53 protein-coding genes and 2 pseudogenes are annotated in these 57,671 nt (G+C 49.8%); 11 read left to right on the top strand and 44 right to left on the bottom strand.

Annotated elements, in window-relative coordinates:
• Positions 1–526: 526 nt before the first annotated feature.
• The 6 genes and pseudogenes from PUR_RS14525 to PUR_RS14545 all read right to left on the bottom strand — a co-directional run bounded on the left by PUR_RS14525 (position 527) and on the right by PUR_RS14545 (position 4,223).
• Positions 527–955 carry a hypothetical protein gene (locus tag PUR_RS14525; protein WP_179035866.1) on the bottom strand — a complete coding sequence of 143 codons (429 nt, stop codon included), beginning with the start codon at positions 953–955 and terminating at the stop codon, positions 527–529.
• A 215-nt stretch (positions 956–1,170) separates the two neighbouring features.
• A complete protein-coding gene (locus PUR_RS26065; RefSeq protein WP_232101510.1) occupies positions 1,171–1,503 on the bottom strand; it encodes a hypothetical protein in 333 nt (110 codons plus the stop codon).
• The gene (locus PUR_RS26070; RefSeq protein ID WP_232101511.1) at positions 1,496–1,822 is read right to left on the bottom strand and encodes a hypothetical protein; all 327 of its coding nucleotides are present in this window, start codon (positions 1,820–1,822) and stop codon (positions 1,496–1,498) included. Before PUR_RS26070 ends, PUR_RS26065 begins: the two co-directional genes overlap by 8 nt.
• Positions 1,823–1,964: 142 nt before the next feature.
• On the bottom strand, positions 1,965–2,420 hold the full coding sequence (locus PUR_RS14535; RefSeq protein ID WP_179035867.1) for an NUDIX domain-containing protein: 456 nt from the start codon (positions 2,418–2,420) through the stop codon (positions 1,965–1,967).
• A 225-nt stretch (positions 2,421–2,645) separates the two neighbouring features.
• A complete protein-coding gene (locus PUR_RS14540) occupies positions 2,646–3,419 on the bottom strand; it encodes a methyltransferase domain-containing protein (protein ID WP_179035868.1) in 774 nt (257 codons plus the stop codon).
• A gap of 255 nt (positions 3,420–3,674) precedes the next feature.
• Positions 3,675–4,223: pseudogene (locus PUR_RS14545) on the bottom strand (GNAT family N-acetyltransferase).
• Between the two features lie 402 nt (positions 4,224–4,625).
• Between PUR_RS14545 and PUR_RS26560 the strand changes: the two are divergent.
• Entirely contained in the window at positions 4,626–4,676 is a 51-nt protein-coding gene (locus PUR_RS26560) for a hypothetical protein (RefSeq protein ID WP_442953839.1), read from the top strand.
• 410 nt (positions 4,677–5,086) lie between these two features.
• On the opposite strand, the gene PUR_RS14550 is transcribed toward PUR_RS26560, so the two are convergent.
• The 8 genes from PUR_RS14550 to PUR_RS14585 form a co-directional block, all read right to left on the bottom strand.
• Positions 5,087–5,584 (bottom strand): hypothetical protein, encoded by a 498-nt coding sequence (locus PUR_RS14550; RefSeq protein ID WP_179035869.1) that lies wholly within the window; start codon positions 5,582–5,584, stop codon positions 5,087–5,089.
• 307 nt (positions 5,585–5,891) lie between these two features.
• Positions 5,892–6,206: a hypothetical protein gene (locus tag PUR_RS14555; RefSeq protein ID WP_179035870.1), complete on the bottom strand. Its 315-nt coding sequence runs from the start codon at positions 6,204–6,206 to the stop codon at positions 5,892–5,894.
• 146 nt (positions 6,207–6,352) lie between these two features.
• Positions 6,353–7,705, bottom strand: coding sequence for an RNA-guided endonuclease TnpB family protein (locus PUR_RS14560; protein ID WP_179035871.1), 1,353 nt, complete (start codon positions 7,703–7,705; stop codon positions 6,353–6,355).
• Between the two features lie 370 nt (positions 7,706–8,075).
• Positions 8,076–8,564 (bottom strand): cysteine hydrolase family protein, encoded by a 489-nt coding sequence (locus PUR_RS14565; protein ID WP_179035872.1) that lies wholly within the window; start codon positions 8,562–8,564, stop codon positions 8,076–8,078.
• A gap of 146 nt (positions 8,565–8,710) precedes the next feature.
• Positions 8,711–9,857 (bottom strand): IS3 family transposase gene (locus PUR_RS14570; RefSeq protein ID WP_442953713.1). Its coding sequence is split into 2 segments (ribosomal slippage): positions 8,711–9,587 and positions 9,586–9,857, totalling 1,149 coding nucleotides; the frame shifts between segments, so codons are not numbered across the junction.
• A gap of 71 nt (positions 9,858–9,928) precedes the next feature.
• The gene (locus PUR_RS14575) at positions 9,929–10,249 is read right to left on the bottom strand and encodes a hypothetical protein (RefSeq protein WP_232101512.1); all 321 of its coding nucleotides are present in this window, start codon (positions 10,247–10,249) and stop codon (positions 9,929–9,931) included.
• 248 nt (positions 10,250–10,497) lie between these two features.
• The gene (locus tag PUR_RS14580) at positions 10,498–10,938 is read right to left on the bottom strand and encodes a YhfM domain-containing protein (RefSeq protein WP_179035874.1); all 441 of its coding nucleotides are present in this window, start codon (positions 10,936–10,938) and stop codon (positions 10,498–10,500) included.
• 146 nt (positions 10,939–11,084) lie between these two features.
• The gene (locus PUR_RS14585; RefSeq protein ID WP_179035875.1) at positions 11,085–12,878 is read right to left on the bottom strand and encodes an ABC transporter substrate-binding protein; all 1,794 of its coding nucleotides are present in this window, start codon (positions 12,876–12,878) and stop codon (positions 11,085–11,087) included.
• A gap of 127 nt (positions 12,879–13,005) precedes the next feature.
• Here PUR_RS14585 and PUR_RS14590 point away from each other — a divergent pair, with 127 nt between their 5' ends.
• The gene (locus PUR_RS14590; protein ID WP_179035876.1) at positions 13,006–14,256 is read left to right on the top strand and encodes an MDR family MFS transporter; all 1,251 of its coding nucleotides are present in this window, start codon (positions 13,006–13,008) and stop codon (positions 14,254–14,256) included.
• Positions 14,257–14,725: 469 nt separating this feature from the next.
• Here PUR_RS14590 and PUR_RS14595 read toward each other — a convergent pair whose 3' ends face one another.
• A complete protein-coding gene (locus PUR_RS14595) occupies positions 14,726–15,121 on the bottom strand; it encodes a winged helix-turn-helix transcriptional regulator (RefSeq protein WP_124693981.1) in 396 nt (131 codons plus the stop codon).
• Positions 15,122–15,266: 145 nt separating this feature from the next.
• Here PUR_RS14595 and PUR_RS14600 point away from each other — a divergent pair, with 145 nt between their 5' ends.
• On the top strand, positions 15,267–16,478 hold the full coding sequence (locus PUR_RS14600; RefSeq protein ID WP_179035877.1) for an MFS transporter: 1,212 nt from the start codon (positions 15,267–15,269) through the stop codon (positions 16,476–16,478).
• Positions 16,479–16,632: 154 nt separating this feature from the next.
• On the opposite strand, the gene PUR_RS14605 is transcribed toward PUR_RS14600, so the two are convergent.
• The 7 genes from PUR_RS14605 to PUR_RS14635 all read right to left on the bottom strand — a co-directional run bounded on the left by PUR_RS14605 (position 16,633) and on the right by PUR_RS14635 (position 21,747).
• Positions 16,633–17,757: an AbrB family transcriptional regulator gene (locus tag PUR_RS14605; RefSeq protein WP_179035878.1), complete on the bottom strand. Its 1,125-nt coding sequence runs from the start codon at positions 17,755–17,757 to the stop codon at positions 16,633–16,635.
• A gap of 7 nt (positions 17,758–17,764) precedes the next feature.
• On the bottom strand, positions 17,765–18,166 hold the full coding sequence (locus tag PUR_RS14610; protein ID WP_179035879.1) for an Rrf2 family transcriptional regulator: 402 nt from the start codon (positions 18,164–18,166) through the stop codon (positions 17,765–17,767).
• 76 nt (positions 18,167–18,242) lie between these two features.
• Positions 18,243–18,719, bottom strand: a complete 477-nt coding sequence (locus tag PUR_RS14615; protein WP_179035880.1) for a flavodoxin domain-containing protein — start codon at positions 18,717–18,719, stop codon at positions 18,243–18,245.
• A gap of 33 nt (positions 18,720–18,752) precedes the next feature.
• Positions 18,753–19,616 (bottom strand): hypothetical protein, encoded by an 864-nt coding sequence (locus PUR_RS14620; protein WP_179035881.1) that lies wholly within the window; start codon positions 19,614–19,616, stop codon positions 18,753–18,755.
• Between the two features lie 26 nt (positions 19,617–19,642).
• Entirely contained in the window at positions 19,643–20,269 is a 627-nt protein-coding gene (locus PUR_RS14625) for a TetR/AcrR family transcriptional regulator (protein ID WP_179035882.1), read from the bottom strand.
• Between the two features lie 173 nt (positions 20,270–20,442).
• Positions 20,443–21,216 (bottom strand): SDR family NAD(P)-dependent oxidoreductase, encoded by a 774-nt coding sequence (locus PUR_RS14630; RefSeq protein ID WP_179035883.1) that lies wholly within the window; start codon positions 21,214–21,216, stop codon positions 20,443–20,445.
• A 21-nt stretch (positions 21,217–21,237) separates the two neighbouring features.
• The gene (locus tag PUR_RS14635; protein ID WP_232101513.1) at positions 21,238–21,747 is read right to left on the bottom strand and encodes a GNAT family N-acetyltransferase; all 510 of its coding nucleotides are present in this window, start codon (positions 21,745–21,747) and stop codon (positions 21,238–21,240) included.
• A gap of 151 nt (positions 21,748–21,898) precedes the next feature.
• Between PUR_RS14635 and xerS the strand changes: the two genes are divergently transcribed.
• The gene (gene xerS, locus PUR_RS14640; protein ID WP_179035884.1) at positions 21,899–22,981 is read left to right on the top strand and encodes a tyrosine recombinase XerS; all 1,083 of its coding nucleotides are present in this window, start codon (positions 21,899–21,901) and stop codon (positions 22,979–22,981) included.
• A gap of 215 nt (positions 22,982–23,196) precedes the next feature.
• Here the strand turns inward: xerS and mobB are convergent, their stop codons facing one another.
• From mobB to PUR_RS14675, 7 genes are all read right to left on the bottom strand, one after another.
• Positions 23,197–23,850: a molybdopterin-guanine dinucleotide biosynthesis protein B gene (gene mobB, locus PUR_RS14645; protein ID WP_179035885.1), complete on the bottom strand. Its 654-nt coding sequence runs from the start codon at positions 23,848–23,850 to the stop codon at positions 23,197–23,199.
• A gap of 23 nt (positions 23,851–23,873) precedes the next feature.
• Positions 23,874–25,136, bottom strand: a complete 1,263-nt coding sequence (locus tag PUR_RS14650; protein WP_179035886.1) for a molybdopterin molybdotransferase MoeA — start codon at positions 25,134–25,136, stop codon at positions 23,874–23,876.
• A 364-nt stretch (positions 25,137–25,500) separates the two neighbouring features.
• Complete coding sequence (locus PUR_RS14655) at positions 25,501–26,007, bottom strand: DUF4178 domain-containing protein (protein ID WP_179035887.1); 507 nt, start codon at positions 26,005–26,007, stop codon at positions 25,501–25,503.
• A 111-nt stretch (positions 26,008–26,118) separates the two neighbouring features.
• Positions 26,119–26,787, bottom strand: coding sequence for a PspA/IM30 family protein (locus PUR_RS14660; RefSeq protein WP_179035888.1), 669 nt, complete (start codon positions 26,785–26,787; stop codon positions 26,119–26,121).
• 69 nt (positions 26,788–26,856) lie between these two features.
• Positions 26,857–27,195 (bottom strand): prenylated flavin chaperone LpdD, encoded by a 339-nt coding sequence (locus tag PUR_RS14665; RefSeq protein WP_179035889.1) that lies wholly within the window; start codon positions 27,193–27,195, stop codon positions 26,857–26,859.
• Between the two features lie 33 nt (positions 27,196–27,228).
• Complete coding sequence (locus tag PUR_RS14670; protein WP_179035890.1) at positions 27,229–28,197, bottom strand: dihydroorotate dehydrogenase; 969 nt, start codon at positions 28,195–28,197, stop codon at positions 27,229–27,231.
• Positions 28,190–28,894, bottom strand: coding sequence for a dihydroorotate dehydrogenase electron transfer subunit (locus PUR_RS14675; protein WP_179035891.1), 705 nt, complete (start codon positions 28,892–28,894; stop codon positions 28,190–28,192). The genes PUR_RS14670 and PUR_RS14675 overlap by 8 nt, the downstream gene beginning before the upstream one ends.
• 237 nt (positions 28,895–29,131) lie before the next feature.
• Here PUR_RS14675 and PUR_RS14680 point away from each other — a divergent pair, with 237 nt between their 5' ends.
• The gene (locus PUR_RS14680; protein WP_232101514.1) at positions 29,132–30,064 is read left to right on the top strand and encodes a polysaccharide deacetylase family protein; all 933 of its coding nucleotides are present in this window, start codon (positions 29,132–29,134) and stop codon (positions 30,062–30,064) included.
• A gap of 195 nt (positions 30,065–30,259) precedes the next feature.
• Here PUR_RS14680 and PUR_RS14685 read toward each other — a convergent pair whose 3' ends face one another.
• The gene (locus PUR_RS14685; protein WP_179035892.1) at positions 30,260–30,922 is read right to left on the bottom strand and encodes a 3D domain-containing protein; all 663 of its coding nucleotides are present in this window, start codon (positions 30,920–30,922) and stop codon (positions 30,260–30,262) included.
• A 425-nt stretch (positions 30,923–31,347) separates the two neighbouring features.
• Here PUR_RS14685 and ppk1 point away from each other — a divergent pair, with 425 nt between their 5' ends.
• Positions 31,348–33,459 carry a polyphosphate kinase 1 gene (gene ppk1 / locus PUR_RS14690; RefSeq protein ID WP_179035893.1) on the top strand — a complete coding sequence of 704 codons (2,112 nt, stop codon included), beginning with the start codon at positions 31,348–31,350 and terminating at the stop codon, positions 33,457–33,459.
• On the opposite strand, the gene PUR_RS14695 is transcribed toward ppk1, so the two are convergent.
• The 5 genes from PUR_RS14695 to PUR_RS14715 form a co-directional block, all read right to left on the bottom strand.
• Positions 33,398–34,936: a Ppx/GppA phosphatase family protein gene (locus PUR_RS14695; RefSeq protein WP_179035894.1), complete on the bottom strand. Its 1,539-nt coding sequence runs from the start codon at positions 34,934–34,936 to the stop codon at positions 33,398–33,400. The two genes, ppk1 and PUR_RS14695, sit on opposite strands and share 62 nt — an antisense overlap.
• Positions 34,937–35,117: 181 nt before the next feature.
• Positions 35,118–35,840 carry an amino acid ABC transporter ATP-binding protein gene (locus PUR_RS14700; RefSeq protein WP_179035895.1) on the bottom strand — a complete coding sequence of 241 codons (723 nt, stop codon included), beginning with the start codon at positions 35,838–35,840 and terminating at the stop codon, positions 35,118–35,120.
• Positions 35,827–36,486 carry an amino acid ABC transporter permease gene (locus PUR_RS14705; RefSeq protein WP_179035896.1) on the bottom strand — a complete coding sequence of 220 codons (660 nt, stop codon included), beginning with the start codon at positions 36,484–36,486 and terminating at the stop codon, positions 35,827–35,829. The genes PUR_RS14700 and PUR_RS14705 overlap by 14 nt, the downstream gene beginning before the upstream one ends.
• 153 nt (positions 36,487–36,639) lie before the next feature.
• Entirely contained in the window at positions 36,640–37,128 is a 489-nt protein-coding gene (tnpA, locus tag PUR_RS14710; protein ID WP_179034640.1) for an IS200/IS605 family transposase, read from the bottom strand.
• A gap of 208 nt (positions 37,129–37,336) precedes the next feature.
• Positions 37,337–38,152: a transporter substrate-binding domain-containing protein gene (locus PUR_RS14715; protein ID WP_179035897.1), complete on the bottom strand. Its 816-nt coding sequence runs from the start codon at positions 38,150–38,152 to the stop codon at positions 37,337–37,339.
• 425 nt (positions 38,153–38,577) lie between these two features.
• On the opposite strand from PUR_RS14715, the gene PUR_RS14720 reads away from it, so the two are divergent.
• Positions 38,578–40,392, top strand: a complete 1,815-nt coding sequence (locus tag PUR_RS14720) for an alpha-glycosidase (protein WP_179035898.1) — start codon at positions 38,578–38,580, stop codon at positions 40,390–40,392.
• Between the two features lie 105 nt (positions 40,393–40,497).
• On the opposite strand, the gene glgA is transcribed toward PUR_RS14720, so the two are convergent.
• Together glgA and glgB are read right to left on the bottom strand one after the other, a co-directional pair.
• Positions 40,498–41,928, bottom strand: coding sequence for a glycogen synthase GlgA (glgA, locus tag PUR_RS14725; RefSeq protein WP_179035899.1), 1,431 nt, complete (start codon positions 41,926–41,928; stop codon positions 40,498–40,500).
• 46 nt (positions 41,929–41,974) lie between these two features.
• On the bottom strand, positions 41,975–44,062 hold the full coding sequence (glgB, locus tag PUR_RS14730; protein WP_179037926.1) for a 1,4-alpha-glucan branching protein GlgB: 2,088 nt from the start codon (positions 44,060–44,062) through the stop codon (positions 41,975–41,977).
• Between the two features lie 326 nt (positions 44,063–44,388).
• Here glgB and PUR_RS14735 point away from each other — a divergent pair, with 326 nt between their 5' ends.
• Positions 44,389–45,618 carry a glucose-1-phosphate adenylyltransferase gene (locus PUR_RS14735; RefSeq protein ID WP_179035900.1) on the top strand — a complete coding sequence of 410 codons (1,230 nt, stop codon included), beginning with the start codon at positions 44,389–44,391 and terminating at the stop codon, positions 45,616–45,618.
• Positions 45,619–45,812: 194 nt separating this feature from the next.
• On the opposite strand, the gene PUR_RS14740 is transcribed toward PUR_RS14735, so the two are convergent.
• From PUR_RS14740 to PUR_RS14760, 5 genes are read right to left on the bottom strand one after another with little or no spacing between them, the layout of a single operon-like run.
• The gene (locus PUR_RS14740) at positions 45,813–46,895 is read right to left on the bottom strand and encodes a GNAT family N-acetyltransferase (RefSeq protein ID WP_179035901.1); all 1,083 of its coding nucleotides are present in this window, start codon (positions 46,893–46,895) and stop codon (positions 45,813–45,815) included.
• Complete coding sequence (locus PUR_RS14745) at positions 46,892–48,355, bottom strand: sensor histidine kinase (RefSeq protein ID WP_179035902.1); 1,464 nt, start codon at positions 48,353–48,355, stop codon at positions 46,892–46,894. The genes PUR_RS14740 and PUR_RS14745 overlap by 4 nt, the downstream gene beginning before the upstream one ends.
• Complete coding sequence (locus PUR_RS14750; RefSeq protein WP_124693953.1) at positions 48,352–49,050, bottom strand: response regulator transcription factor; 699 nt, start codon at positions 49,048–49,050, stop codon at positions 48,352–48,354. The genes PUR_RS14745 and PUR_RS14750 overlap by 4 nt, the downstream gene beginning before the upstream one ends.
• Positions 49,043–50,368 carry a hypothetical protein gene (locus PUR_RS14755; RefSeq protein ID WP_232101880.1) on the bottom strand — a complete coding sequence of 442 codons (1,326 nt, stop codon included), beginning with the start codon at positions 50,366–50,368 and terminating at the stop codon, positions 49,043–49,045. The genes PUR_RS14750 and PUR_RS14755 overlap by 8 nt, the downstream gene beginning before the upstream one ends.
• Positions 50,369–50,406: 38 nt before the next feature.
• On the bottom strand, positions 50,407–51,135 hold the full coding sequence (locus PUR_RS14760; RefSeq protein ID WP_179035903.1) for a phosphonate ABC transporter ATP-binding protein: 729 nt from the start codon (positions 51,133–51,135) through the stop codon (positions 50,407–50,409).
• A gap of 318 nt (positions 51,136–51,453) precedes the next feature.
• Here PUR_RS14760 and PUR_RS14765 point away from each other — a divergent pair, with 318 nt between their 5' ends.
• The 3 genes from PUR_RS14765 to PUR_RS14775 all read left to right on the top strand — a co-directional run bounded on the left by PUR_RS14765 (position 51,454) and on the right by PUR_RS14775 (position 54,053).
• On the top strand, positions 51,454–52,371 hold the full coding sequence (locus PUR_RS14765) for an ArsR/SmtB family transcription factor (protein ID WP_179035904.1): 918 nt from the start codon (positions 51,454–51,456) through the stop codon (positions 52,369–52,371).
• 89 nt (positions 52,372–52,460) lie between these two features.
• A complete protein-coding gene (locus PUR_RS14770) occupies positions 52,461–53,219 on the top strand; it encodes an HAD family hydrolase (RefSeq protein WP_179035905.1) in 759 nt (252 codons plus the stop codon).
• Between the two features lie 99 nt (positions 53,220–53,318).
• Positions 53,319–54,053 carry a DsbA family protein gene (locus PUR_RS14775; protein WP_179035906.1) on the top strand — a complete coding sequence of 245 codons (735 nt, stop codon included), beginning with the start codon at positions 53,319–53,321 and terminating at the stop codon, positions 54,051–54,053.
• A 604-nt stretch (positions 54,054–54,657) separates the two neighbouring features.
• Here the strand turns inward: PUR_RS14775 and PUR_RS14780 are convergent.
• Positions 54,658–57,120 carry a type IA DNA topoisomerase gene (locus PUR_RS14780; RefSeq protein ID WP_179035907.1) on the bottom strand — a complete coding sequence of 821 codons (2,463 nt, stop codon included), beginning with the start codon at positions 57,118–57,120 and terminating at the stop codon, positions 54,658–54,660.
• Positions 57,121–57,181: 61 nt separating this feature from the next.
• Positions 57,182–57,358: pseudogene (locus tag PUR_RS14785) on the bottom strand (His/Gly/Thr/Pro-type tRNA ligase C-terminal domain-containing protein); the annotation flags it as partial.
• Between the last annotated feature and the right edge of the window lie 313 nt (positions 57,359–57,671).

A 57,671-nucleotide genomic window follows, 5' to 3' on the forward strand; every position in this document is an offset into this window, starting at 1 on the left:
TAACAATGTGTTCAGACTCTTAGTAGTTAAGGATAAAATGCTGATAAAGATAGAATAAATTCCTTAAAAGATCTTTACTGTAAATCTTATCAGAACTACGATTTTTAATTATTCTTTTTAGAATTTTCAAACATTCCACTCTTCGAAATCTTCTATTAGCAGCGATATCATCAACAATAATACCTACAATATATTCAATTGATTTATTATCAAATGAAACCGCCTTTAATAGCTGCCGTTCAATATAAATATCTGTTGTCGTATTCACAAACTTCCTTAGGCATTTCTTAGGTGTGTAATGCATTCGATGCTTCTACCCCCAGAATATAAAGGATGATGTCGTATAACGTTTACGCATTCCCGAACCCGAGAGGCTTAAGTGAGCGCTAGCGAACGGATCGAAGACTTAGCCTCGCAGGGTTGTCAGCCTGCCAATTGCTTCCTCGACTTCACTCCCGCAGACCAAGGGACCGACAGGTCCTACAGCATGAATGCTTTATTATACGAAGGCCCTTTCTTCTTTGGGTTACTTCCAAAATTCATACCATTTCTTCTTTCTTGTACTCACTTCTTTGATTAATAAATCTCTAGCATTTTGCCAATCTTTCAAACCCTTCTCAGGACTATTATTAAAGTCGATAATTTCTTCATCAATTGCCGCCCAGGAAGTATTATCATGGATTTTCCTAATTACTTCGATTGAGGTTTCATCACCTCGTATATGTAGCATGATCTCTGTAATATTGTTCTCTTCTGGGATATTAAACTCCACAGAATAGCCTGGTTGCTCCAGTAATCCCCAAGAAGGATCACTAAAATCGGCATCCGGGAATAGCTTACTTATCATATTTATTATTTCTTCTCTGTTTCCTAGTTCTTCAGTCATCTCATCATCTATATCCTCAACGCTACTAACTTTCATATTCAGCTTCATAAATGTTACATCCCAGCTCATTCAACATCACCTATTTCTTAGTTATTCATTTCTTAATGAATGTTTTTGTTTTGGTAAGACTTAAAGTGCTCTCGTATAACGTTCTGGTATTCACGAACCCGTAGGGTTGTCTGCCTGTTTCCACTTCTCCGAATTATCTTCTGGCAGACCCAGGGCCGAACGACCCGCAGCGTGAATACATTGTTAACTGATGTTCCCGCCTTATTCGAAATACTCTATATTCCATTTAATAACTCTTTTAGTTCCTTCGAGGTTTCATTAATAAAGCGATTTATTTTGTCAGTTTTAAAATAAATCGGTTTGATTCGGGGCTCATTCTTTAGATCTTGCAGCCATTCTACCTTTCTATCCCTATACTGATTAACTTCAAGCTGCATAACAAATGGATCGATTGTAAATCCCTTAGCCTTTAAGAGTAATGCGAATAATTTTTCTGTGCTATCCATCGATCTTAAAAGATTAAATTCTACTTGGCTAACTTCATGGTTATATATTTTCCGTATATCGTTTTTTTCGCCTTTATAGTTATTTTCAAAATCCTCATACACGGTATCCGTCCATCTTAATTCCGTATAAATATGCGAAAAGTAACCCAATACAAATTCCTTCCACTCCGTCTCCGGGTCGTTTCAACAAATATTCACGGCACTTCTCCATGATCACTTCCTTGGCCGGTAATTTATCGTTATGTACGAGATGGGTCACGCCTTTTTCTTCCCTGGATACGTGGCCTCTCATATGTATGGCATCCGGAGCGATACTGCCTAATAAAAGATCTGGAGTAGAATTACCATCCGTTAAGATTTCTGAAATTGCAAAATGAACCATAGGCCAAGGCAAATCAATTCCTCCCTTGATATTCCCCACAATTATGCTCTTGCTGGAATTTCAGTTAACGTTCTTGCATTCCCGACGCCGAAAGGCGGCCCGCAGCGGAAATGCGTTGTTAGCTGATGTCGTCGGCCTCTTCGAATCCACTCTCTAAATAATTTAATTGTACCCTATTCTTTCAATTCGCATCTCCTAAATAAATGGGTTTTATTTGTTTATTCTGTATTTGTTCAACCAATTTAAGAGGATAAACTCTAATTTTACTTAATTTATCAACTTCAATCCATTCAACTCCGACCTGATCTTTGTCTGGATTTGTTCCATTAAAAGTTTCAAATTTGTTATTAATTGTGCATTCAAAATAAAACTCTACCTGATGAACATCGTAATCCCATTCCGAAAACTCATGATTCTTACCAATATATTCTCTAATATAGACTATATCCCCTACTTCTACTTCACACCCTAATTCTTCAATACATTCACGTGATACTGCTCTTTTCAGCTCTTCTCCTTTTTCTTGTCCTCCTCCTGGAAAGAGATAGAAAAAACCTTTCTCGTCCTGATTTCTTGTTAGAAGTATTTTATTATTATCAATAATAATTGCTTTCGCTGAGTTTCTTATAGGTTTCATAAAAATTCTCCTGGTATAATATTTTTTAAAACGCTTTCGACGATTTCAGCTAACGTCTTGCTTCTGCGACGTCCAGTACCCCGCCACTTTAAATCGTCCGCTTTCTTTCGGTGGGGGTACTGGATGTGGTGAGCGCTCTTTTTGCTCACCCTTGCGAAGAAGCTTTGTTAGACGATGTTGTACACGGAAATTACCACTAGCCATAAGTAATACTTATTTTATTAGTTAATATTTCTTTCCTAAATATAAATCCATAGTATCGTAAATATTGATTATACCGCCAAACTTATCTATTACAGTTGCTATTTCACTTTCTAATACGTTTTTAACATCCATCTGTAAAGATCTGTGATCTGAGTATGTATTCAATAACGAAATATAGTCTTCTGCATGTAGCTTCCGTGTTTGACGGTAAATTTTTGTAATAACATTAGAAAAACCATATTTTCTCATAGTATCTGCATACTGCTGACAAGTTTTTTCATCAAACTCTTCCGGTGATTTGTCGCCAAAAGGCTTGTATTTTTTATATATTTTTTGAATTTCAATGTGCATAGTATCATCTTTGCCAATAGCACTTGGATGATTCCAAAATAATGCAACTGTACCACCGTGATTTAACAGACTATGCACTTTTGTAAAACCAATATCCTGTGGTAACCAATGAAAAGCAGTTGCAGAATATATCATATCGTATTTATTGTCATCAGTAGTAAAACTTTCAAAATCAATATTAATCACTTTAAAGTTACTAAATTGTGAAAACTTTTGTTTTGTAAACTCAGCTAATTTTCCACCAAGCTCAACAGCCGTTACTTTACAGCCTGTTTTCAAAATTGGTAACGTTGCTTGACCTGTCCCTATTCCTATTTCAAGTGCATTTTTTGTACTGTTTAGACCCGAATAATGGATAATATCATTAAACAACTCCGCAACATATGTTGGTCGACATTTATCATAATTAACTACATCTTCATTAAATTTCAATCGCAAGTCCATTTGAGTTCACCTCACAAATAATTATTTTCTTTATGCTTTAAGACTAGTGCACAATTTCGCCTAACGTTGATGTATTCACGAACCCTCACTGCCTTAAGGACCCGAAGGGTCCGACCGCGACGCGGTTAGGCAGTTCAGGGTTGTCTGCTGAACCGGCTTCCTCGAACCGAACTCCTGCAGACCAAGGAGCCGTAGGCTCCGAAGCGTAGATACTGTGTTAGGCGAAGCGGCCTCTTCTTTGATTAATCCCACTACTTAACTCACTTTATAATCTTTCTTAAGTATTGCATATATGACAGTTTCAACAAACCGATTCCTCCAATAAAAATGTTCCTTCAATGTCCCTTCTTCACTTAATCCAATTTTCTCAAGCACCTTTCTTGATCCCACATTCTCTGGTTCTACAAATGCTTCAATACGGTTTAATCCAAGATTGTTAAATCCGAATTCAATTATCTTCTGAATCACCTCAGTCATATAACCTTGCCGCCAGTATTCTGGTGTTAATTCATATCCAATTTCAGCTTTATAATGATTTTTCATCCATCCATGAAATCCACATGTTCCAATTACTCTGCTTTCCGATCGCAAAGTGATTCCCCAGCGAATGCCCTGATTTCTTTCAAACTTTTGATTCCATCTATCAATTAGTTCTTCTGCTTGCTCAATATTCGTAAAACTCTCCAAATCATAAAATTATGTACCTTCATCCAAAGAGAAATATTGAAATATTTCTCTTGAATCGTCTTGTTTAAGCTGTCTTAGTACAAATCTATCTGTTCCTAATATGGGGAATTGATACATATTTTTTCTCCTTTCATGGTTTAGGTCATTTCGCATAACGTTTCCGCATCTACGACGCGACCCGGCCTTAGATAGTTCTTATCTTAGGCCGGGTCGTGTGTTGTCTGAATATTCTTCTAAGTACATAACTTCTGACAACCAAGGGGCGAATGCCCCGCAGCGTAGATGTAATGTTAAGTGATGTTACTGCCTTCTTTGAGGTACCTTCAATTAAAGTATTTCAAATAGATTCTATATTGTTGTTTGTGTTTTTACTAAGCTTGTTATAGTATTTTCGTCTTTATTTGGTTTTATTATGTTATAATTCTTGAGTACAATATACGGCTTAAAAGGGCGGTCGGCTAATCTCCCGGAAGGGAGGTGATGCCCATGGAGGTCAAAGATGCTCTCACCTTAATGCTCATGTTCAGCATGTTCATTTTGGCGCTTCTTACCTACATGAAAAAGAAATAGACCGCCCTCCCTAAGGTAACGGTCTATTTCTCGACCTATCTTGTGTGGCCGACTGCTCTTTATGCAGTTATTGTACGTGGGAGTCGTGTTACCGCACGGCTCCTTTCTTATTCTTACCTCAGTATAGCTCATTTTATAACGCTTTTATAGGGGTTATTTCTTTGGAAATTTATTTTTTGTTTTTATATTGTCTTTATAGAGGTTTGTCGTGCAGTAATTTCACTTAACGTTTCCGCATTCACGAACCCGAGAGGCTTAAGGCGCGCTAGCGCCGGGTCGAAGACTTAGCCTCGCAGGGTTGTCTGGTGCTATAACCTCTTCGCCTTAACTTCTGCAGACTAAGGCCGTACGGCCCGCAACGTGGATGCTGTGTTATAAGATGTCCCCCTCTTCGAAGCATTACCTGAAAATTATGTTATTTGATATATGATTCTATTCCATTCTTCAGGTACGAACAGCCATAAGGCTGGAACCATACATTCACTGTAGTCTTTGCTCTTAGAAAAATGTTTCTTAATATAGGTATTAATTCGATCGTTATAAGCCTTTACTTCTTTTACAAGATTTAATTTATTAATTTTCTTTAGTTCTTGTTCATCAATATCAAATAAGGGAATTTGCGTCTCACTGAACCATCCATCGAAGTAATCACTGTAAGGTCCACCCATTCCATGAGGGCATCCTAACTTGGTTTCTGACTCTTTCGTGCAGTGACACCACCAACTTACCGCGTGAATAATAATATTTACTTTCGTTAAATCTGTTATCAGACTTTCAATATATTCATTCATAGTGATAAGATCTATGTACCCTGTTCCTACTGGTTGTACGTAGTAATTCTTTAAGATCTCTTCAATTCTTGTTTGTGTCGCTAGACTGGTAGAGCGAAGCATGTCCAGATATTCCATTATCATGCCTCCGTTAGTATTTAACTATTATTTTATGATTCTGAGGGAGTTCTTATAACCTTGTTGTATTCCCGACGTCTCACTGGCTTAAGGCCCGCCAGGGCCGGGTGGCTCCGCCACTTAGATAGTGCAGGTGTGTCCACCCGAATTATCTTCCTGAAAATCCTCGGGCGGACCAAGGGACAGCTTGCTGGCCCGCAGCGTGAATGCTATGTTATCTGATGCCTCTGGCCTCTTCGAATAATTTCAATGTCATTTTTATTTTATCTATAGTTTTATTTAATATCTTAATTCCTTTTAGTCATTATTATGATGTGATTTGAGTAATTCCCCCCCCTATTTTTAAGTGATTTGGTAATAGGTGTTGTGGAATCATTTTAATGTTTTTTAATTGAGTATCTATGCTCCATCCACCAGGTTTAATATCCTCGTCAAACCATTTTGCACCTGAATTAATCCATTTTTGTTTATTCTTCTCATATGCTTCAAGTTGACAGTCATCATATCCATACTCGAAGCCGCAGCATGGACAAATATTAAAACTAGAGGATTCACCATTGATGCCCCAAGGTGGTTCATTCAACTCAGGATATCCACAAACATGACAAATGTAAGTATCCATATATCAATCAACCACCTAACTTATATACTTGTTATTTTTTTACCTTGTTTATATCTTTATGTTTAGTGAACTCTCCCCCACTTAGCTTACGCATGAAGTGGGGGCTTCTGTTGGCATCGATACAGGGTTGCACACGCTTGCGAGCTTCATAATTGAAGGCTCAACGCCTGTTGCACCCGAATGAGGGAAGCCAACGTCCAATACGTTCGTTTTGCCAATGAAGGGTCTTTGGCCTCCAAGGACAACCACATCTTTTCAGATGTGGCTTTTTGTATATTACGTAGCACGTACCGTGCGCCGATGTTATACGAGGCATTAAGGTCCGCGTGATACATTTTGCCTGTTGCGAATACAGCAACATCCCGCTTCGTGTTTCGTTGTACAAATCCACTGCCATCAAAAGCAAGCGCACTTGTATTCACAGGGTTGACCATGGAAACCCGCATCCCCAGAAAATGCGCCATTTCGGTCACTTTTGTTTGGATGCGCCGTTTCGCCCAAAACTGGAGTTTGGCACGAAGCCGCTTGGCTCCCCACGTTCCTTTAGGCAGACGCATCTTCCCTAAATACTCCATGACAATGACATCTGCGCTGTGTTTTTGGGCAAAGGCGAGGATTTGATGCGCGGTATCGTGGACGATATGCGTCTGTAAGCCGGTCATCCGCCGCCAGAAATTCGGTTTTGCCCCTATACCGGATTGTCGCTGGGCTTGTTTCAGTTTGCCTATGATTTGGCGCATCCGATCTTTTTCTTTGGCTTGGTTGATAAACGTCCTCGCCAAGACAGTGCCGTTAGCGTCCATCACGGAACAGACTGCGGAATTCGTTAACCCCAAATCAACGGCGCACACCCGCTGCTTGGAAGGTTCCGCCTGAGTCAGCTTCACATCCCCCTCATAGGCGATATGAAGGGCATAGCGTTTTCCTTTCCGAACCAATGTGGGGCTGCATTCTTTCATGCTCCACACGTTACGTTTAAATAGGTCTTGCTCCTTAAAGGTAATGGGGAGCCATACCCAATCGCCTTGATGAAATATCTTGATGTTGGCTGCCCGATCGGAGGTTCGGATGAACATGTTGCCTTTGTACAAGCAAGGGAACGCCTGATGTTGAGATTGGAGTATCGGCGCTTTCTTCGAAAAGCGTTTCCCTTCTTGCTGGGCGTGTTTCCGCTCGGCTTGCCAAAGCTGAAAACGGGAATGATGACTTTTCACAATGCCAAACGCTTCGGCAATGGCACTTCTGCGGAAGTAAGAAGGAAACTTATAAAAGCGTTGATCAAACTCGGCGTAGAGCGGATTCGGATTGTGCCTGGTACGGTGAGTCAGCCGTTCTACCGCCGTCACAACCGCTTGGGTGGATAACGATTCCAAGGCCATAAACTGCTCTTGAATGACCGTAATCAAGAACGACAGCGCCTCTTGATACACAAGGAGAGTCGCATCTAGCATGCGGTGGTGAGACGTAATCGGATGTTTGAGTGTTTTGACCACCTTCATGAGACACGCCTCCATCGCAAGTTTGATGGGTCTAGTATAACACAAGAACGTATGTTTGGTGAAGCTAGCGTGTCTAACCCCCACCTTCGCTGTTGGCTTAGAGGCGGGGGACTGCGACACTAAATCTGTTCAATAATGAATTTTATGTTTATAACTATTCCAGAGGTTTCAAATAACGTTCTGATATTCACGACGCCCCACCACCTTAAGGCTCCGAAGGAGCCGGCCGCGACCGCGGTTAGGTGGTGCGGGTGTGTCCGCTGATCCCTGGCTTCCCCGATATTCCATCTGGCGGACCGAGGGCCGTAGGCCCGAAGCGTGAATACATTGTTATATGCTGTTGGGGCCTTCCTTGAGTTGCCTTCCTGCTTTACTTATTTATTAAATATTCAATTACAGGATAAGAGATCAAGTTTCTATCCCGGTATGTTGAAGTTATCACATCACTTTTATTACTTAAGATTCCATTTTGTAATATTACAGGTTTAAATCCTCTTTCAATGGCTCCGTTATAGGTAAATAAGACACAATGCTCTGCAGCAAATCCTGAAATTATTATAAACTCTACGCTTTGATTCAATAAAATTTGTTCTAATTCTGTCTTCCAAAATGCATTCGAGTTTTCTTTGGTCAGTATCAAGTCTTTATCTTTGATTTGAATTTCTGGAACACTGTTATATAAATCTCTATTTGATTCTTTAAGACCTTCAATGTCTTGAACATGTATGACTACATGATCATTAGAACGAAGCAAATCTGACACATAATTGATATACTCGCAAGCTCTATCTATTATTTTCTTTTCTAGATCCTCTAGATGGATTGCTTGCATATCAATAATTAACAAACCTATTTTCATCGAAGACACTCCCTCAAATGTATTTAAATACTTACCCCAACATATAACGTTCTTGTATTGATATGACGAGGTGTAATGCTCCCCATTGTCAAGACACGAATTGAGAGAAAATAAGTTAACTCCTCTCTGGTTTGAAATGGTAGGGTTTAAGAAGCTTTTCGGGTCAACGATTGCGAATATACAGTATCTGGTGAAACCTCGTTCAGCGCTTGGTGTGGACGTTCAGCGTTATAGAATTTCACGTAATTCGTAATGCCTTTCCGCAATTCACGGGGTGTTTCAAACTCATTTAAAAAGATGCACTCGTACTTTAGAGACCTGAAATATCGTTCCGTTCGGCTGTTGTCCGTCGCGCGGCCTTTGCCGTCCATCGAGACTTTTACATTCTCTTTTTCAAGCAGTTCCAAGTAAGAGGCATTGGTAAAATGAGAGCCTTGGTCGCTGTTCATAATCTCCGGCTTACAGTGCCGGAAAGCGCGTTTCAGGCAGGTCAAAACAAAGCCTTTCTCCAGTGTGCTGGATAGCTCATAGTCGATCACTTTGCGGCTGTACCAGTCAATAATATTGAACAGGTACATGAATCCTTTGCCCATACGGATGTACGTAATGTCGATTCCCCAGACCTGATTGGGGCGATCAATGGTAAGCCCGCGAAGCAGGTAAGGTCGGCAGTACTTGGCATGCAGACGCTTGCTGAGGTTCGGCTTCGGATACACCGCCTCTAAGCCCATTAGCTGCATCAGGCGGCGTATACGCTTCCGATTCACAGAATAGCCTTGATTCTTCAGGGACCTTGTCATCCGGCGATAACCAAAGTAAGGGTGCTTCATGTAGATCTCATCGATCCGATGCATGATCTGTACGTTCTCCTCACTTGGCTGCTTCTCGCTCACAGGCCGATACACGCTCGTCCGGTTCACAGAGAGCAGTGTGGCTTGCCGTTTTATGTTGATCTTCGGATGATCTCGTTCGACCATGGCCTTACGCTCGGCTAAGGGTTCATTTGAGGCCAGATTTTTTTTTGAGCCAGTCGACTTCAACGGTAAGTTGTCCGACCAGCTTTTCCAGGCGTTCCTGCTTGCTTTCATACTCCTTTCTCATCTTGTCCGCTTCACTCGTCCCTTTCTCGAACACCATGGACGCCCGGCTCAGAAACTCGGCTTTCCACCGGCTAATCATCACGGGACTCATTTCATATTTGGCGGCAATCTCGTTCACGGTCTGCTCTTCCTGCAAGACCTCCAGCACAACCTTCGTTTTAAACTCTGGGGTGTATCGGTTCCGTTTTTCCATGGCTTTATTATAACTTATTTATCACGCTCCTGTGTCTCAACCTACGGGAGCATTATAAGGCCTCACCACTTTCAGTGAACCCAATATTCAAAAAAATCATTTTCGTCTTGTCCATAATATTCTTCTAATTGTTTTTTCTCTTTCTTTTGTTGATTATTTTTAATTCGTCTTTCCTTATCAATTTCCAATTGTTTTATATATTTCTCTTCAACTAATATTCCTAGCATCTTTAACTCTTGAGCAGCACATAACAAGTCAACCGCAAAATGCTTACTGTATCCTCTTACTTTATTATTTCCGTTGTATTTAACTAACCAGCTTTTTGCTGCTTGCAATCTACCATCACGATTAAGTCTTTTATGTCTTGGGGTATTTGATTTTTTCTTTGTCATTCGTATTTCCTTTTTCAATGTTTTTAACATATTGCGCTGATTTCCTATAACGTTCTCGTGTTCACGACGTCCCACCACCTTAAGGCTCCGTTGGAGCCGGCCGCGATGCGGTTAGGTGGTGCGGATGCGTCGCCTGAATCCACTTCCCCGACTTTTCTCCTGGAGACCGAGAGGCGGCGTAGCCGACCCGATGCGTGAACACATTGTTATAAGATGTCCCCGCCTTCGAAGCAATATCTTACAAGTAATCATTCAATATAAATAATATCCCTTAAATCATTCGTTGACTTTTCAAGTATTCTGTAACCTTGTTCACTATTTGATGAACTTACAAGTAATCCATATATTGCTTCTTTATTCTTAGAAATGTTTAAATGAAATTCTTTTATCGTACGGTTACTAAAAGATATTCGTATTAGAAACATCACACCATAATCAAGACTTCCACTTAGTTTTTCTGAATTGTTAATTGCCTTTATAAATAAATTAATCGAGTTTTTATCGGTAATAGTCTTTTCAAGAAATGGTCTGTCATCCATTCCAATACACTCTTGAACGCATTCTAACGTTATACTTTTTACATCTCTACTATTAATTGAGAAACTATTACTGAAAAAATACCACCCAATAAATCCAAATGTAATACCGATTAATATTAGAATTACAATAGGTCTTTTAATAATAATCATTCCTTCTATTATCGATTAAATATGCATTACAGGGATTTCTTATAACGTCTTATCTACGAAGCACGCAATTAATCCGTTATAGGAAGTATTTGCGAAATCCTGAAACTATCTGCCCTTCAGCTTAAAGTCGCCCACTGTCACCCATTTTAAGCCTGCAAATCTTTCTCCTCCCCGCTCTTCACCCACAGCTTGGAAATATCCAAAAACCCGAACGAGCCGGTATGCAGACCGAGCAGACTCTGACTGAGATTCGCTCTTTTGTTGAGATGGCAGCCGTGGAGTATCCAGAAGTTGTCCCGGGCAAGAGACTCTGCTTGAAGCAGGCTGGCGGCGCGTTCCTGCGAGGAGAGCTGAAAAACATCTTCCAGTGCGCTGTCCAAAGAATCGGTTTCCGCAGGGCCCAACAAGAGGTGCGGGTAATTCTGTTCATTTTTGTAAAAATTCATCATCCCCCACTCCCAGTCATCTTCCAGCACCTCCTCCGAAATAAGCAAATCCGCTTCTTGCAAAATCTCCTTCGCAGATCTGCCAGGGTTCAGCGGATACAGCCGGATGTCCAGGCCAACGGCCCGGCACCGCTTCTGCAGCCATTCAACTTCCTCGCCCTCCTCCTTCTTGGACCCATAAACAAGCTGCAGCGCCTCCCCCGCATATCCCGCACAGCGCAGAAGATCCGCGGCTTCCTCAAGCCTTCCCTCCTCCACCCGCCGCTGTTTGCTGATCCAGGGCAGGAAGCTTTTGGCAGGCGTATAACGGGTTCCCCCGAGTTCACGAATCAGGGCGACCCGGTCATACACAATGCGAAGAGCCTGGCGGATCTCCTTCCGGTGATGGACCCCTTCCCGCCGCAAATTGAATACGATATACCGGCAGCCGAGCGCCGGGTAGTCAATGCTGCTGTTATTTTGATTCCAGGGCATCTTCTCGTCGGTATCCGTTCCGGGAAGCTCATAGTGACGGTCGATGCCTTTTTTATCCGGATAAAACCAGACCTCTACTCTGTCCAACAGCGGCCGGATGCCATAATAGCTGTCGAATGCGGTAAGCGTCAGCACATCTTCGTTAAGGTTGGCGACACGAAAAGGACCGGTACCGACCGGGATCTCCGAGAAAACATCGTCGCTGGGCAGAACAGACATGTAGAGGCTTCCGGCCAAATGCAAGAAGAACAAGTTCGGACGGCGTAGACAAAAGCAAATCGCATAATCGCCTTCCGTCTTCACCTCTGCAACGTCCCGGTATTGCCACAGCGAGGGACTGTTCACCTGAAACAGCCGCTCCAATGTATATTTGACATCCTCCGCCGTCATCGTCTTCCCATGATGAAAACGGACTCCTTTCCGCAAGTAAAAGGTCCAACGGGTGTAGTCTCGGCTGTGCTCCCATGTATGGGCAAGCCCCGGAAGGAACTTCCCGCTAGCGGCATCATAACTCACGAGTGTATCGCAGACTTGTCCAATTATGTACGCTTCAAATGCCGTAAATACAAATGCCGGGTCCAGTCTCTCCAAATTGCGGTTCCGCATCATACGCAGTACGTCTTGCCCCGACGGCGTCTCCGGCTCGCTGTGAAAGCCCATCTGCCGGTTAAGTTCGGTCCACAGCCTTTCTCTTAGGAGATTGCTTACCTTGGGTGCTCCGATCAGCTCAATCGCTTCTTTTATTTTCCCTTGGGCAAGCAGCTCCTGAAAGGTCTCTTCCAGTATGTCTTCCGTACTCCGCAAAAAAGCCAGCGACGAGGCATGTCCTCTTCCCCTGCCCGGCTTCCACGATATCAGCGCTTTCTCCTCCAGCCGCCGCAGAATGAACTTCACGTTGCGCGGTGTGCAGCAGAGCAGGCCGGACAATTGCTCGATTGTCACGCGAACCGGCTCCTCCTGTCTTCCGGGAGATTGCAGAGCGGCTGCCAACCGCATAAAATGGGCGTCACTCAGTTCCACCTACCTCACTCCTTTAAAGGTGAAATCATCTCATGTAAGATTTCACTTTTCCTTCCCCTTTTTAATATTACAATTATATCTATATCCTCTATTGGATGACAATACTAAAGCTTTGAAGGAGAACCCCATGAAACAAACGTTACGCCATGTTCATCCTCTCGCATGGACCATCATTATCGGGACTATGTTCGGAAGGCTGGTCACCTCGATGAGCATCCCCTTTCTTTCCATTTATTTGACCAAAGTACTGGGCGCATCGCCAACGCAGACCGGTCTTACGATTGCGGTCAGCTCGCTCGCCGGCGTATCGATATCATTCTATGGCGGCTACATTTCGGATATTATCGGGCGCAAAAAAGTAATGCTCGTGTCCATTTTCAGCTGGGCCGCGGTGTTCGTGGGCTTCGCCTTGGCTGGCCATCTGTGGGTGTTTCTGATTGTCAACACGCTGAATGGATTATGCCGGGCCGTCTTCGAGCCGACCTCGCGGGCTCTGCTGTCCGATATTACACCCGGAGAACATAAGCTGCTTGTCTTCAATCTGCGCTACGCCGCCGTCAATCTCGGTGTCGTCTTCGGTCCGATCATTGGCCTGCAGCTTGGTTCGGCACAGTCGACCTTTCCGTTCCTGATCGCCGCCATCGTCTATATCGCCTACGGGCTCGTGCTCGTCTTGCAATTCGCCGTTCATGGCAAGAATCTGCCGGCGCCTTCCACGACTCAGGCACCCCGGCTGCGCGAAGCGCTCGCCGTAACGGGACGGGACCGCGTGTTTTTGCCGATTCTGCTCGGCACAATCTTTTGCGTGCTGGGTTACGGTCATTTCGGCTCGACACTGGCACAGTATTTGGTGCTTAATACGCATTTTGCGAATGGCGGAAAGGCCTTCTCCTACATGCTGTCGCTAAATGCAATCACCGTGCTCGTCGTCCAGTATCCCGTTGTACGTACATTTCGAAACTTTCCGCCGGTTATTCCGCTGATCCTCGGCAATGTGTGCGTTTCGGTATCCATGATTCTGTTCGGACTGGCCGGGGGCCTGCCCCTGCTGATGTTCGGCGTCGTGCTGTTCACGATTGGCGAAGTGCTGCTGTTCACGATGATGGACATGCTGATCGACCGGGTCGCCAAACCGGAATGGAAAGGAACTTACTTCGGCACGATCGGCTTCAACGGTATAGGCAGCATCATTGCGCCGATTTTCGGAGGCCTGCTGCTTGACCAATTGGGTGCGGAACGCGGACTTCCCCTGTTCATCCCACTTGCGCTGTCGACCGCGCTCGGTCTGCCTTTTTTGCTGACCGCTCACCGCCGTCTGGCTGTTCGGGAACGATCTTTTGATATCCGCCATATGGAAAGCAATAAAAAAGTGGTCTGACAGTAGACAGAAAAGTATTTCTGCATTTTGCGAAATAATCGGATATGAAGGGTGCCTGCCGGCGCCCTTTTTCTGTTTTGAGAGTTTTGTGGGAGAGTTGAATGATTGGATTACTGTAATGTGACAAGGAAGAGGATTGATTTGTTGTTTGTTATTATGAATTTTTCATATGATGAAATATAATAATTAGAAAGTTGATCGTAAGTGAAGTCGCTTTAAAAAGGATTGGTGCGTCCACTTTAAATAGTTAACATAATATTTGTTATGTAACTTATGACGTTTGGAACTAATGACGCTAGTCATTTTATTCTGAATTTTTCACATTGTTGAATATTGTCAATTGTAATGCTGGAAACGATTCGAACCCGTTGCGGTGAATAAGAAAAAGCCGTCCCCATGGACGGCGAGATTGGCGATTTCAAGCTTCTCGATCTAAAAACGCGGCATAACGCTCCCCTGCTGACGCGGATCAGCCAACGGGCTGGTTGTCCTTAACCATACTGTTCTTGTTCAAAATATTATCTTCCAGCACAGCGAATTTGTCGCCGTACTCTTTGATAATATGTGTTTCCCCCCATGCGCACAGGGAATCCAGGATCGACTTCAGGCTCCAGCCGTACTCGCTCAGCTCATATTCCACTTTGGGAGGAATTTGATTGTAGCAGATCCGGTTCACGATGCCGTGTTCTTCCAGTTCTCTGAGCTGCTGGGTCAGCATTTTTTGCGTGATTGCGGGCATCAGACGCTTTAGGTCACTCGTCCGTCTCTTACCGTGCGTAAGATGGCACAGAATGACACATTTCCACTTGCCTCCAATGATTTCAAGGGTCGCTTCCACCGGAATATTGTATTTCTTTTGAGTCATAATTTATCCGCCTCCAGGTTAGGTTCGGTTATTTATAGGCACTTTTTAGTGCCTACGGTACTTTAAAGTACGTGCTATTCAATAATGATAGTTGGCTACATAATAACATATACCGGCTGGTAATTACCATATAGGAGTGATGAACATGTCACAGGAATCGAATCGAAGCAAGCTGGCGCTGCTAGCCTTGGCCATTAGCGCTTTTGCCATTGGCACAACCGAATTTATCAGTGTGGGGCTTCTGCCCTTAATTGCTGAAGATTTTCATATTTCGGTGACCTTAACTGGCTTAACCGTTACTTTGTATGCACTTGGAGTCACTTTCGGAGCTCCCGTACTCACTTCGCTGACCTCCGGGGTACCCAGAAAGACCTTACTCGCAGGAATTATGCTCGTTTTTCTCGCCGGCAATACACTGGCCGCATTTTCGGGCGGAATTACACTGCTGCTCATTGCCCGCATCATCTCTTCTCTCTCACATGGCGTCTTTATGTCGATCGGTTCGACAATCGCGGCGGATCTCGTGCCTGAAGACCGGCGGGCCAGCGCGATTGCCATTATGTTCTCGGGACTGACCGTAGCGACGGTCACCGGCGTGCCTATCGGCACCTTTATCGGTCAGCAGCTCGGGTGGCGTGCCGCTTTTATCACAATCGTTATCATCGGGGTTATTGCGTTTATCGCCAATATGTTCCTTGTTCCTTCCCACCTGCGGAAAGGCAGCAAAACTCCGCTGCGCGAACAGGTTAAGCTTGTGACGAACGGACGGCTGCTGCTGGCGTTCCTGATCACCGCGCTCGGTTATGGCGGCACCTTTGTCGTCTTCACCTATCTTTCGCCGCTGCTGCATGACATCATGGGCTTTCAGCAATCGACTGTGGCCTTGATTCTTCTGCTCTACGGAATTGCGATCGCTATCGGCAACGTTATCGGAGGAAAAGCGGCCAACCGCAATCCGCTCTCGGCCTTGCTCCGCATGTTCATTCTGCAGGCTCTTGTACTTCTCATTCTTACTTTTACTGCTCCATTTAAAGTTTTGGGGTTGATAACGATATTCGGCATGGGACTGCTGGCGTTCATGAATGTGCCCGGTCTTCAGATCTATGTCGTTACACTGGCTGAACGATACGCGCCAAAAGCCGTCGATGTGGCTTCCGCCGTCAATATTGCCGCATTTAATGCGGGCATTGCTCTAGGGGCTTATTTAGGCGGGATTATCGCGGATACGCTCGGACTGATTCATACGGCATGGATCGGCGCCCTGATGGTCACCGCCGCAGTCGTGCTCACTGCCTGGAGTCTTGTATTGGAAAAAAATAAGAACTCGGCTTCTGAAACGGGAAGCGTTCTTCAATAAGCCATTGTATGATAGGGAAACACCCCCGCCGTTACGCTTACGTAAAGGCGGGGGTGTTTGACTTGGCTGGGTCATTTTTGTTATGAATTTTTCATGTAGTGAAAGTTTAGTGTAATCAAGTTAACATAATATTCATTACGTCAATTTATTCGAATTATTCTGCCTGCCGCTCAGGTTGCCGCCCGCCGGTTTTTGTCCGATCCCACACCCGGAAGAACAGTTTCAGCATCGGCGGAACGGCGAAAAAGATAAAAAAGGTCCGAAACAGCTGGTATCCAGCCACCATCGGCAGATTTGCGTTTACTTCATGGGCAATCAGGCTCATTTGATCCATGCCGCCTGGCGCCAGACTCAGCAGTGCCGTCGCAGGCGAAGCGGAAGAATAAATTCTTAGAATTTCGCTCAAGCCGAAGGCTCCCGCAATCAATAACACGCTGCTGCCCAGCGCCAGAACAAGAGTCCGCACTTTATGCTCCAGACCCGCCGGCTTCAGCAGCAGCCCCACATATACGCCGATCATGAGCTGCGCGGCATCCAGAACGGGGACGGGAAGCGCGGGGCCGGACAATCCGCTTAGCTGGATTACAGCTGTTCCGATGGCCGGTCCAAGCAAGTACGGAGTCGGAAATTTGACTTTATTCCCGGCTACCGCGCACACGACACTCACAGCCGCAAAGATAAATATGTTCGGAAACAATCCGGTCCATGTGGCATGGACGGCAGACAAAGCCGGGATTTGAGCAGCGGTCCCGCCGCTTACGCCGTTTAAAGGTCCGAACACCAGCACCGGCACCGTGATGATGATCATCATCAGCCGGATAACCTGAGTTACGGTAACTACGGTCATGTTGATTCCTTCGGTCTCTTCAGCCAAAATAAGCATTTGAGTAAGTCCACCCGGTATGCTGCCGATCAGTACCGTTCTGAAGTCGCATCCGGACAGTCTGGATACGGCGGCGGCAATTCCCCCGCACAATAAAATCAACGCGGCCGTCATAAGCAGCATACTCGGCAGCTCGCGGGACATTTCTCTTATAGCGGAGACCGTCAGCGCGAGGCCGATCGTGTAGCCGACAATAATCATCCCGGTATTTCGTACCGCAGCCGGCCAGCCGTAATAGCCTTTTGCCGTGTTGGAACCGATGAGTACCGCAAGCATCGGACCGAGCAGCCAAGGAATGGGCAAACGAAGCAGCGTAAACAAGACGCCTCCGAGAATTCCCGTCAGCAGGGTAAACGTAAATTTAAGATGCGATTTGAGGCCATTGGATTTTTCCATATCACTTTCACTCCATCATATCCGCCACCGTATAGGATTCCAGCACCCTGGATACCTGAATCTCAATATCAGTCATAATTTTAGCGAAGGATCCTCGAACTTTGTTCCCGAACAAATTGTTCTCGGCTGTCTCCAACATTCCATCCCAAAGCGGCTCATCCTCATGAACGGAGCGGTACACCTCAGACAGCGTGATTGTCTCCGGCCGCTTAGCTAGCCGGTAACCTCCGCCTCTCCCCAGCTTCACTTCGATGATCCCCGCTTCGGTCATACGGGCCAGAATCTTGCGCAGCGCCGTCGGCTCACAGCGGATTTGCCCAGCCATTTCGGCGCTGGAATACTGCTCTTCCTGCGAAGCCAAAATGATCAAAGCCTGAAGGCCGTATCCGAATCTTTTGACTTGGGCCATTCGGAAATGTATGCTCCCCTGCAGTGGATTTAATGTGCAAATAATAGCACATTAAATCCCGCACGGCAACTCCTCATTATCCGAGCATTTTTGCAGCAAACTTGTTGATCTTATCGGAGGACAAGCCGTCTCCCCTCCTGCGTTTGCCTTTTACCGCCCGAAAAACCAGCTTCTCCGGCAGCGACAGCTTGCTGTAATCCAGTTCATTACCGAACACGTCCGCAGCCTTAGCCCGGGCCCGCAAGAATTCCGGGAACGCTTCCTCCAGTTCCTTCAGCGCTTTCTCTCCCGGCTCGGCTGCGCATAGAAACAATCCGATCCTTTTGGAGGCGAGCTGCGACTGCTCTTTTTTGATAAATTCGGTCATTTGCTTCTGAATCCCGCCATAATAAATCGACCCGCCCAGAATGACCGTCTCATACTCTGAAAGCGCGGGAACGCTGTCCGTCATCAGATTTATCGTGTCCGCCCCCTGCCCCATCCGTGATTGCAGCATACCCGCAGCCTTTGCCGTGCAGCCGTGTCTGGTCGTGAACAAAATTAACGTTTTCATTCCAATTCCTCGCTTCCGCATCATTAAAGATCCTTATGCCAGTTTCCGTGTATGCTTCAACAGCAGTACAAAATTATATAACGCCCATATTGTAAAGCCCGGAAACAGAATAAGCTCCGCAAGAGAAACGTTCACGCCCGCATACAGCATCGCGCCAAGCATGGCGGTGATCGCCATTAAGAGCGAAATACCTTTCACAATCATCACGGACGCCAGCAAAAATCCGATGGTCTTTCTTTGGAGCACCAGAACGCCTGACGCAATACTTAGCGGTACAACGACACCGAGGTCCATCGCCTGAATAACCAGGGTGCTGTAATGCTCCAGACCGAGCGGCGCGCCGCTGACGGGATCGGGACGCAGGATTTTGCCAATCCACAGCAAGCCGATGGAACAGCCGATGAACAGTAGAAAAATGCCGATTCTTTTGACGGGAAGAGTGTCTTTAAATAAGCGGTCTCGGTCCTTCTGCAGGGAATTCAAAGTGAGGATAAAAGCGAACAGACTGGCTGAGAACAAAACCGTATAGACGAGGAACATCGAATTGTACATGGATAAAAAAGCGTAAGAAGCGTAGGTATACAGAAAATAGCCGAGCGTTCCGGCAAGAAGCAAATGTCCGTTCCTTTTTCCTTTTCCGGTCATAATGAGCGAAATGCACAACAGCGGAATTCCAAGCGCCAAGGTAACCATATCCTGGCCTTTCGCCTGTGCGGCCATCGAAACCGATTCGTTCTTGTATAATCCTTGGCCGTAAAGGGTTACGGACTCACCGCGGACCGACATAAAAGAATGTTCACCCGGGCCTCCCGGAAGCAGCAGCCCGGCTCCCGCAGCAATCGCCGCGAACGCAATAATCAAGACTGATAACAGAGTGATCAGCCTTATGTTCTTCATATCTCTTCTTCCTTCCGTCATTTCATTCATCCTCTGTTCGGGTCCGCAACGGCAGCCAGCATCAGTTCAATATACCCGTCGATCAGCTTCTCTCTTTGTTCAGCAGGTATCTCCTTCTCAACGGTCAGACGGAGAATCAGGCCAAAGGCGGCGCTCCAGACAATCTGAGCGGTCAATTCGATATCGCTGTCTTCTTTAGCGCGCATGCTTTCAAAATTCCGCAAAATCCCGCACAGCATGCCGATGGCAGGCCGCTGCTCCGAAGCTCCGCGAAACAGCACGGCTGTATGCGAAAGCACGGAAGGCGATTCATTCAGCATAATGTTCCGGTAACTGGAACCGTCTGCAAGCGTTGTCTCAATGAAACGCCGCATCGTCTGCGAGAATACCAGCTCCGGGCGTGTCTCTTTCGCGCTCGCAGCACTCAGTTCCGAGACGAACTCCTGATAATCCTGCTGAAGGAGCTGCTCGACAATGGCTTCTTTCCCCGAAAAATAGTGATAAATAATGCCCGGCGAGTATTCGATCCTCTCCGCAATCTTCCGGATGGATAGACGTTCCAATCCTTCTTCTGCCGTAATATGGCTTGCCGCATCCAAAATAGCCTGCCGTCTTTCATCCCGCTCCCGTTCCTGCCGCTCATGCCGTTTCATTATGGCCGAGGTCCCTCCATTCAACTTTGAACACTGTTTAATCAATTAAACAATGTTGATTATAGAGTCCGTTCCATCTATTGTCAATGAGCTTTCGCCCGTCGTAACTGGCGAATCTCATGGGAGAAGCCAAAAAAAAGCAACCCGGTTATACCGGATTGCCGATGCTAAATTTAAAATCCGAAAATGCTCATGCCACCATCCACGATCAGCGTTTGCCCCGTCATGTAATGAGCCGCGTCGGATGCCAGAAAAACAACCGGCCCCACCAGTTCCTCCAGGCTGCCGATGCGGCCGAGAGGCGTACGGTCCAGAATCCGCTTCAAATACTGCTCGTCCGCCAGCAGCTTTTCGGTAAGCGGAGTACGGAAATACCAGGGTCCTACCGCGTTGACGCGTATTCCGTACTGGGCCCATTCCAGCGCCAGATTTTTGGTCATCTGGATCATTGCCGCTTTGGTCGCGCCATAAACTACGCCGGTCCGCAGCGCAGTATGCCCGCCCACGGATGAAATGTTGATAATGCTTCCTCCGCCCTGCTCTTTCATCAAGCCCGCCGCCAGCTGCGAGCCGATGAGCGCCGATTTCAGATTAGTGGCCATAATGGCCTCCCATTCCACATCGGTCACTTCAAGCGCGGGTGTACGGATGTTCATGCCCGCATTGTTAACGAGCAGATCCAGCCCGCCCAGATCGGCCGCGGCCCGCCCGAAGACTTCTTCCATCTGTTCGCGCTGCGTGACGTCTGCCGGATAGCAGTAGCTCTTGGCTGAAGTATGCTCCGAGATCAGGGCCGATGTTTCCTCCAAATCGGTGATCGTCCGGGAGAGGAGACCCACATCGCAGCCGGCTTCAGCCAGCCCGATGGCCAGCGCGCGGCCGATGCCCTTTCCAGCTCCGGTAACGAGCGCTTTTTTACCATCCAACCTGAAAGAAGGTAAATACATGAATATCCGCTCCTGTCTGTATCATTTATTGACCTTGCCGGCGTTCAGCGTACTGAAATACTGGCTTGGATTCCCCTGCTGGGAATTGAACTTTTCCCGGAACGTATCCTGCGTGTATTCGCCGATCACCCTGTGCCAGAAGCTGCGGGCAGGCTCGTTTGCCCGGATCTGTGAAACTTTCCAGTCGCCGGGGAACATGTCGAACAGCCGGTGCGCCGCCCATTTTCCGACGCCGGTGCGGCGGTATTTTTGCATCACAAAAAACTCTGTCATGTAAAACTGTCCTTCGCTGCTCCGCAGCAGACGGTCAACTAGCGCAAATCCGGCCGGACGGCTGTCGCACGTTATGAGGTAGGCATATTTATTATGGCCGCTGTTCCAGTAGGCTTCCAGACCGGGATAAGCGGGATACGCGCCGTCACGATCCACGTCGAGATCCAGGTAACGGGTGAAGTCGTACAGATAGAACTGCATGAGTCTGCTTATAATCTGCTTCCGCTCGGCGGGAACCAGCTCAAGTCCAAGTTCCAAAGGGTTCACCTCTGCATGTCGCTTTTTTCTATTCCTTCACATGATATAACTTTGAACCTCCCGGAGCAAGGCGGAGCCGGGAAAAGTAAATCCGGCCTGAACATGCTAAAATAGGTGACAGGAAGAACAATCTGGGAAAAAAGGTGACCTCATGAGCATACAAAAAATTAGCGACCGGAAAAAGCTGGATCTGAAGCTGCCGCTGATGCCCTGGTTCGTTCAGCAGTTCATCGATTACAAGCTTCCGGACCTCTCGCCTTCCACCCTGCTGGAGTACGTGCGGGATTATGAATCTTTTTTCGGCTGGCTGCGCGCAGAAGGATTGTCGCAGGCCGACGCCAACGCCGGGGTCACTCTGCTGGAGCTGGAGACGCTGCATATGGACAGTATAGTCGGCTACCGGCTGTTCTTGACTACGCGGACGGAGGATACGAATTCAAAAATTACCGTGTCCCGCAAGCTTTCCGCCCTCCGCTCCCTGTTCCATTACCTCAGCCAAATCGCCGAGGACGACAATTTCTATCCTTTGCTGAAACGCAACATTATGGCCAAGGTCGAAATCAAAAGAATCCACAAGCCGAAGGATACCGCTGCCAAGCTGAAAGGCAAAATCCTGGAAGAGGATGAGCTGCTCGAATTCGTCGGCTATATTCTTGAGGGCTACGGGCGCGACGTGGAAGGAAATAAGCAAGCCCATTACGCGTTTATGCTGAACCGGGAGCGGGATGCCTGCATTGCCAGCCTCATTCTCAACTCGGGACTGCGCGTCTCGGAAATCGTCAATCTGAACGTCGATGACCTGGATTTGAACAACAAGCTATTGTATGTTTACCGCAAAGGCCATAACGACGAAACGTTCAAGACTCCGGTTTATTTCCGGGAACAGGCCAAGGATGATTTGCAGCATTATTTGAGCCTGCGTCAGCACCGGTACAAGACGCCCAAGAAGGAAAAGGCACTGTTCATAGCCAAACCCAACGGCAGCCTGGAAGGCAAGCGGATGACCAAACGAGCCATTCAGGAGATGATCATCAAGTACGCCAAACGGTTCGGCAAGCCTTATTTAACCGTCCATAAGCTGCGGCACTCGTTCGCTACCGATTACTATTTGCAGAACGATATTTACAAGACCAAAGAGCAGCTAGGCCACGCCTCCACCGAGACGACAGAGGTTTACGCGCATTTGACCGACAAGACGATGTCCGAAGCCATCGAGCGGCGGCATGAATCTTGAGCGGAACGACGGACTTGCCGGTATCCGGGCAGGAGAGCGCAAAACGGCCCTATATCAAAAAGAAGCGGTTCGGCAACCCCAATAGGGAAGACGAAGCCGCTTCTTTTTGCCATGGGACCCTTTTTCCGCTTGATTGGGCAGTTGCAGGCAAGCATGGTTTAGACTGTGACAAGTTCGCGGATATGATGAATGATGCGCTTGTTGTTGTGAATTCTTCATATATTGAAATGTTGGAAAAAAGCTCGATCCCGCCATAAATAGTCGGCGATTTCGTCCGTATCGTTAATTCCAAAGCGCCGCTGCCCCGCAGGCCGGCGTTCCAGCATGGCTTCGGAAATATTTCCCCAAGCTGCAACTGCCGTCACATTTGTCAGCCGTTCGGTCAGCTCCAAATCCCCCTCATCCCGTATCAGCACGATCTTGGGATACTTCTCATCCTTGAAGCCTTCCACAAGGACATAATCGTAACGCATAAAGCCCTTTATCAAATCCGCCAGCTCCCTGCTTCGGGATTCCAGTATAAAAGACTGCTCTGCCCCGGTGATGGCGACCGCCCCGGCGCCCGCTTCCCGATGCCGCCACGTGTCGGTTTCCGGACGGTCCGCCTCAAATTCATGGGCATCGTGTTTAATGACGGCAACGCTCCATCCTTTGGCCCGAAGAAGCGGAATCAATCCGCAGATCATCGTCGTTTTGCCGCTGTTCTTGTAGCCGACAAACTGGCAGACCGCGGGCCGGGAGGAAGCTGCCCCCCTCCTGCCAAACCGGCCGCTGCGGAAGTCCGCTTCAGTGCCGGAACCCGCCAAAGCCGATGACGCGGGCGCCCTCCCGGCCCGTCCGTAACGGCCGGATGCCCGTTTCGCTTCCATTCCGCCGCGCCTGCAAGGCCGCCTCATGGCAGCATGATCGCGCGGACCTTCGCTCCGGCGGACAATCCGCGTTCTTCGGGCGGCACGATGATCAGACAATCGCTGTCCTTAATGGTGACCATTACGGACGATTCGTCTATTGCGGCAGGGTAGGCATAGACACTTCCGCCCCGCACCTCCAGACGGGCCCGCACAAAGCGGAAATAATTGTTCACCTTGGGATAGTCCTTCCCCAGCACAACGGTCCATTCCGGAAGGAAAGACTCGGACGCCCCTTGCATGGAAGCGATGACCGGACGGGCGAACAGCTGGAAGCCGACAAAGCACGCGCCGGGATTGCCGGAGAGCGCAAGCAGCAGCTTACCGCCGCGCACCGCGGCCGTCGTGACGCTGCCGGGGCGCATGGCGACTTTATTGAACAGCATATCGCCCGCTTCTTCGCGCACCAAGTCGCCCATAATATCATAATCGCCGACCGAGACTCCACCTGTCGTGATGACAAGGTCATAAGTTTCCAGAGCCGTCTGCACCTTGCTCCGGGCGAGCTCAAGCTCGTCGGCGATGGCGCCCAGCATCACCGGCTCGCCGCCCGCCTCCCTGACAAGCGCTTCAAGCATTGGAGAGTTGCTGTTGCGGATCTTGCCGGGCTGAAGCGGCTCTTTCACGTCCAGCAGCTCGCTCCCCGTGGCAAAGACGCCGACTCTGGGCCTGCGGATAACCGGCACGTCGTGCACGCCGAACGCGGCCAGCACAGCGATATCCCCAGCCGCGATCCTATGGCCGGCGGCAAGCACCTGCTCACCCTGTTTAAGCTCATATCCCAGCGGTGTAATATTGCGTCCGCTTGGAATCGGCTTGCGGACACCGACATGGGGAATGCCGTCAAGCTCGCGGGTTTCCGTCACTTCCAGCATAACAACGGCGTCGGCCCCTTCGGGCACCTGCGCGCCTGTCATAATTCGCGCTGCCGTCCCGGGTATGATCGCCCCGGCAGGCACCGCACCGCAGGGAATGTTGTCGACGACTTTAAGCCACACCATCCCCTCATCCCGGCTGTTCTCCGTATCCGAGGCGACCACGGCATACCCGTCCATTCCCGAGCGGTTGAACGCGGGAAACGGATGCGGCGCCGCGATCGATTCCGCCAGATAACGCCCCAGCGACTGCTCAAGCGGCACGGTCTCGGCTTCCATCGCCCCGGCGTAATTCATGAGTCTCGCCTGTGCTTCATCGACCTGGATCGCCTTGCGCCCAAATTTGTTATCCGATTGTTCGCGGTTTGTCATAGATTGTTCCTCCTTCTCATAATTGTTACCGTATGTAACCGTTCTCCCTCCCTGTATTCCAGCTAACGCGAGCCTTCCGGCAGCCGAATTACGGAGGCGTAGACTTTTCCAAAGTCTGGCTCAATCTATTGTAGCATACCGGAAATTGTGTACCCAACCTTAGCCACCCGCGAAAAATCGGTTTAACTAAGAAGAAACGGCTCCGCCGTCCTCTGGAAGAGGAAGGCATCCGTTTCTCGTAAAAATATCAGGTTAAGGATAAGCGCGAAGCTTATCCTTAACCTGATATTTCTAAAAAAGCAGGCGTGCCGCTGTGCGCACCCCTGCTTAGATTAGCCTAACCTATTGAATTCATCCGTACGCGTTATGAGGCCCGTATTACTCTCACATCGCCGGGAATGATTTTTTCGCCCTCATACAGCATAAAACGTCCGTTCTGCCATTCGATCCGCAGCAGACGGCCGTCATCCGACTGATACTGCCAGACATGCTGGTCGCCCGCATTCATAAATGGCGTCTGTCCGGCAACGGATACATGGCCTTCATATTCTTCTTCCAGATAGTACACGTTGTCGTCCAGCTCCATCGTGGCAGGAATCTCCGCCAAGCTGTCCAGCCGGCCGTCGATCGCCTTGTACAGCGCATATCTCAGCTCTTCCCTCTGCTCTATATGCAAATAGGCGAGTGCCGTGCCGTCACGGAGAGTCAGCAGCGCCGCATTCCGTCCAAAGTTGCTTACGCGTCCCGTCACCTCATAGGTGACAAGCGATACCTCGCAGATGTCGCCGGGCGCAAGCTGCAGCATGCTCTTTTCCTTCCGGGGCGGTTCGTCCTTGGCAAATAAATTGCCGATACGCTTCCAAATGCTCATCCGTTGTCCTCCCTGTCATAAACTCGCCAATGCAAAGCGAAGGAGAAACGGCGGCGCCGTCTCTCCTTTCGCCAGCATATCCCGGGCCGCTAACCTTTGCGGGAGTATTCTTTATTGCTTCTCATACTGCTTCATCAAGGCTGCAAGTTCGTCCTCAACTCCCTGATCCTTGTTCAGCTTCTCGAACTCATCGTCCAGCGATTTGTTGCCGGCGCTCATCTCGTTGCTCGCTTCTGCCTGCGCTTCGGCCTGGAGCATCTTCTCTTCCATCCGTTTCAGTCCTGCGGTGGCGGAATCGGAGCTGAAGCCGCTCATCGCTTTGTTGATTTCGGTCTGCGCCTTCGCCGCATTGTAGCGGGCAACCAGCGTCTCGCGCTTGCTCTTCATTTGACTCAGCTGCTTGCGCATTTCATCCAGCTTGGAGCGGAGATTGTCCGCGGAAGCCTTGTTCTGATCGTAGCTGGTTTTGTATTCCGTCAGCTTGCCTTCGGCGGTCTTCTTCTCTTCCAGAGCACGGCGGGCAAGATCGGCGTTTCCGGCCTGCGCAGCGGTGTGAGCCTGCTGATTGCGCTTATTCACCAGCGCTTCCTGTTCCTCGTACAGCTGCTTGAATTTCTTCTCGATGGCGATCTGGGCGGCTACCGCTTTCTCCGCATCCTCCAGATCCTCGGTCATGTCGCGGATATATTGGTCGGTCATCTTGATCGGGTCCTCGGCTTTGTCAATGATTGCATTGATATTGGACATTGTTAAATCACGCAATCTTTTAAAAATCGACATGGTTCATTCCTCCAAAAGATGGTTTTTAATGCTTCATGATATGTTGTACGCAGGGGATTCAGGCACGTTTCATTTTTTGCCGGCCAAATATTGCTCCACCCTGCGCTCTACAATCTCCACCACCCGTACAATTTGTTCTTTGGACAGATCGTCGTAATGAATACCCATGACAACCGTTACCGTTCTCCGCAGCGCTTCGGCAACTTTGACGGCAACCGATTCGCTGATCGTGTGCTCTTTATGCCCGGGAACGACCGAAGTCGTCACCTCGGCGCCATTCTCTCCGATGTAGGCAGTGCTGGCGGCACCGATATGCCGCACTCCGCCCGTAATCAGCAGCAGAATGTCTTGTCCCACCGCCGTTTCGGACAACGAGATATCGCCCGGATCAAAGTCTTCCGAAGGCACACAGATTCCCTCCCCAATATATTTAACCGTTTTTTATACAATGCCCCGGATTTCATCCAGAGAATAGATATTTTCTTCGATCATAAACTGCCGCAGGTCTCTAAGCAAGTCTTCGCCCGCACGTAAATTCATAAAATTGTAGGTGCCGACCTGAACCACTGTCGCTCCCGCCATGATGAATTCGATAATATCCGTCGCGGAAGAGATGCCGCCCATGCCGATAATCGGGATTTCCACCCGCTTGGCGACCTGGTGCACCATTCTTAGCGCAATTGGCTTAATAGCTGGTCCGGACAGACCCGCATACAGATTGTTGAACACGCTGCGCCGGCGGCGCACGTCGATCTTCATGCCGGAGATTGTATTGATGAGGGATACGGCGTCCGCTCCTTCTTCCTGGCACATCAGCGCCATGTCGGCGACATCCTCCGCGTTCGGGGACAGCTTGACCGACAGAGGCAGGCTCGTCGCCCGCCGGACGGCCCGCACCAGCTCGCGCGCGTCGCATGTTCTGATGCCGAAGGCGATCCCGCCTTCTTTTACATTCGGGCAGGAAATGTTCAGTTCAATCATGTCGACCGCTTTGCGGCCGCTATCGCTCCGCCGGTCGGCATCCTGCTGGATCAATTCCGCTCCGGTGACGTAATCCTCGAACGTATTCCCCCCAAGATTCACGATCCGGGCCGTGTCAAGCGTCTCCCAGTACGCGCATTCTTTCTCCAAGAACGCAGGAATCCCCGGATTCTCCAGTCCGACGCTGTTCAGCATGCCCGAAGCCGTCTCATAGACACGCGTTCCCTGATTACCCGCTTTGGGCTGAAGCGTCAGCCCTTTGCCGGAAATGCCCCCGAGTTCGTTTATATCATAATATTTTGCATATTCCTTGCCGAACCCGAAAGTGCCGGAAGCCATAACGATCGGATTCTTGAACGTGATGCCGGCAATATTGGCGCTCAAATCAAGCTGTGTGTTCAGGGATGACGAATCACCGTTTTTAATCATGGAACACCACCTCCTCTGCCAAAAATACCGGACCGTCCGCGCAGGCTTTCCGCTGTCCGTCCTTGCAGGATACGCTGCACACGAGGCAGGCCCCGATTCCGCAGGCCATGCGGTTCTCCAGCGAGAGATATACATTCACGTTACTTCCCGCGGTAGCCGCGGCGATGCCTTTAAGCTGGGCCGCTTTAAGCATCGGATGCGGTCCGCATACGAACACATGGTCATATTCCGCAAAATCGACATTGTCCAAAATGAGTCCGCCGACATCAACCGTAAGTCTTGCGGCGTGGGAACGGAACTCCTCCGTCCGGTAAGGCTCTCGGCTGAAGCCGAGGTACACGTCGGAGCCCGGAAGCTCGCGCGCACAGTACAGCAGCGGCGCGATGCCGATACCGCCCCCGATCAGCGCAACCCGTCCGGTGACGGCGGGAAAGCCGCTGCCGAACGGGCCTTCCAGATTAATGGAATCTCCAGGAGTCAGCTGCGAGAACAGCTCGGTTCCCTCTCCCACAACGTGATACAAAAAATCGATGCCTTCATCGCTAACTTGATGTATGCTCAGCGGTCTGGACAGGACCGGATAGGCTCCCCACGCCCGCAGCATGTAGAATTGCCCCATTTCCCCGCCGTATTCTCCGCCCACCCGGAGATGGTAGACATTGTCCGCCAGCCGCTCATTACTAATAACCGTCCCCACGATATCAAGCTCCTTCAAATTTTATCTTATTAAACATGCCTGAGAAGAAACTTAAAATCTGTGATATTCTTCACACTATGCATGTTTCTTTATTCAAATTTCAATCTTCCGTACTTACAGTATACACGTATCGGAAGCTGCTCGAAATATCGGGATGAATAACAGTCTGCGCATGTTTTCAGCCCGATTGAGGAATAACAACGTAATGACGCCTTTATATGAAGGGAGCGCACAAAAATGTTTCATGTCCGCTTTGCCAAAAGGATCAGTTTGGGCCTCATTTGTATGCTCATCAGCTGTGTATTAGGCTGTTCAGCCGTTTCCGATACGATTCGGACCGAGATGGATGCGGCGGTTCCGGAGAACCAAACCGTAAAGAGCCATACGGATTGCCGAGCTGCAATGACGGCAGGCGAACCCCTTTCGTGCACAGCTATAAAGGACGAGAAGACTTCGGCAAAGCGCGCACTCAGTGGAGACAATGACCCCGCCAGTAAACCCGCGGCCGCCTCACCGCTGTCCCTTGGCCAGCTGATTCGCAAATATCCGGATGTCATCAAGACGAACGGACCTAGAATCAAAAAGATTGCGCTCACGTTTGACGACGTCCCTGACCCCAGATTCACCTCGCAAATCTTGGATGTGCTCCGGAAATACCGGGTGAAAGCCACCTTTTTTATTGTAGGAAATCGTGCAGCCAAGCATCCCTATCTAGTTAAACGCATGGTAAGAGAAGGCCATAGCATTGGCAACCATTCTTATAACCATCCCCAATTCGGCAAGCTGAGTGTCCTGCAGTTCCGTTCCCAAATCGTACGATCGGAAAATATCATTAACAAAATTGCGGGATTCAGACCGAGGCTGATTCGCCCCCCCTACGGCGAAATAAACGAACAGCAGCTGAAGTGGGCGAAATCGCACGGCTATAAGCTGGTGAATTGGAGCGTTGACTCTCTAGATTGGAAAGGACTGCCCAAGGAAAAGGTGAAGCGCAATATTTTGGCTCATGCCGGCAGAGGCTCAATCATTCTTCAGCACGGCGGCGGCGGCGCAGGAAGCAATCTGAAAGGCACCATTGAGGCGCTGCCCGAGATCATTGAGGCGCTTCGCCGAAAAGGATACACTTTTGTGACCGTTCCGGAGATGCTTAAGGTGCCGGAGAAGAAATAGTGGGCCATAACCGTTCTTTTCAGCAAGAAGAAACGGCTTCGCCGTCCTCTGGAAGAGGAAGGCATCCGTTTCTCGTAAAAATATCAGGTTAAGGATAAGCGCGAAGCTTATACTTTCTGATATTTCAAAAAAAGAAACGAAACAGACCTCCGGCCTGACTTCGTTTCTTATAGTTTCTCATAAGATGATGATTAACTATTTAATTACGTACAGCTGCACATACTGGAAACCGAATTCGGATACGAAGCTCTGGCTTCCGGGAATAAAAATATCGATACGGTTGCCCTGAATAGCGCTTCCTTTATCGGAGGCGGTTGCCACAAAAGCCTGTTTGGGAAGTCCCGGATGGGAATATCCCGTTACAAGCACCTTCGTTCCAAGCGGAATGACATCCGGATCGACAGCGATTGTGCCCAGCTTCAGCGGATTGCCGAAATAGTCGACAGCCCCCCATTTTCCGTTCTCGCTCGCGGCAGAAGAGTAGGCCGTTGCTTTCACCTGCAATGATTTCTCATAACTGAATATTTTCCCCCAGGCCTCTACCGTCTTCAAATCCTGCTCCTCAATCAGCGATGTCGTCTGTGCTTTACTCAAGACTTGCATTTTCGCGGGAGCGGACGGCGTGTCCGAAACGGGAACGACCAATCTCAGGCCTGGATACAGATTAAGCGGATTTACTTCGGGATTTGCTTTCGTTAACGCGCTGACGCCTACGCCATATTTCTTGGCTACCTTGTAGAACGTAGTCTTTTCTCCGGCGATGTGAATGGTTTCGGCATGCGCAGGCGCAGCCATCAGCAGGGCTCCGAGGCCCAAAATGACGGCGGCGGATTTAACCGATGACACTCTGAATTTCATAACTGCCTCCTTCTGACTAATGCACGAATCTCGGGTTATGTATTTTCCAATCGTAGTATGTAAAATTTTGCTCTAAGCTGCTTTACCCGACAGGTTTGAATATATCACAATTTTGTAACCATTGCATTTGTAATTGTTACCATTCTGAAATAATTCAGCAAGCGATAAAGAGTGAAACTGAAGTTATGGTTACATATTATTTATTATGTTAACTTGTTAAATGATGCAAACTTGTTAAATTTCGACGAATGACGAGGAATATTTTACACTGCGTTAACAATTGTCACTGACGAAAAAGGTAATATTAAAGAGAAACGGTTCATAACCGTTCGCGGACAAGAATATAACATTGTCTTCACATTATGATAGAATGATGGAGAGATTACCGCTAGAATCGGCCCATTGGTTATAAACTTGGAGGAGTCATGAACGAAGAGGATAAGAAAAACAACTACAGCAGTCCATCCGCCTATCTGAACCGGGATCTCAGCTGGATCGAGTTCAACCGCCGCGTCCTGCAGGAGGCTCAGGACCCTAACAATCCCCTGATGGACAGGGCCAAATTTCTTGGCATCGTCTCAAGCAACCTGGATGAATTCACCAGTGTTCGGGTTGCGGGCATTCAAGATCAGATCCGTGCGGGATACACGAAAAAAGATTTTACCGGCTATACTCCTTCCGGCCTCCATAAACGTCTTCATAAGCGGGTCGGAAAAATTGTCGCCGATCAATACCGGACCTTTCGGGATATTTCCCGGAGCCTTAACAAAGAAGGCATTGTACTCGTCGATTATGAAGACTTGACCCAAGCCCAGGAAGCCGCCGTCGAGCAATATTACCGGGATATTATTTTCCCCATTCTGACGCCGATGGCAGTGGATCAGAGCCGGCCGTTCCCGCTTGTTCACAGCTTGTTTATCTATCTGGCCGTCGTATTGAAGAAAAAACATAAAGATGAGGACGAGTTCTTCTTTGCCATTTTGCAAATTCCGTCCAATCTGCCGCGCTGCATCCCGCTTCCGCACCGCGCCAACAGCAAACGGCGGCAGTTCGTCTATATTGAAGATGTCATTAGGGCCCATATCGGGACGCTGTTCAGCGGCTACCATCCGGTTGCCGTCAATGAGTTCCGCCTTACACGAAACTCTGACCTGTCCCTTGACGAAGAAGGCGCCGAGGATCTGCTCGAAGAGATTGAGAAGGAGCTGCGAAAACGCCGCCGGGGAGTACCAGCAAGGCTGGAGGTCCAAAAAGGCATTCATCCGTATGCTTTGGAACAACTGCAGGCTGAATTTGAAATCGAGCATTTTGTGTATGAAATCGACGGACCGCTTGATCTGGGATTTCTGCGTCAATTTGCCGGAGGTCTTAAGGGATACGGCTACTTGAACTACCGGCCGATCGAACCTGTTTATCCGGCAGAATTCGATGAAACCGAGGATTTCTTCGAGGTCCTTCGGGAACGTGACGTTCTCGTTTATCATCCCTATGAATCGTACGAGTCCATCATCGACTTCATTACCCAGGCGTCCGAGGATGATCAGGTAATGGCGATTAAGATGACCCTTTACAGAGTCAGCGGCAATTCGCCGCTTATTAACGCGCTCGCCTTCGCGGCCGAATCGGGCAAACAGGTAACTGTCGTGGTGGAACTGAAAGCGAGGTTCGATGAAGAGCGCAATATTGCTTGGGCCCGGAAGCTGGAGCAAGCGGGCTGCCATGTGGTGTATGGCCTGGTCGGACTTAAAACACATGCCAAGATTCTGCTGATTGTCCGCCAGGAGGGCAACGAATTGCGCCGATATGTACATATAGGGACGGGCAATTATAACGAGAACACCGCCAAAATATATACCGATATCAGTCTGTTCACAGCACAGGACGACGCGGGGCTCGACGCCTCCGAGCTGTTCAATCAGATCACGGGGTATTCTTCCAATCACGAATGGAACTCCTTCGTAGTCGCTCCGGGCAGCATGAGCCATTCGCTGAAAAAATTGATCAGCCGGGAGAGCGAACACGCCGCTGCCGGCCGCCCGGCGCGTATTGTCGCCAAGATGAATTCCCTGTCCAACCAGCAGGTCATCGATGATTTGTACGAAGCGGATCAATCCGGCGTTTCGATCGATCTGATTGTCCGAGGAGTCTGCTGCCTTCGCCCCGGAGTGCCGGGCCTGAGCGAACGGATCACGGTCCGCAGCATTGTCGACCGCTTTCTGGAGCATTCCCGGATTTACTATTTCGAAAATGGCGGTGATCCCGAGGTCTATTTGTCAAGCGCGGACTGGATGACCCGCAATCTGACCCGCCGGGTCGAATTAATGTGTCCGGTCAGGGATAAAACGGCCCGTGAGCAGGTGGTCCAAATATTGGAGATGTCACTGAAGGACAATCTGAAATCGAGCTTCCTCCTGCCAAGCGGCAATTATGAGCGGCCAAACGACGAAAAGGCTCCCTACCGGAGCCAGTTTGCCGCTATGGATGTTGACAATTGGAAGTATACTCAAGCTTTACCTTCAGACCCCATGCATTCTTAAATGCCTTCAGGGCATTGTCGATTTCCTCCAGCTTCAGCAGGGGCCGCTGACAGACTAGAAGCTCGATATCAAGGCTTGACCCTTTAAGACGCGGTTTAACTTCCTGTTCCATTCCGGTCTCGCCGCTGTCCAGCGCCGCACTCAATTGGACAAGCGAACCGAGCTTGTGTATCCGCTCTTCGTCGGAAGGCAGAAGAATGTCCTTGTGCTCCGTGGACAGCTTCTGCTTCCGGCTTTTTGTGCTGTACGAGGCGATCATAGAGCATAGGACGAGCTGGCGGTGGGTAAGGCCGCGAATCGGCGAATTCATCAGCCAATAGCGGGTATGCCGCTTGGACTGGTAATAATTGATATTAGCGCCCAGGCGGTAAAGCATGACCGAAACATAGATCAGCATTTGCTGTTCTTTCTCATCGCTTTCGCCCTTGAGTGTTGAATACAAACTTTGCGCATTTTTGTAGACGTAAGTTAAAAAATCGGCCGACGCTTCCTTGTTCAATTGCTGCAAAGTTCCAAGACTGTACTCCAGTGCGCTGGCGCGGACCGGGTGCTCAGGCTCCAGCAGATCGTGCAGCATCCCTTCACGAAGCCCTTCTCCGCTGATGAGCGCCCGCCCGGCTCCGATGTATTGATACACGGTATGAAAAATAATCAAACCCGTTACAATGATGTCCGCCCGGCTTTTCGACAATCCCTCCAGATTTTTACGCTTGTCATACGGCATCGTCGGCAGCGTCTCCATGAATTTTTTGATCGTTTCGGTGGACAGCGTATATCCATGCGAATTAGGAAGGGAGTAATTTCTGCGTTTTTGGTCTATTTTGCCAAGCGTCCGCAGCGTCCCCCCGAGACCGAATAAAGGCAGCCCTGAACCGGCCCGGAGCCATTCGCATTCTTCCAGACGCCCGCGCACAAAAGCTTCGAGCCTGTGCACCTGCTCCCCGTCCCAATTGCCGCCCTGCCCGAACGCCACATTCGTATTGACCGCTCCGAACGGAAAGGAAATGCTGTGCCGGTAGCTTCTATTCTGAAAAAGGGTAATCTCCGTGCTGCCGCCCCCGATATCGATAACAAATCCGTCATTAATGTCGAAGGCGTTGATCACACCGAGAAAGCCGAAATAGGCTTCCTGCTGCCCGCTGATGATTTCGATCGGCAGTGAAACCGCTTCGGAGAGAAATGCGGCGATCTCTTCGGAGTTGGACGCATTTCGGATCGCCGCTGTAGCTCCGGTCCGAATCCGTGCCGCACCGAATACTTGACATACTTTTTTAAATTGAAGAAGCACTGGAACGATAGTTTCAAGCGCTTCCCGCTCCAGTCTGTTTTCTTTGGTGATTTTTTCGCTTAGACGGGCGGAGTACTTGCACTCCTTGATAATCCGGTAACCTCCTTCAGGGGTCGTTTCATAGATAACGAGTCTGATGGAGTTGGAACCGATATCGATAATACCAATTCGGCTGAGGTCGTTGTTCATCGTTTGTTCCCCTTTATACTATTACTGAGCATAATTATACATGGTTAAGCAGCATATTTACATTTTAAACGTTGGGCGTTTTTCTAAACGTGCCGAAGATAACGATTGCAATCCGAATTTGAGGGTGAAAAAAGCGGCCCGGAAGCGCTTCTCGCCTCCAGACCGCTCATCTTATTGGATGTTACAAAACCTTGCTCAGAAAATCCTTTGTTCTGGCGTACTTAGGGCTGCCGAACACTTCCGCCGGTGTTCCCTGCTCTACAATAACTCCGCCGTCCATGAACAGAATCCGGTCCCCCACCTCACGGGCAAAGCCCATTTCATGGGTGACGATGACCATAGTCATGCCCTGCTCGGCCAGCTTCTTCATCACCTCAAGCACCTCGCCGACCATCTCGGGGTCCAGCGCCGAAGTCGGCTCGTCGAACAGCATAACATGCGGCTGCATGGCAAGCGCTCGGGCAATCGCGATCCGCTGCTTCTGCCCGCCCGAGAGCTGCGACGGATAGGCATCCTTTTTGTCTTCGAGTCCGACGGTACGCAGCAGGTCGATCGCTATTTTCGCCGCTTCCGCCTGTGACTGCTTCTTAACCTTAACCGGAGCGAGCGTAATGTTTTGCAGCACGTTCTTATGAGGAAACAGGTTGAACTGCTGGAAGACCATGCCCATTTTTTCACGCGTTACATTGATATCATGCTTCCGGTCCGTAATGGATTGACCTTCAAAGGCGATTTCTCCACCCGTCGGCTGCTCCAACAGATTCAAGCAGCGCAAAAATGTGCTTTTTCCCGAGCCGCTCGGACCGATCACAACGACGACTTCACCTTTTTCTATCGTAAGATCGATCCCTTTTAGAATTTCCAGCTTTCCAAATGCCTTTTGCAAGTTCTTAACGGTGATCACTGGCGCTCCATCTCCTTTCCAGTCTGCCAAGCAACTTGGATAATGTAAATGTCAGAATAAAATACATCAGAGCGATAACCAGCAGCGGAGTCAGTCCGTCATAGGTAATCGTGGTAATTGTTCTGGCTTGGAACAGCAAATCCATCGCCCCGATCATGCCGACAATAGAAGACTCTTTGATAATGGTGATGAACTCGTTGCCAATGGCCGGGAGCACGCTCTTGAGCGCCTGAGGAAACACAATGTAGCGCATGGTCATCGCCTGAGTCATCCCCAGTGAACGTGAAGCTTCCGTCTGGCCCAGGTCTACGCCCTGAATACCCGCCCGGAATATTTCGGCAAGATAGGCTGAGCTGTTAATTGTAAGGGTAATCGCCCCCGACTGTATCGCGGTAAACTCAAGGCCGATTGAAGGAAGACCGTAGTGAATAATAAACAATTGAACAAGCATCGGCGTTCCGCGCAGAAATTCCACCCAGGCCGCAGCGATCCAGCGAAGCACTCTGAAGCTCGACATCCGAAGCAGGGCAACGACGATCCCGAGCACGAAGCCGCAGATCACTCCGATTACCGCGAGAAGAAGCGTGTATTGCAGTCCGGTCAGAAAAAAGCTGCGGTATTCATACGCCATATTTAGCAAATCCATCCTACTCGCAAACCTCCTTATTTACAAATCAAAACCACCCGTATAACGGGTGGTTTGTTCTGCGGCTGAAAGCCTTTATTACTGGCCAGCCCTAAAGGGCACTGAATGGTTCGCCAACCGCACTACTTTTACTGCTACCCCTAAAGGGGTTTTCTATTTCTTCTTCTTTCGATTATCTTTGATCTCTTCTCCTGTAAATGGATCAATGTATTCCATGATTGTTATTTGTTCCGCGACGATATCCTCCTGCAGTTGATTTTGGATATATTCTTGTATCACTTTCTTGTTCCTTCCGACGGTATCCACGTAAAACCCTTTACACCAAAATTTCCGATTTCCATACCGATACTTTAGGTTGGCATGTCGGTCAAAGATCATCAAGCTGCTCTTTCCTTTTAAATATCCTATAAACGCCGATACACTGAGCTTTGGTGGAATACTCACCAGCATATGAATATGATCTTTACACGCTTCTGCTTCGATAATTTCTACATTCTTTCTTTCACATAGTTGTCTCAGTATTTTCCCAATATCTTGTTTCAATTTCCCATAGATTACTTGGCGTCTATACTTTGGGGCGAACACGATATGGTACTTACAATTCCATTTTGTATGTGCTAAACTGTTCACATCAGATGACATCTGTATTCCTCCTATTGTGCGATAAATTCGGTTGGCGAACCAAATTTATTGTAACATTAGGAGGAATTTTTTTTGATACATCGCTGGAAGCTCTCCCGAACCATACGCATAGCGTATGGTTTTCTTTTGCCAAAAAAAATAGAAAACGGCGGATCACCGCCATTTTCTTCATTTGAGGGAAAAGCAACTTTCCAGTGTATCTTTAAATTTACTTGCTCTCTGCCAATTCGGTCGCCTTGGTCACATACTCTTCGATCTTTCCGGCGGAGTTCAGATCGCCCAGAGTCTTGTTGATCTGTGTCAGCAGTTCCGAGTTGCCCTTCTTGACCCCGATGACGTAACCGTCATCTTCCACTTCCGGCTTCGCATCGGTAATAGCCAATCCCTTCACATTTTTCACGAAAGATTTGGCTACCGGACCTTCCATAATGGAGGCGTCGACACGGTTGGACTGAAGCTGGAGCACGATATCGGAAATTTTGGCAAGCGACGTCAGTTTCGCGCCCTCTATTCCTTTGGCGATGTCTTCTTGAATGGAACCGGTCTGAATACCGATCTTCGCGCCTTTCAAGGTATCCATCGTGTTAAATTTATCCTTGTCGGCTTCGCGGACCACAACAGCCTGCTCGGCTTTATAATAAATGTCGGACAGATCGACCGCCTTCGCTCTTTCCGGAGTCGGACTTAGACCCGAAATAACCATATCTACTCTTCCGCTGGACAGCTCGTTAAGCAGCGAGTCGAACGGCAGATCCTTGATCACCAGCTCAGCGCCCATACCTGCAGCGATGTCTTTGGCAATGTCGATGTCGAAACCGACGATTGTATCCTTGCCGTCGATTACCTTGTGAAATTCGTACGGCGGAAAGTCCGCGCTTGTTCCAAGCGTCAACGTTTTCTTCGCCGCCGTGCCTGTGTTGCCTCCGTTAGCGTCAGTGCCATTATTGGCCTTATCCTGGCCGCAGCCGGAAAGAAGGCTTGCCGCGAGCAGCATCCCCATAGACATTTTGATCCATTTGTTCATGATTGCATATCTCCCCTGTTCTCTCGTCGGGCAATTCAGCCCATCTCTAGTGTGTCAGTTATGTGTCAGTTGTGTCTTGTCCCGGACCGATTTATTATAATTCAACTCGTATGAATATGCAAAGATTTTTTTGTTGACAAATTGGCAAAATAACAGAACGGCGTCTGAAGCCCATATCTAAGAAGAAACGGCTTCGCCGTCCTCTGGAAGAGGAAGGCATCCGTTTCTCGTAAAAATATCAGGTTAAGGATAAGCGCGAAGCTTATACTTTCTGATATTTCAAGGTGAGCCGGCTGTGAAAACGGGTTTTATTTTCTGAAAGATTAAGAAAACGATTGGTTCAATGCATCATGTTTAAGGGTATTAACCTAAGTGCACCGATTCCGAACCTTATCGGAACCCGATCAATGATTAGGAGGGCGACTATGCTGCTGGAAGCTTTGTATCATGTTCCGCGCGATAAATGGGCATATGCCTATGATAAGGAAACCGTGCATCTGCGATTGCGGACGAAACGGGATGATGCGGAAGCGGTCTATGTCATGACCGGCGATAAATACGCCTGGGACAGAACTTTTGAGGAAATCCAAATGAAAAAAGCGGCTTCAGACGACAGTTTCGATTATTGGGAAGTCTGCGCGCGGCCGAAGTTCAAACGGTTATCCTATCTCTTTCGGATCGAATCAGACGGTGAAACGGTTTATATGTCGGAAAAAGGCATGATGTTTGAAATGCCGCAGCCGCCGGGCAACAATTTCGAATTCCAGTATATTCATGAGATTGATCTGTTCAAGGTTCCAGACTGGGCCAAAGAAGCGGTCTTTTATCAGATTATGCCGGAACGCTTCGCCAATGGAGACCCCTCTCTCAACCCGGAAACAACAGAGCCGTGGGGAGGCGTACCCAAGAGAGACAACTTCTTCGGAGGCGATATTCAGGGCGTCATGGATCATCTCGACTACCTGGTCGATCTTGGCGTCAATGCCATCTATTTCACTCCGCTGTTCGTATCGCCGTCTAACCATAAATACGACATTATTGATTACAAAAAAGTCGATCCCCATTTCGGGGACAACGAGAAGCTGAAGGCTCTGGTCGACCTCTGCCATGAGAAAGGCATTCGCGTAATGCTGGATGCGGTATTCAACCACTGCAGCAAAGAATTCCCTCCATTTCAGGATGTCCTGAATAACGGAGAAAAATCCAAATATGCCGATTGGTTCCATATTAATTCTTATCCGGTTGAAATTGTGGACGGCATACCGAGCTACGATACATTCGGCTTTTTTGGGGATATGCCCAAATTCAACACCGCCAATCCTGAGGTCAAATCCTATCTGCTGGATGTGGCGGAATACTGGATTAAAGAAATCAAGCTGGACGGCTGGCGGCTGGATGTGGCGGACGAGATCGATCACCATTTCTGGCATGATTTCCGCATTGTTGTTAAAAGAGCCAACCCGGAAGCTTATATTGTGGGCGAGGTATGGAGCGACTCTCTGGCCTGGCTGCTTGGAGACCAGTTCGATTCCGTCATGAACTATCCGTTCTCCGGAACCGTTCTGGAATTCTTTAATGGTGAAATGGACAGTTATACCTTCAGCAATAAAGTTGGCGCCCTGCTCATGCGCTACCCCCAGCAGACCAATGAGGTCATCTTCAACCTTCTGTGCAGCCATGATACGCCCCGCCTGCTTAACCGTATGGGAGAAGACAAGCGGAAATTAAAGCTTGCCGTCTCCTTTTTATTCACTTTCATGGGTACGCCATGCATATTCTACGGTGATGAAATTGGACTTACCGGCGAAGGCGACCCTGACTGTCGTAAATGTATGGAATGGGCCCCCGCGAAACAGGACCTTGAACTTCGCGATTTCTACAAAATGATGATTTCGCTGCGCAAGGAGAACCATGCCCTGCGCGGAGGCCAATACCGCATTCTCGCCGCCTGCAAGGAAGATCCCTGCATCATTTATGAGCGGATGGATACGGAATCCCATTTTACAATCTGGATGAACAACTCGCCCGAACCTCGCAGCTTAAGCCATCCGATGGAAACCGAAGATTGGAAAGACGCGTTCTCCGGCGACGCTGTGAAGCCCGATAACGGAACGATGCATATTTCCCTCGAACCGTATGGATTCCGGATATTGTCCCGCCGCCTGAATCAAGAAACGCCTGCTTCTTCCAATAAAGATTCCGGAGATGCAATGAAAGAGCATTCTGCCGTGCATCAGTAATGATCCGGTGGAGGACAAAAATAAAAAGGCGGCTTTCTCGGCGTTATACACGCCCTTTGAGAAAGCTGCCTTTTTTGTTCCAAAAGCGTACTGTTCAGATAGCTACTAAACCGGCTCCGTAATTTTATTATAAATATCAATATACTGCTGAGCCGATATATCCCAGCTGTAATCTCCCGTAAAAGCGTTGCGGGTGACGCGTTTCCAATGCTCCGGCTTGCTGTAAAAAGAGACCCCGCGGCGAAGCGTGTTCATCATATCATGGGCGTTATAATTCGTGAAGGTAAAGCCGTTCCCTTCTCCGGTCTCTTCATCATAAGATTGTACGGTATCGTTCAGACCGCCGGTTTCCCTGACAACGGGAATGCTGCCGTACCGCAAGGCCAGCAGTTGGCTGATCCCGCACGGTTCGAACTTTGACGGCATCAGGAACAAATCGCTTGCGGCGTAAATTTTGCGCGAGAGTTCGTCGCTGAACTTGATCTGCGAAGATAGCTTGGTCGGATAGCGCCATGCGGCTTCGCGGAACCAGCGCTCATATACCTCATCGCCTGTTCCCAGCACGACGAACTGGATGTTATCGTAATACAAAAGTTCGTCCAGCACCCGGGTCACCAGATCGAGTCCTTTCGAATCGACCAGACGGGTGACCATGGCTACAAGCGGAATATGCGGCGCTACGGGAAGACCCAATTCCTTCTGAAGGCCGATCTTGTTCTCCGTCTTTTTGAGAAGATTGTTGCGGTATTTCGTATAAATTTTCGGGTCCGTCGCCGGATTGTAAACCTTGGTGTCAATACCGTTGATAATTCCGCTCAAATGATCGGCGCGGGCGTTAAGCAGACCGTCCAAACCATACCCAAAGTGAGGCGTCCGAATCTCTTCCGAGTAGGTTGGACTGACTGTCGTCACATAGTCGCTGAATGTGATGCCGCCTTTCATGAAGTTAACGTTGCCGTAATATTCCACCCCAAGGAAAAAGCTGCCGTCCAGGCCGAGTAAATCGCCGAGCACATCATACGGAAACACGCCCTGGTACAGCAGATTATGTATGGTGAATACGGTACGGATGTCGCTGTAAAACGGATTGCTTCGATAATGCCCTTCCAGCAGCATGGGAATGACGGCGGCATGCCAATCATGGCAGTGCAGCACATCCGGCTGGAAGTCGATTGCCGGCAGCGCCTCCAGAACGGCTCTATTGAAAAAAGAGAAGCGTTCCCCGTCATCCAAATATCCATAAACACCGTCGCGGCCGAAATAATACTCGTTGTCGATAAAATAGACCGGCACGCCGTCATAATTCAACAGCTCGATTCCGCAGTATTGATTCCGCCAGCCTACGGGAACCTCGATCACCTTAACGGGCTCCATCTTGGAGCGGTATTTCTCGGAAATCCCCCGGTATTTGGGCAGGATGACTCTTACATCGACCCCGGCTTCTCTCAGCGCCTTCGGCAGCGCGCCGATGACGTCCGCAAGGCCTCCCATCTTGATGAACGGGTGACCTTCCGCAGCGGCAAACATCACTTTCATACCAATTCCTCCTCTTGTGTAAATGACTGTTAGATAAAATGGTCGTCTATTGCGGGAGCTCTTCGGTTTTGGTTTTGCGTTTGCGCGGAGCGGCTTTGGCCGGGGCTTCGTCATTAGCGGGCTTGTCCGCCGGTTTGTCGGCCTTTTTCGCCTTGGCGCGCGTCGTCTTTGCTTTGCCTTTCGGCGCTTTCGTTACGGGTTCCTCGGTTAAAAGTTCGGGCTCATCCCCCTTTCCCTTCCGTCCACTCTTTTTCAAAACCACCATGCTGAGCGGAGCGAGGGTCAGCTCCAGGCTGTTCAGCTGGCCGTGCATTTCGCGTTTTTGCGTCTTCAGCGAACCGGTTTGGGCGCCAGAGCCGCCAAATTCCGGTCTTTCCGAGTTGAATGCTTCTTCATAAGTACCCGCTTTCGGAACGCCGATTCGGTAAGCATGCCGTTCCACTGGCTGAAAGTTGATCACAATAATTAGCAGGTCCCCCGCTTTTTTCCCTTTGCGGATGTACGAAACCACGCTTTGTTCATTGTCGTCCGCGCTGATCCACTGATAGCCTTCAAAGCTGTGGTCAAGCTCCCATAGCGCTTTTTCCGCCAGATAGAACTTGTTTAGCGCGGCGGTATAGGCGAGCATTTTCCGGTGGCTCTCATAATCAAGCAGCAGCCAGTCCAGTTGTTCCTGGTCCTTCCATTCAATGAATTGGCCGAATTCCCCGCCCATGAACAGCAGCTTCTTGCCGGGGCTTGTCATCTGGTAGCCCAGAAGCAGCCGAAGACCCGCAAATTTCTGCTCATATGAACCGGGCATCTTGTTCAGCAGCGATCTCTTGCCGTGCACGACCTCGTCATGCGATAGAGGAAGCGTATAATTTTCCGAGTAAGCGTACGCAATGGGAAATGTCAGCAAGTTGTGATGATAGGGACGGGCGCCGAAATCCTTCTCTATGTAGGCAAGTGTGTCGTTCATCCAGCCCATGTTCCATTTGTAATTGAAACCGAGCCCTCCTTCATGAACGGGAGCGGTCACACCCGGCCAGGCGCTGGATTCCTCCGCCATCATCAGGGCATGCGGGTAATATTCAAAAACGACTGTGTTCAGCTTCTGCAAAAAGGCGATGGCCTCAAGGTTCTCCAGCCCGCCGTTCACATTGTGCCGATACTGATGCTCCTGCTTCTCGAAATCGAGCCGCAGCATGCTGGTAACCGCATCCACACGCATTCCGTCAATATGGTACACCTCGTACCAGAAGAGGGCGTTGGAAATGAGGAACGAAATGACCTCGGGCTTGCCGAAATCGAAGGACAGCGTTCCCCAGCCCGGTTTTTCCGCGAGCAACAGATCGCCGTATTCGAAGCAGGGCGTACCGTCGAACATACGTAGCCCGGGATCATCCTTGGCAAAATGGGCCGGCACCCAGTCCAAAATGACGCCGATGTTCGCCTGATGCAGACGGTCAATGAGATACATCAGCCCGTGGGGCTCACCGAACCGGCTCGTTGCCGCGTAATATCCTGTTCCTTGGTAACCCCATGAAAGGTCGTATGGATGCTCCGCCAGCGGCATGAACTCCACATGGGTATAGCCCATTTCCTCCAAATAAGGAATCAGCAGGTCCGCGATCTCCGTGTAGCTGTATAGTTCTCCGCCTTCCTTATTGTGAATATTCTCCTTCTGCCGCCATGTGCCAAGATGCATTTCATAAATATTCAGCGGCTTGTTGTAAGGAGCTTTATTTTTGCGCCGCCAAGCCGCGTCGCCCCAGCGGTAACCGTCAAGCTCGGTCACGACCGATGCGGTAGCCGGGCGAACTTCGGCCAGAAAACCGTAAGGGTCCGCTTTTAAAAAGCTTGAACCATCCGGTCCGACGATTCTATATTTGTAAAATGTTCCCGAGGAAATATCGGGGAAAAAACGAGTCCAAAACCCTGAATCGGGTATCTTATATAACGAGTCTTCCTCACGGCTTCCGTCCCAGCCGTTCCGATCGCAGGCTAATCCTACATATCTTGCTTGGGGAGCCCACACGGTAAATCGTACTCCGGGCACTCCTTCTTCCACGGCGGTATGCGCTCCGAGCATGCGATAGCTGCGGTAATGGGTACCTTCATGAAACAAATAAATATCCTCTGGTGACGGCATGTTTACTGCTGTTGGTTGCTCAGCCAAATGATTACCACCTTTTTTAAAATTAGAGAAGATTCATGGTTTCGGGTCCTAAGCAATGCTGCACTTGTGGAAATATTTATTATACAGGATGCACCTAATACATTACCCCAATTTTATCCGTTTGAAAATGATTGATACAAACAAAGAAAAAAATATCCGTGAAGAGGTTGCGCCATTTTTGTGTAATTTTCCTATAAAGATTGTAATATATTTCACTCATGGTTGATTTTTTCGTTTCAAACGTCGTCGGTGAGGTTATTTTACAAGCAGTGACAATAATTATTTGGAGGGGTAATCAAATGAGTAAAAAAGATTGCATCGCCATGCTACTAGCGGGCGGGGAAGGGCGCAGACTTGCTCCTCTTACATCAAGTATGGCCAAACCGGCCGTCCCTTTCGGTGGACATTACAGAATTATTGACTTTCCCCTCAGTAACTGTGTCAACTCTGGTATTGATTCCGTTGGCGTACTGACCCAGTACGAAGCAGACTCCCTGCATAACCACATCGGAACAGGAGAGCCCTGGGGTCTCCATACGGAAGAAAAGAAAGGAATCACGCTCCTGCCATCCGGCAGCGAAGGAAGAGACAGCTACACCGGCACTGCAGACGCTATTTATAAAAATATTTCGTACATCGATTCCCTCAATCCTGAACATGTCCTCATTTTGTCGGGGGACCATATTTACCATATGGATTACCGCCAAATGCTGGAGTACCATCAGGACGCAAACGCGGAGGCGACGATCTCCGTCATGGAAGTCCCATGGGAAGAAGCAAGCCGTTTCGGCGTAATGAATGTTGACAATGATCTAAAAATCACGGATTTTGTCGAGAAGCCAAAAAACCCGCAAAGCAATCTGGCTTCGATGGGTATTTATATGTTCCGCTGGGATTACCTCAAGGCTCACCTGCTAAGAGACGCAGCGAACGAAGCTTCTAGCCATGACTTCGGCAAAGATGTCATTCCTGCCATGCTTCAGAACGATGACACACTCTTCGCCTACCGCTTTAAGGGCTATTGGCGTGATGTGGGCACGGTTGAAAGCCTGTGGGAAGCTCATATGGATTTGCTCCGGAATGACAACGACTGGAAATTCAACAATGCCGACTGGCCGATGTACAGCAGTTCTCTGGTAACTAAGCCTTTGTCTGTCCGGGGTAAAGCCCAGGCCGCAGCCGCGGACTGCCTGATCAGCGAGCTTGCCTCCGTTGAAGGCACGATTCAGCGTTCGGTCGTCTTCGGCAACGTCGATATCGGCAGAACCACGCTCGTCAAGAATAGTGTGATCATGCCCGGAGCTCGAATCGGCAAAAATGTGGTCATCGAAAACGCCATAATCGGTGAAGACGCGCAAATCAAGGATGGAGCCTTTGTAAAAGGCACCACCGACATGATCGCCGTTGTCGGACCGAATGAAATCGTTACGTCCAAACCGATGATTCGTACCCAGCCTTCCCGTTTGCTTCAAGAAGTATACGAGAAGACCGGAACCGGTCGACTACGGGCCGGAGGTCTCCTGTCTTAATCAAGAAGAAACGGCTTCGCCGTCCTTTTAGGGAGCTTAAGCTTCCGAAGTAGCGATACGAGTATCGCTTTTAGGTACCGTTTCTCGTAGAAATATAAGACAAAATGATAATCGCACAGCTTATACATCTTATATTTAAACAAAGTCAAAAGGGTTGTTCCACAGGCATCGGCCTGCGGAACAACCCTTTTTAATTATAATTGCGTTTTCCTTTCATGCCACTGTCTGTCCAGCATGGCCATATCGATCAGGTTCACATACCGCTCTCCGAACCGGGCCGCTTCCAGCTGCTCACCCTCCCTGCGGAATCCGAGGGCTTCATAGGCGCGAATAGCGGATGTATTAAAATCAAATACTCCGAGCGCCAGCCGGTGCAGCTCCAGACCTTCAAAGCCGATGCGCATGGCTTCGCCCATCATCCGGCGGGATAAACCTTTTCCCCGATATTCCGGGTCCAGTACGACCCGGCCTATCCGGGCGGAACCGTTATCCCGGTCAATGCCTGCCAGGCTGATATGTCCGATAACGGCGCCCGTCGCCACATGCACGGCGCTGTACACCATCAGCTCGGATTCGGCGGGACGATTACTCCCGGCGATGTATTTTCTAAGCTCCTCATCCTGCACAGGAAAGTGAAGCGATGGCCCCGCCCACTGCTTGAGAAACTCCGGCGAGACGCTCCAGCGTCTCAGACAATCGAAATCCGATTCGTCAAAATACTGCAATCGAACCGCATCGTTGTCGCCCGTATTCTCCATTTTCTCGTACAGATTGACAAGCCGTCCTCCGCCCACATCATTGGTGCCCATAAAACGGAATCCCTGGGTTTGGTAATAACGGTTCAGCTTCACATTGTGCTCGATGGTATCGAGGCGCAGTCTTCTGCCGGACATTTTCGCCGTCTCGGCGGCAGACTCCAGCAGCTTGCCGCCGAGCCCAGCTCCGCGAAAGGGCAGTCCCACCGCCAATCTGTGCAGATAAGCGAAACCTTCGTCGTTTCGCGATCCCCAGTACTGGGGATCGCTGAACTGCAGCGTGAACATGCCGGCCGCCTCGCTGTCTTTCATGGCCACATAAACCTCGCGTTCCGAGAAGTATGCAAGGATATCCTCTTCCTTGAACTGCTCCGGCCTCCACTGGGTAAGGCCGTTATCCCGCATCCACTGCGCCGCTTCGCGCAGCAGTCTCAGCACCTCTCCGGCCATGCTGGAGTCGGCTCGAACGACAGTCAAGCTGCCCAACGGGGTATCGATCTCCCGCGTAATTGGTAAATTCACTGCTGGCCCTCCTTCCGTTCATGATGTTCAGCCGGTTCCGGCAGACTGACCCGATCTGGCGCTTCCACTGCCGGAAGCGGCTCCGCCAGCTGCAGATACACCGTAACCCGTGTCCCCTTGCCAAGCTCACTGGCCATTTCCATGGTTCCCCCGTGAAGCTCAACCAGCTGCTGCGAAATGGCAAGACCAAGACCGGTGCCTCCATTCAGGGAGTCAACCTGGAAGAAACGGTCCTTTACCCGGTTCAAGTGCTCCTGGCTGATGCCGATCCCGGAGTCCTGGACTACAATCTCGGCCTCTTCTTCGTTAACCCGGCGCGCGGACAGCAGCACGCTTGAGCCTTCATGCGAGAACTTCACCGCATTGTCGGTCAAATTCAGGAATACCTGCTTCAATCTGTTGGCATCCCCTCGGACATAAATGCCGTCTTCCACTTCCAGTACAAGCCGGATGCTCCGTTTCTCGGCTTTGGCCCAGAGATTCAGAATAATTTCCTTGAGCAGTTCCTGTACGCCCACGGTACCCATGGAAAGCTTCATTTCATTTTGCTGCAGCTTGGAGAAGTCAAGGATTTCCTCTACCAGTCCAATCAGCCGGTCACTCTCCTTGGAAATAATGCTCATGCCAAGCTGCGTTTCCTCCGGGTCGTAGCCGCCGGAAATCAACGTTTCGCTCCACCCTTTGATGCTTGTTAGAGGCGTTCTGAGCTCATGCGAAATTGAGGAGATGAAATCATCCTTGATCTGATTGCTCCGCACGATCTCCTGAGCCATATAATTCAGTGTAGAGGCAAGCTCGCCGATCTCGTAGCGGTAATCGCCCTTGATGCGGATGTTGAATTTCCCCTTAGCCAATTGGGCGGATACGGCTGTGATATTGTTGAGCGGCTTGACAATCGAGTTGGCCAGCCCGAAGCTGAACGCGGTGACGACCGCAAGCACGGCTACGACGATGCCCGCCGACAGCAAAGTGACGTTGAATAAATCGCTGTTCACTCTTTCCACGGAAGTCACATATCTCAGCACGTAGGAGTCATGTCCGTGAATTTGCAGCACTTTGGAGACCGCCATCACGCTTTCGTTGGTCCCCGTCTGCCTGCCGACCCACCGACCGATTCCGCCGCCGACCGCTTCGGGCACATCGCTTGTCGTAATCGTCCGGTCGGGCTGAAAGCCCGTCGAGCTTGTGATCATGTCGCCGTCCAGCGTAAGCACCTGCAGTTCCGTGTTGTTGAGATCAAAGCTGCGCAGCAGCTCCTGGAGAGCAAACGGAGAATCTTTACTCGAGAGGCGATAGAAATATTCCGCTTGGCTGATTTGCGTCGTAATTCGGGTATAAATGCTGTCGTAATAATAGGTCCGGATCACCAGCAGAAAAATGACTTCCACGAGGAGAAGCGCCAAAAAGACTACAAGAATGTAGTGCAAAACAATCTGTCTGCGCATCCCCTTTTTAATCATTGTCCCTGCCCTTTCCACTTATAGCCGTGTCCCCATACCGTTTGCAGATACTCGGGCTCTGACGGATTGTTTTCGATTTTTTGCCGCAGCCGCCGGATGTTTACGTCGACGATCTTCGGATCGCCCATATACTCCTTGCCCCATACGTGATCGAGGAGAAGGTCCCGGCTCAGCGGAGTGTTTTCTTTTTCCAGGAAATACTGCACCAGTGAAAATTCGGTCGGCGTCAGCTCAACGGGCTCTCCTCCACGCTTGAATTGCTTGGAAATGAGATCCAGCGTGAACGGGCCGGAATGAAACGATACCTTGGCCGATTGCTCCCGGTGCACATTCACTCTCCGGAGAAGCGACTGGATGCGGGCAATCAGCTCCGTCGGACTAAAAGGCTTGCTGACGTGATCGTCGGCGCCGACGGACAATGCATATACTTTATCCTGCTCCTGAACCTTGGCCGTCAGAAAAATGATCCCGATCCGTTCATTCGTCTCGCGGATCCGTCTGCACACCTCAAAGCCGTCAATTCCCGGCACCATCACATCAAGCAGCGCGATATCGATATCAGGCACCGAAGTCAGCTTGCTAAGGGCCTCGTTGCCGTCAGCCGCTTCCAGCACTTCAAACCCGTTTCGCTTCAAATTGATTACAATAAAACTGCGGATGGACTCTTCATCCTCCAGTATCAGAACTTTACTCATTGATTCCCTTCCTTTCTACGGGAGCCGTATTCGTCCCTTTTTTGATTCCGTCTGCGTTCTGCTCAAGCTTGCCCCGATATCCGATGATCTTATCGGCATCCCGGCCCCAAAGCTCCCAGCCCTCGTCCTTCACCCGATCCCATTCTTCAGAAGAGAAAAAAGAGATCTCAGCAACGGTTTCGCCGGTACCTGACAAAACAAACTTGAGATATTGGTTCTGCACGGATTTCGTGTCGACCGTGACTTTCCCGTGCCATGACGGCGGAAAGTTCAAGGTGAACCGGTCCGACGGATCACGGTACTGCTGAAACGCGAAGACAAGCCCTTCCTTGCCGTCCCATTTGTAATAGGAATAGAACCAGGGAACCGAGTCGGCCTCGAAGTTCTCCCAGCCCGACGGTCTTTCCATCAAGCCGATTTCGATAATGCCGTCACCGTCGATATCCCCGCTCGAAATCCGGCTGTCCTTGAACGTTCTGTCGTCACCGGACAGGACCACGCGGAAACGGTTATTTTCCATAACGATCATATAGCTGTAAGCGGAATGCGAATTGACGGCGGCATCCAGAACGATGCCTTCTTTGCCTTTGGCCACTTTGCCCACGACAATGTTGTAATAGTTGTTAATGTAAGGATCGAGATTTTCCAGCCGGTCAAGCTCTTTGAATCCTCCGTTATACTGATAAGTCGTCAGTGTGGAGGACTCATTCCGCTTGAGCGAGACGACCGTGATGTCATCAATGCCGTCGCCGTTTAAATCGTCGATCATATATTTCGTATAGGACAGCGTCAGCTTCTCTTCAAGCGACGTTCCCGAATAACTGTATACGACCAGGCCTTTCTGCAGCCCTTCGTCCCCCCGGGAATAACCGGCGATAATCTCCGGTTTGCCGTCTCCCGTAACGTCCCTGATCTCCACCGATTCCAGCACAGTTCCCGCGCCGTCAAAGGTCAGCTTCTTAATCCAGGAATCACCCTGCTTCTCCAGAATCAGGCCGTGTATCACCACCGCTTCTCCGGGCGTTTCATAAAAGACTAGCGTCTCCGGAATTCCGTCTCCGCTCAGGTCTTCCGTGCGGATGGAGCTGTCGTCGTCGTTGATTGGACGAATCAGCTTCAGCGAGTTGATGGCGGTCATCAGCGTCGCCTTATCCTCAGAAAGCCGCGGCGACTTCATCCGGGATACGGGGTCGCTGATAAAGGTGCAGCCCGACAACAGCGAAAGGGCCAATATACCGGCGCCGAGGCGCCATAAAGCAGGTACATTGGCGGCGTAACGCCGCAAACCAATGCGCCGCAGACTTTGTATAATCAACATGATCACTCATTTCATTCTTCTAAGATGATAATCCAGCGTTATAATAATCCGGCCCGCTCCTGAGAGGTAAGCCTGCGCCCGGTTACGTCATGCTTGATCATTCCGTTATCAAGCACCCATAGACGGGAAGCGTAGCGTTCGGCAAGCTCAAGCGGGACAACGGCTATCACCGTAAGTCCGGTCTCCTTGCATAGTTCCCGCAGCGACTCCATAACGCCCTGCGCCGACTTCGGGTCAAGCCCCGTCACCGGCTCGTCGGCAAGAATAACCTTGGCGCCATGTACGAGCGCCCGGGCAATGGCTATCCGCTGGCGTTCCCCGCCGCTGAGCTGGCCAAGGTTCATCTTCGCCTTATCCAGCAGGCCAAGCCTTTCCAGTTCATCCATGGCTCCCATATAATCGTCGGAGCGGACCATTCCCGTCAGTCTCCGCCACAGAGGAGTCTGGGCAGCCTGACCAATCAGCACGTTCTTTAAAGCGGTCCGGTTCCGGTTCAGTTCCTCGTTCTGCTCCAGGAACGCCCATTCGCGGCGAATTTTCGTTCTGCCGCCGAAACCACCCTTCAATATGTCGGTCCCGTCCACCCGGAAGTTCCCTTTGTCCCATTTCTCGCGCAGCGCCAAACAGCGCAGCAACGTCGTCTTGCCGCTGCCGCTCGCGCCGAGCAGTCCGATCAGTTCTCCGGACTCCATCCGAAAGCCAACGTCTCGCAGCACCGGGGTCTGTTCCGGTCCGATGCGCTTGGCCAAATGCTCCACGATAATCATGAATCAGTCTCTCCTGTTCCCATATCTATTTCATATATACAGTGTATTGGAAAGCAAGAACAAATACCATGCGATCACCCGTTCCCCTATCTTAACTCAACTTATAGAGAAATCCAAGCAATCCGAAGACGTCGGCAGGAAGCAGCAGCCCTGGCTGAGCCCAAAAGTGATATCCTCCGAAAGTTTCCTGTATAATCAAGAAAAAACAGCCTGTCTTGCCGGCGGACGTCAAACATTCAACATTATAGTGGACAACCCTAATCCAAACAAGGGATAATAATTAGAAGTCAGTGATTTTTTGGGAGGACTGCATGTTTCATGGATTATGAACTGAAAATAGACGTGTCGCCCGTATATGAACTGCTGGACAGTTTCATGCTATATGTAACGCGAAAGTGGATTTCCAATCTGGATATCGGACCCGACTGGGTGCGAGACATCGACGGGCGAATCCCGCCTCAAAAGAAGGCGGCTCTTTTGCAAGCTGCGGAATGGCCTTTCGAAGATTACGATATCTTATACGCCTGGGCATATACCCACGGCCCTGCCGCCAAAGTGCAGCTGTTCCTGGAAGATATGGAATCCGCGACTGTGGAGGAATGGTTCGAGCTGGCGGCTCCTTATCTTCCCGATTTCACGCTGGAGGAGTGCCGGCGGATCAAGAACGGCTACGGACCGCTGCTGCGGCTCTGGCATGAGCAGTATTTCCGCCATGTCGAACCCAAAATGCTGCCCCTGCTCATTGAAGACGCCTCCGAGAAAAAGCTGCTGCAAAGCAAAATGGACCCCGGTGCGCTGATTGAATACGCTTCTGGCGGAGTGGTGGTCGAGGATATCCCCGAACTGGAGACGATCGTTCTCCTGCCGACGGTGCACCACAGGCCGATTAATACGTACTGTTTTTACAAAAAGCTGATGCTTGTGCAATACCCCGTTGACGTCCCTGTGGAAAATGAAGACGAGCCGCCCACCCTGCTGCTCCGCATGACCAAAGCGCTGTCCGATCCGGTGCGCCTCCGTCTGCTGCGCTATGTCGCCAACGAGCCAAAGTCTCTATGGGAAATGCAATCCGATCTTGGCCAGTCGGGCGATATTCTGATGCATCATCTGATGATGCTGCGGGTGGCCGGGCTGCTGCGCATTCACTTGCGGGATGCGGATAACGAGCGTTTCAGCATCCGTCCCGACGGGGCGTCCGAACTTCAGATGTTCCTTGAATCGTACATTCATTTATAATACTTTTACAACTATACAGATACTGGCTTGAAGGGTAACGTCCTTATGGCCCGGGTTACCGTTTCAAGTCGAACAAAGGAGTGAGCGACATGAAATATTGGACTCAACAAGTGATCTTCGACCTGGATGATACTTTGGTCCACTGCAACAAATATTTTGAACTCATTCTGGGGCAGTATTTCGAGATGATGAGTGACTGGTTTAGTGATGAGGGGCCTACTATGGAGGAAATGCGACGCAAACAGGTGGAGATCGATGTTGAGACAGTTAACACGAGCGGACTCGCGAGCGATAATTTTCCGAAGTCGCTGATAGCAACCTACCGTTATTTTTGCGCAAAGTATAACCGTGCGTCCGACCCTTTTCAGGAAGGGCAGTTAATGAAGCTCGGACTCAGCGTATACGATCAGGAGATCGAAGCCTACCCAGGCATGGTTGAGACGCTCGACAACCTGAAGCAGGATGGTCATGAGCTGTATCTGTATACGGGGGGAGACCACACCATTCAGCGCCGTAAAATCGAGCAAATGAAGCTGGATATGTACTTTAACGACCGCATCTATATCCGCAGGCACAAGAACGTCGAAGCGCTGGAAAAAATTTTGAGCGGCCGCTCGTTTGACCGCAAGCACACCTGGATGATCGGCAATTCTCTCCGCACCGATGTGATTCCGGCGGTTACCGCCGGCGTCAAAAGCATCTATCTAAAACAGCAGAACGAATGGGTGTACAATATGGTCGAACTTCAGCGTGATATGCATCAGTCGGTGATTACGATCTCTTCCATTCACGAAGTGGTCCCCGTCATCCGCAGAACCGCTCACCGGCAGAACACAAGCCTAGGCTGAGCCAGGACCCGGACAGGCTGTTACAAATAGCATATAAAATCCGCCGCCGAAACGATTATACTGTTTGAATGTATTTCAGCTTTCGGCAGGAGGATAGGTATGAAGAACAGCCAAGACAAGAAGAGACGCCCAAGAAGCCATTACGCGCTGCCTATGGTACTGGCCGGATTGGTCGTTATCCTCGCGGTCGCGCTCGGATACACATTGACCCGGGGAGAAAGCGGACAAGAAGCGGAGCTGAACAATCTGCCCAACTATACCGAGGTAAAAGGGAAAATCGTGGTTGACGGTCTCAAATACGAGAAGCAGCCCCGACTCGGGAGTCCGGATGCCAAGATCAAGGTTATGGAATTCGCCGATTTTAAATGTCCCGCCTGCAAAAAATGGACACAAAACTACATGCAGCGGTTTATCAGAGATTATGTGGATACCGGCAAGGTTGAATACTACTTCATGAATTTTGCCTTTATCGACCGGGACTCCTACCTGGCCGCCAGCGCGGGCGAAGCGATCTATCATCAGAGCAATGAGAAGTTCTGGGAATATGCAACGAAGCTGTACGACAATCAGGGGGACGAGAGCAAGATTTGGGCAACCGAGAAGTTCATCCTGAAGTTCGTCAAAGACAACATCAACGGCATCGATTACGATCAGTTTGAGAAAGATCTCAAGAACCAGACCTACATGCTGGATGTAAAAGAGGATTTCAAAACCGCCGGCTCCTACGGCGTTAACGGCACGCCCCAGTTCATGGTGAACGGCGTGCTGCTGAAAGGCTCCTCGTACGACAGTTTGACGGCCGCTATCGACAAACAGCTGGCGGGCGGCAACTGACCGCGGCCCATAAATCGGCTATCTTATTAAATCAGCCAGTCTCCGTTAATCCGGAAGACTGGCTGATTTTTGTTTGGTGATTTTTCATCTGCCGAAAGCCTCGGTTAGTATGCGGTTGTGTGAATGCACGCACTGCCTGTAATCCGCCCTCGCCCTGCCCCCCGGAATCTTCGATCGAGTATCCGCTGCCCAAGGATCAGCCTGTATACGGAAATAGCCTCGACGGGAAATATCTTTTCGGGAAATATCCTCCCCGTCAGAGGTGAACTGGTCCGCAGCATTCTAAAAAGGAATTTCTCCCCCTTATTTCTGCTAGAGTGGCTTCAAGCCAAGCCTGGGAGGGAAATCCTCCTGCTTAATTATGCGCTTTTATGGAAAAATAAGAAAACGGGGCCAATAAGCCGGAGCTTTTCCCGTTTAGGGTCCGGTAACCGCCCTTTTTTGAATATAAAAGGGACGTTTTCCCGTTCATGCGTGCGCCTGTTAAAGATCCGATAGAGTATAAAAGTACCTTTTTTAGAGTTATACCTAGGTCAAGTTGAATCCGATATCCTTTATCCATGATCGCTTTGAACAGCTTACGCGGCAATCACTTTGGCCGCGTTCATTCCACCGCCAGCTCGCCCGTTTCCGGGCTTCTGAGGATCAGCTTGCCTTCCGCTGCCGAACCGTCCGGCAGCACCAGCTTCAGCTTGGCGGTGCGCCCTTTTTCAATAAGCGCCTTGATTTGGGTGTCGGTAAGCTGTCTGCCATAACTCTCCTTCCAGATCACGAATCCGCAGCCTTCCTTGTAATGGGAGCATCCGTACCCCTTGCGGCCCATAAAGATTTGGCCGCCGCAGCCGGGCCGCGGACACGCCCCGATGAACTTAGGCGCGCCGGACCGGGAAGCTCCACCTGCAGAGGCATCGCCGCCCATCTTCGCGCCGCGTGGCGCCGAAGAAGCGTTGTCACCCGTGGCATCGCCGCCCGTCTTCACGCCGCTCCGCCCCGGAGAAGCCGAGCCCGCTGCGGCGTAACCGTCTGCGGCCGCGTCCAATGCCGCTGCGGCGGACCGGCCTGCGGCCCCTTCCCTAGCGGCTCCGCCAGCCTCGCCTCCCGCTTTCCCGGATGCGCCGCTCCGCCGGCTGCCGGAGCCTGAGCCGTCCTTCCCGCCGCTTGTGCGCCGAGAGCCCCCCCTTCCTTTCCCTCTCGTGCCGGAAGCCGGTTCGGAGCTTTCAAAGGACATTTTGTCGGCTCGGGACTGCGCGCGGACCTTATCGACGATCATCGCCGCGAATTTTTTTACATTCTCCATAAATTGCAGGTCCGACGCCACTCCGCGCGAGATTTCAGTCAGACGGCGCTCCCACTGGCCCGTCATTTCCGGAGAAGTCAACAGCTCGACGCCGGCTCCCCGGATCAGCTCGATCGCGGTTCGGCCCTTTTGCGTAATCAGAATCTTTTTACCCTGCATCTCGATGTAGCCAACCTTTTTCAGCCGTTCGATCGTTGCCGCTCTGGTCGCCGGAGTTCCCAGACCCGAATCCTTCATCGCGTCCCGCAGCTCCTCGTCCTCAATCTGCTTGCCTGCGCTTTCCATGGCCTTCAGCAGGGTGCCTTCCGTAAAAGCCTTCGGCGGCTGAGTCTCCTTCTCCTTCACAACGGCGTCTCCGCAATGCACGCCTTCGCCGGAAACAATGGAGAATGGCTCGCTGACCTCGGTCTCCTCTTCCTCTTCATCTTCCTTGCCCTTGGCCCTGCCGCCCCTTGGCTTATCCTTCTTCTGATCACTGTAAATGACCTTCCAGCCGAGACTCAGCAGCTCTTTGACCGTCGTCTTGAACTTTTCTTCCTCTACTTCGGTAATGACGGCATGCATCTTGTATTCGGCGGCAGGATAGAACTGCGACAGGAACCGGCGGACAATGAGATCGTACAGCTTCTGCTCGTCGGGACCAAGTCCCGCCGCTTTGCGTCCTGTCGGCAGGATGGCATGGTGATCTTCAACCTTTGCCGGGTTGCAGACAAACTTGTTACCTTTGTGGACCAGATTTCGGTTGGCGCCTTTCACCCAGTCATCGTAGGCTGTTCCCGTAAGGGAGGACAGCGTCTTATGCATCTCCGGAATATTCTGCTCGGTCACATAGTTGGAATTTGTTCGCGGGTACGAAATCACCTTATGCTTCTCGTACAGCGCTTGGGCAAGGTCGAGCGTCTTTTTGGCCGAAAAACCGAATTTGCCGTTCGCTTCACGCTGCAACAGGGTCAGATCGTACAGCCTATTCGGATATTCTTTCGTTTCCTTAACTTCGTAAGAGGCTATTCGTCCCGGTTTGCCTTTGACCTTGGCGGCCAGCGCATCCGCTTTATCCTTCTCTGTCAGGCGGTCGCCCTGCCATAAGCCCTTATAAGATACATCTCCCTGCGTAAAGTGACCCTCCAGCTGAAAAAATTTCAGCGAGGAAAAAGCTTCGATTATCTTCTGTCGCTCATAAATCAGGGCAAGAACAGGCGTCTGCACCCGGCCAACCGATAGAAGCACGTTATGTCTCGTGGTGAAGGCGCGCGAACCATTCATCCCGATCAGCCAGTCGGCTTCGCTGCGGGCTTTGGCCGCTTTCGTCAAATTGTCGTACTCCGAGCCTTCCTTCAGCTCCCGGAAGCCTTTGCGGATCGTCTCGGGCGTAAGATCGGATATCCACAGCCGCTTCACCGGCTGCATCAGCTTTAAATGCCGCTGGATTAGCGAAAAAATATGCTGTCCCTCCCGCCCGGCGTCACAGGAATTGATCAGAAGATTGCTTCGCTTCGCGAGCTCTCCGATCACTTTCAACTGGTCGACGGTCTTCCGGTTCGGAATGAGCTTGAATTGCTCAGGGATGATCGGCAGGTCGCCAATATTCCATTTCTTATATTTCGGATCGTAAGCCTCGGGCGCCGCCAGTTCGATCAGATGCCCGATGGCCCATGTAATAATATACTGCTCCCCTTCGAGGTAGGAACGGTGATTTTTAGCTTTCGGGTCAATTGCGGCGGCGATATTCCGTCCCATATCCGGTTTTTCCGCAATGATCAGTGTCTTCAAAAACAATCGCTCCCTGTCTATCAATCTCGGTAGTTAAAAAGGTCCAGTAGTCTATTATACATCAGATCCGATTGTTTTTAATATGCTCCTTAATGCGCCGGAAGGTCTCCTCCAGCCCGAGCGTCTCTTTAACGCCGCTGACCCGGTCCTCGTATTCCACTCTCTCAAGCGCCGCTTCTCTGCCAATCACAACGACCTGCGGCGCCCCGATCAGGCCAGATTCTTTAAATTTGACCCCGGGACGCTCCTCTCACTTTGTCGCATCCCGATTCCCCCTTAACAAAAATAAAGACACATTCGTCAGGGACGAATGTGTCGTGATACCACCCTAATTCAACTCTCTGTCTTCAGAGACAGAACAGTCCTTAAAACGGATAACGGCCGTTAACCGGCAGCGTTTCACGCCCGGAGCGCTCGATCAGGATGCGGCTGCACTGCCGCTTATCCGTCAGAGGACTCTTCAGCCAATGGCCGCATACCCTGGGGACACGGAGCCATATGGCTCAAGCACTTCTTCACTGCAGCTACCAAGGCGGGGGGCAGGCTGGCGT

Origin of the sequence: Paenibacillus sp. URB8-2, from assembly GCF_013393385.1 — a bacterium.
GTDB lineage: Bacteria > Bacillota > Bacilli > Paenibacillales > Paenibacillaceae > Paenibacillus_AQ.

Coding starts and splice junctions, on each gene's coding strand:
- PUR_RS14525 (WP_179035866.1), bottom strand. CDS start 955: ATGAGCTGGGATGTAACATTTATGAAGCTGAATATGAAAGTTAGTAGC.
- PUR_RS14535 (WP_179035867.1), bottom strand. CDS start 2,420: ATGAAACCTATAAGAAACTCAGCGAAAGCAATTATTATTGATAATAAT.
- PUR_RS14540 (WP_179035868.1), bottom strand. CDS start 3,419: ATGGACTTGCGATTGAAATTTAATGAAGATGTAGTTAATTATGATAAA.
- PUR_RS14550 (WP_179035869.1), bottom strand. CDS start 5,584: ATGGAATATCTGGACATGCTTCGCTCTACCAGTCTAGCGACACAAACA.
- PUR_RS14555 (WP_179035870.1), bottom strand. CDS start 6,206: ATGGATACTTACATTTGTCATGTTTGTGGATATCCTGAGTTGAATGAA.
- PUR_RS14560 (WP_179035871.1), bottom strand. CDS start 7,705: ATGAAGGTGGTCAAAACACTCAAACATCCGATTACGTCTCACCACCGC.
- PUR_RS14565 (WP_179035872.1), bottom strand. CDS start 8,564: ATGAAAATAGGTTTGTTAATTATTGATATGCAAGCAATCCATCTAGAG.
- PUR_RS14575 (WP_232101512.1), bottom strand. CDS start 10,249: ATGACAAAGAAAAAATCAAATACCCCAAGACATAAAAGACTTAATCGT.
- PUR_RS14580 (WP_179035874.1), bottom strand. CDS start 10,938: ATGATTATTATTAAAAGACCTATTGTAATTCTAATATTAATCGGTATT.
- PUR_RS14590 (WP_179035876.1), top strand. CDS start 13,006: ATGAAACAAACGTTACGCCATGTTCATCCTCTCGCATGGACCATCATT.
- PUR_RS14595 (WP_124693981.1), bottom strand. CDS start 15,121: ATGACTCAAAAGAAATACAATATTCCGGTGGAAGCGACCCTTGAAATC.
- PUR_RS14600 (WP_179035877.1), top strand. CDS start 15,267: ATGTCACAGGAATCGAATCGAAGCAAGCTGGCGCTGCTAGCCTTGGCC.
- PUR_RS14605 (WP_179035878.1), bottom strand. CDS start 17,757: ATGGAAAAATCCAATGGCCTCAAATCGCATCTTAAATTTACGTTTACC.
- PUR_RS14610 (WP_179035879.1), bottom strand. CDS start 18,166: ATGGCCCAAGTCAAAAGATTCGGATACGGCCTTCAGGCTTTGATCATT.
- PUR_RS14615 (WP_179035880.1), bottom strand. CDS start 18,719: ATGAAAACGTTAATTTTGTTCACGACCAGACACGGCTGCACGGCAAAG.
- PUR_RS14620 (WP_179035881.1), bottom strand. CDS start 19,616: ATGAAGAACATAAGGCTGATCACTCTGTTATCAGTCTTGATTATTGCG.
- PUR_RS14625 (WP_179035882.1), bottom strand. CDS start 20,269: ATGAAACGGCATGAGCGGCAGGAACGGGAGCGGGATGAAAGACGGCAG.
- PUR_RS14630 (WP_179035883.1), bottom strand. CDS start 21,216: ATGTATTTACCTTCTTTCAGGTTGGATGGTAAAAAAGCGCTCGTTACC.
- xerS (WP_179035884.1), top strand. CDS start 21,899: ATGAGCATACAAAAAATTAGCGACCGGAAAAAGCTGGATCTGAAGCTG.
- mobB (WP_179035885.1), bottom strand. CDS start 23,850: ATGGAAGCGAAACGGGCATCCGGCCGTTACGGACGGGCCGGGAGGGCG.
- PUR_RS14650 (WP_179035886.1), bottom strand. CDS start 25,136: ATGACAAACCGCGAACAATCGGATAACAAATTTGGGCGCAAGGCGATC.
- PUR_RS14655 (WP_179035887.1), bottom strand. CDS start 26,007: ATGAGCATTTGGAAGCGTATCGGCAATTTATTTGCCAAGGACGAACCG.
- PUR_RS14660 (WP_179035888.1), bottom strand. CDS start 26,787: ATGTCGATTTTTAAAAGATTGCGTGATTTAACAATGTCCAATATCAAT.
- PUR_RS14670 (WP_179035890.1), bottom strand. CDS start 28,197: ATGATTAAAAACGGTGATTCGTCATCCCTGAACACACAGCTTGATTTG.
- PUR_RS14680 (WP_232101514.1), top strand. CDS start 29,132: ATGTTTCATGTCCGCTTTGCCAAAAGGATCAGTTTGGGCCTCATTTGT.
- PUR_RS14685 (WP_179035892.1), bottom strand. CDS start 30,922: ATGAAATTCAGAGTGTCATCGGTTAAATCCGCCGCCGTCATTTTGGGC.
- ppk1 (WP_179035893.1), top strand. CDS start 31,348: ATGAACGAAGAGGATAAGAAAAACAACTACAGCAGTCCATCCGCCTAT.
- PUR_RS14695 (WP_179035894.1), bottom strand. CDS start 34,936: ATGAACAACGACCTCAGCCGAATTGGTATTATCGATATCGGTTCCAAC.
- PUR_RS14705 (WP_179035896.1), bottom strand. CDS start 36,486: ATGGATTTGCTAAATATGGCGTATGAATACCGCAGCTTTTTTCTGACC.
- tnpA (WP_179034640.1), bottom strand. CDS start 37,128: ATGTCATCTGATGTGAACAGTTTAGCACATACAAAATGGAATTGTAAG.
- PUR_RS14715 (WP_179035897.1), bottom strand. CDS start 38,152: ATGAACAAATGGATCAAAATGTCTATGGGGATGCTGCTCGCGGCAAGC.
- PUR_RS14720 (WP_179035898.1), top strand. CDS start 38,578: ATGCTGCTGGAAGCTTTGTATCATGTTCCGCGCGATAAATGGGCATAT.
- glgA (WP_179035899.1), bottom strand. CDS start 41,928: ATGAAAGTGATGTTTGCCGCTGCGGAAGGTCACCCGTTCATCAAGATG.
- glgB (WP_179037926.1), bottom strand. CDS start 44,062: ATGCCGTCACCAGAGGATATTTATTTGTTTCATGAAGGTACCCATTAC.
- PUR_RS14735 (WP_179035900.1), top strand. CDS start 44,389: ATGAGTAAAAAAGATTGCATCGCCATGCTACTAGCGGGCGGGGAAGGG.
- PUR_RS14745 (WP_179035902.1), bottom strand. CDS start 48,355: ATGATTAAAAAGGGGATGCGCAGACAGATTGTTTTGCACTACATTCTT.
- PUR_RS14750 (WP_124693953.1), bottom strand. CDS start 49,050: ATGAGTAAAGTTCTGATACTGGAGGATGAAGAGTCCATCCGCAGTTTT.
- PUR_RS14755 (WP_232101880.1), bottom strand. CDS start 50,368: ATGTTGATTATACAAAGTCTGCGGCGCATTGGTTTGCGGCGTTACGCC.
- PUR_RS14760 (WP_179035903.1), bottom strand. CDS start 51,135: ATGATTATCGTGGAGCATTTGGCCAAGCGCATCGGACCGGAACAGACC.
- PUR_RS14765 (WP_179035904.1), top strand. CDS start 51,454: ATGGATTATGAACTGAAAATAGACGTGTCGCCCGTATATGAACTGCTG.
- PUR_RS14770 (WP_179035905.1), top strand. CDS start 52,461: ATGAAATATTGGACTCAACAAGTGATCTTCGACCTGGATGATACTTTG.
- PUR_RS14775 (WP_179035906.1), top strand. CDS start 53,319: ATGAAGAACAGCCAAGACAAGAAGAGACGCCCAAGAAGCCATTACGCG.